Source organism: Brevibacillus gelatini (assembly GCF_003710935.1).
Taxonomy (GTDB): Bacteria; Bacillota; Bacilli; order Brevibacillales; family Brevibacillaceae; genus Brevibacillus; species Brevibacillus gelatini.
In genome coordinates, this window is sequence record NZ_RHHS01000012.1 from 1 (window position 1) to 57671 (window position 57671).

The following is a 57671-nucleotide window of genomic DNA, read 5'->3' on the forward strand; positions in this document are numbered from 1 at the left end:
GCATTTTCGTATAAAAAGTCCCTTTAATCACCTAGAGATGCCCCCTTGTGAATTTCAAAACCCTTGATAAACCAATGTTGCCGATTTGGTGATTTTGGCTTATTGGGACTTTTTCGACAGCTACGTTTTTTGTTCCGTACAAAAGAAACTGCCCTACAGGAAATCGCTCCGCGAAGGAAAGAAGTAAATTTCCTGCAAGTGACTCGATACAAGTGAATCGACAGAGAAAGCAGGAGTACCATTTACAAAAAATTCATCAAATTTCTGGAAAAACCATCTTCTTTTTTGGCGCGATATGGTATATATTGTAATTAGTTGGTTGAATGACTGACTCTTTGTGGTGTCTTCCATACATAAAAATCCGGGTTGGAGTAAGGGAACGCACTGGAATTCACATAAGGGACTGAGATGAATGGCAAAACCGAACGTCATTTCCAAACAGGAACTGATTGAAGCAGCCAAGGCTTGCATCGTGGAAAATGGCTTGGAAAAGCTTACGCTTAAAATGGTGGCTGACAAGGCGAATGTGACGCAGGGGACCGTTTATTACCATTTTCACACCAAAAACAAACTGATGATGGACGTGGTAAAAGACGTGTGCCTTCGTTCCTGGCAAGAGATGTCGCATGCGCAAACCGTCGAATTTGTCGTCCCGGAGGCTTTGAATGCGGCCAAGGAACGGTGCCGACCGGACTCCTTTTTTCATCGGCTGTTTTTGTCGTTGGTTGTGTTCAGTTTCAACAATGAAGAAATCAAACAGGAGTTGGGCCAACTGCTCATGTTTGAAAACAAGGTGCTTTCGGAAAAGATTCAGGAGCTGATTGCAGACAAACACGCCGATTCCGGCTGGCAAGGGCCTGTCCAGGAAAATCGGTTGATGGGTGTATCCGCCGGAACCTGGGCGGTCATTATCAATGCGCTGATTGACGGCTTGGCCGTACAAAGCCTCGTTTCTCCTGAATTTGACCGAGAGAAAGTGTTTGCCGAACTGGGCGTATTCTTTCAGCAACTGTTGGAAAGCAAATCCGTCTGAGCAGCCAAACCGCAAGTCTTGGGGGCTCGCTTCATGGTCTGTTCACACTCACTTTCCTCCAATGGCTTCTTTTCCAATATCTACTCACAAAGAAAAGGGGATGAAAACATGTTTTCAGAAAAGCTGGGATTAACCTTGCTGTTCTCGATCCTGGTCTGGTTGGGAGCGACTTTGTTCTTCGTGTTTTTCGGCAGCGCGGTGTTGGTTGATCCCTATCAGCAAAATTTTCTCACAGCATTCCTGTTGTTGGAGCTTGCGACAGCGGTGGTCTTGTACATCGTCTTTGTAATCTTTCGCAAGCTTGATCCCAGTCCGTACGCGGTGGTGAAGCTGGGGCTGATCGGCAGTGCAGTCGGCTTGATTATCGATGCTTTCGTTTTATGGAACCGCGACGTGTTTTTTTCGGGATTGTCCAGTGAACAGCTGCTCGCTTTTACAATCTGGATGGCATTTGCCTATGGGTTGTACTTGCTGATTCCTCTGTTCATGAAAAAAGGCAACAAGTAATTCTTTAGATAAAAGTTGGAGGAGAATTTGATGAAGCGTCTGAATCCCGTTGTCGCAGATTTGCTCACCATCTTCAAGATGGACAAAAAGTATGTCAGGGGTGAAGGGTACTATCTGTACGAGGCCGACGGAACGCGGTATACCGATTTCATCGCCCAGTACGGTGCCATCCCCCTGGGGTACAACCACGAGGCGATCTGGGCTGCCCTGGATGAAATCAGGGAGAACAAGCTGCCGAGCCTATGTCAGCCGTCCACACCGATCAAGGCAGTAGAGCTGGCCCAGTTTTTGTGCGACAAAATGCCGGGAAATCTCTCTGTCTGCACGTTTGGCCAAAGCGGGGCGGAAGCAGTGGAAGCCGCCATCAAGCTGGCCAGAGCCGCTACCCGAAAACGCAAGATCGTCAGCACATGGAAAAGCTTTCACGGCAAAACAGCGGGAGCGTTGGCAGCAACCGGGCAGGAAGTCTATCAAAAGCCGTTTTTTATTGATACCGCAGACTACATCAAGATTCCTTACAACGACGAAGCAGCTCTGAAAAAGGTATTGCAGGAGCAGGGAGATGAAATCGCCGGTTTCCTGGTCGAACCCGTGCAGGGAGAAGGCGGGGTCAACGTACCATCGTCCACGTATCTGCGCAAGGCGCAGGAGCTTTGTCGCCAGCACGGTGTCCTGTTTATCCTCGATGAAATTCAGACAGGACTGGGCCGGATGGGCAATTGGGCCGTGTGTGTAGAGCAGGGCCTGGAGCCGGATATTCTGCTGTTGTCCAAAGCATTGGGCGGGGGAGTTGTCCCAATCGGTGTATGCATGAGCACGTCTGCTCTCTGGGAAGAGGACGATTTCGGGAAAAACCACAGCTCCACGTTTGCCAACAACAATTTTACCTGTTCCATCAGCTTGGCCTATCTCAAGTATTTGGAGCAAAACCAGCATCTGTTCCAACAGGTGAAGGAAAACGGCGCGTATATGCGGGAACGCTTGCTGCAGATTCAGCAAAAGTGGCCCGGTGTCATCAAGGAGGTACGCGGCGAAGCCTATTTGCAAGCCATCGAGTTTGAAGAGATCGATGCGGGAGATTCGTATGAATTTTCGATTCTTTGCTCGCAAGGCGGTCTTGGCTACCTGGTTTGCGGCTTTTTGCTCAATGTCTACAAACTGAGAATCATGCCTTATCTCAACCAGGAGATGGCTGTGCGGATTGAACCGCCGCTTACGATTTCCAGGGAAGAAATCGACAAGCTGCTGTACGCCATCGACCGGACTTGCGAGATTCTCTACTATCGCGATTTCTATCATTTATACCGTTATACCATTTACGACAATACCATCCCCGAAACAATTACAGACTATCGTTCAAAAAGAAGAGAGATTGTTAATTCTTCAACCACCAAAGAACCTCATCGCCGCTTTTCATTTATCGCCCACTATCCGCAAACGAGAGACTTGGCTATCAACACACCTTCATTTGAACAATTCAACGAAACAGAGCTGTCCAACATACTGGAATGGCAGGCTGACTACGGAGAGCCGGGAGTTGTTTGCACGCTTTCCAAAATCTCCTCGAAACACGGGGATGTCGCTGCCGGCAGCATTATCGCCATTCCTTACGGGGGGCCAAAAGTGCTGGAGCGCCCCAGAAAGGAAGTCGTGTCCGCCATTCGCGCGGCGATCCGCCAAGGGCGCGAAATGGGAGCCACCGTGTTCGGACTGGGTGCGTACACCTCGATCGTCACGCGCGGCGGAATCGATGTGCGGGATATGATGCTCGACCACGAGATTTTAACGACCGGCAATACGTTTACCGTCATTACGTCCGTCAACGCGTTGCTGACTGGCGCAGCCAAGATGGATATCACCCTCGAAACGTGCAGAGGAGCCGTGATCGGTGCAAATGGATCGATCGGGCGGCTGTGTGCCATTCTTTTGTCGCAAAAGATGGAAAATATAGTATTAATAGGTAGAAAAAGTAACGAGAAAGTAAATATGGAGCGCTTGCGAGAGTTGGCAAATGAAATCTACCTGCACGCCATCCTTTACCACAAGAAACGCTCGGGGATACGGGAGCGGATTTTGTCGATGCTGGAAACCGAACCCGTATTTGGCGGCGGCTTGTATGAGACACGCAAGCGGCTGTATGAGCTGTTCCTGACGGCCGAATCTTCGGAGGCAGGCAATTCCGAAGAACGGATGAACGAGGTCATCATCGACGACATCGAGCTTTTGTTCCGACAAGCCGGGCAAAAGCCTCCGATTGACTATGGGGTCGATATTGATTACTTCCTGCCTGAGCTCGATGCCATTCTGGTCGCTACCAGCAGCATCGGTGAGCTTCTGCATCCGGAATTAATCAAATCCGGTGCGGTCATCTGCGATGTTTCCCGTCCCGCCAACGTAGGCAAAATCGTGCAAGAAAAACGACCGGATGTATTGGTCATCGAAGGAGGATTGGTCAAATTTCCGGAAGAACTCGCTTTTGGCCAGAACCTGGGTTACAAGCCAGGGGTGAATTTGGCCTGCCTTTCGGAAACGATTCTCTTAACCTTGGAAAATAGCAACCGCAACATGGGCATTGGCGGACGCATCACGATGGAAGACATGTACTACATCCAGGGGCTCGCAGAAAAACACGGCTTCACACTGGCCAGCCTGCACAGCTTCGAGAAGGAAATCGATGACGATTACATCGAGCGGGTTAAAGCGGCGGTCAACAAACCACAAGTAGTTTCAGAATTTTCTTGATATAAAAAGGAGGAAATGAAAATGACGACAACTTCAAGCAAAAAAAGAGTTTCTGTCCGCAACTTTACCGCTGAAAAATGGCTGGAGATCGTACCCCACGGCTATTTGAAGGGAATGATTTACGGCCACTCTCCGCAGTACACCGTGCCTGACTACTTGCAGGAGGAAGGCAAGCTGCGCCAGGTATGCTTGTACGATTTGGCGATTTTCGCTTCCGCCGAAAAGATTGCCGTGACCACCGCTGCCGGGTTGACCAGCATCGCCGACGACGATTGGAGCCGCATCTTCCTGGCGACGCAAACATTTGACGAAGCGCGGCATTACGAGGTTTTCGTGGAACGGATTCGCGAAATGGGGCTGTCTGACGAAGAGATTGCCGATTTGATCGAGGAAGTAGCCAGCCCGGAATACCGCGATTTCCAAAAGATCATGTTCCAGCAGGTAGACAACAAAGATTTGCTGGGCGGGTTGGTCACTCTCAATATCATTCTGGAAGGCATGGCGTTCCCGCTGTACGGCTACGAGGCCCGCTTCTGGAAGCCGTTTGATCCCGGATTGACCGAGATTATTATCGGAGCGTTCAAGGATGAGACGCGCCATGTGGGCTTTGCCGAGAAAAAACTGACGGAGGCGATCCAGCAGCGTCCCGAAGAAAAAGAGCGCCTGTCGCGCCTGGCTACCGAGTGTTCGATCCGAATGGAAAAAGCGTTTGAAAGCTTCCTCAATCAGTTCGTAGGTCTCTATCAGGAAGCTTGTCAGGAGCACAAGGAAAAAGTGGGAGATGCCGAGATTGCGCCAGGAATGCGCATGATCGATACGCCAGTAGTGGATCAGGTGAACATGCTGCTGCGTGACATTATCGGCGGCCATCGGGAGCGCCTGGAGAAAATCGGTTTGAAGTACCTGAACTAATGGAGAGCCACCTGTTGCCCCAGTCTCCTGTGCCTTGAACCTGCGAAAAACAAAGGGCCAGGAGGCTGGCTGGCTTCACAGGCGAGCTTGCGCGAATAACACTTTTTACGTAAATGGGGTGTCCCTTGGATGGCAACAGCGATCAAAGAAAAGCCCGCGTCAAAGCGTATCATTTATTCCGAGCAAGACAGCATTTATAAAAAAGACTGGATTTTGTACACGACCAGTGATGAAGATTCCTACTCCGAATTAAAAGCGCTGCGCATGTACCCCAGCGACACAGTACTGGTCATCACGGGGAGCGGCTGCCGCAGTCTCGCATTGCTCGTCGACGAGCCCAAACGGCTGATTTCTGTGGATGCCAACCCCACCCAAAACTATTTGCTGGAGCTAAAGATCGAAGCCATGCGTTTGCTGCAGCATGACGAGTATCTGCAATTTCTTGGGGTGAAACCCGCCACCTTTTCCAGGCTGGACCTATACCGGGAGTTTGAACCCAACCTGACGCCCCAGGCCCAGGCGTACTGGAACCGCTATCTCGACAAAATCAAGGAAGGCTTGATTTACCTGGGGAAGCACGAGCAATTTTATAAAAAATATATCGGTTCGCTGCTGTTTCGGCCGAAGAAAAAACAGTTTCTGCACATGCTTTCGCTCACTTCCCTGGAAGAACAGAGGGCTTATTTTCATAAGCATTTCAACACGCGGCTTTGGCGCTGGTCCATCGAGAATTTGTGCCGCCAAACCATCTTCAAGTGGGCACTCGGGGACCCGAGCTACGACAACCAGGTCAGCCAGCAGCAAAGCGTCGGCAACTATATTTTGCAGAGGTTGACTCATACGTTCGAAAATCATCTGGTACGCGATAACCACTTTCTCACCTTTTTGTACTGCGGGGAGTACATGAACGAAGAGGCACTGCCTGTCTACCTGCAAAAGAGGCATTACGAGACGATCAAGAAAAACCTGGACAAAGTGGAGATTGTGACGGATCTGATCGACCAGTATCTGGCCAGGGAAAAGGAACCGTTTATCGACAAGGTGTCGCTATCGGACATATCCGGCTGGATCCCCAATGAAACGTTTCAAAAGATCCTCACGGAAATCACGCAAAAAATGCGGAAAAACGGAATCATTTGCTATCGGAATTTTTTGGCGAAGCGTTCGGTAGACCCTGGGCTTCTGAACTACTATGAGCGTGATGTGGAAATGATCGAGCGGCTGAATCACGAAGACCTGGCCTTTGCCTTTACGTTTGAGGTACTGAAAAAACGGGGGGAATAATGGATGAATACGCACTATGAAATTACGATGCATGACCCGGAAACGGACACGACGGCGTTTATCGTTATCGACCGCTTGATCGGAGGGATTGCCACGGGGGGCCTCCGCATGTCTCCGACGGTCACGCTGGAAGAAGTACGGGATTTGGCGGAAGTCATGACATACAAACACGGTCTGATGAACCTGCCGCTGGGCGGAGCCAAGGCCGGAATTGTCGGCGATCCGTCAGCGCCTGACAAGGGGAAAAAGATTGAAGCTTTTGCACGAATGGCAGAACCTCTGTTGAGAAGCTGCCTCCTGTTGGGAGAGGACATGGGCATTTACGCAGAAGATGTAAGAGCGATGTACTCCCATATAAAGCTTGACCCGCTGGAAAGAGTGCTGACCCGGCTGCGGGAGCGGGGCGTTCAGTACGAGATTGGCCAGGGAGTCCGGGCAAATGACTTGTTGTCCGATCAAAACATGGAGACGACAGCAGGCTTTGGCCTGATGGAGAGTCTGCTGGAGACGGCCGAACTGATTGATCTTCCGCTGGAGCGGGCGACTGCTGCTGTGCATGGCTTTGGCACGGTGGGCAGTGAGATCGCCAAGCTGCTTCATGATCGCGGTGTAAAAATTACAGCAGTCGCCGATGCCGAAGGAGCGATCTATCGGGAAGAAGGCCTGGACATCTATCAGTTGCTGTCCATCCGCAAACCAAATGGCTGCATGGATCGCGAAAAAATCGCCCAGGTGCAACAACTGACGCACGAGGAACTGCTGCAGTTGCCGGTCGATTTGCTGATCCCCGCTTCCGTCTCGCAGGTGATCCATGAGGGAAATGCCCACTCGATTCAGGCGAAAATCATTGTCGAGGCAGCCAATATGCCGACTACGCAGGAAGCCGATGAAATCCTCCGGGAAAAAGGCGTGATGGTGCTGCCAGATTTTATGGTCAACGCAGGTTCGGCCTTGTCGTTTGGCTTGATTATTACCGGGGAAGCCTTGCCGCAGAACATGTGGACCGAGTCGGCAAAACGGATACGCCGGATGGTGCGGACAGTGCTGACACAGAGCATAGAGCAGCAGGAGCCGACGCGCATCGTGGCTCTCGCCCTTGCTTCCGCGCATTTGCAGCAAATGCTGTACAAGGAACGCTCTGGAAGCGAAATCACCGCTTCGGTGTGATGTGCAATGAAAAAACTGTTTTTGCTGTCTGTCCTCGTCAGCCTGTTCACAGTGATGCAGGATGGAACTTTGCTGTACGTCCTGCTGCCGCAGATCCAGGAACAATTTGCAACCAGTCTGTCCACATCGATCTGGATTATGAATCTGTACATTTTGCCGTTTGCTCTGCTCATGATCGTCATGGGCAGAGTGGCGGACCGTTACGGGCACATCCGGGTGTTTCTCATCGGTTTGGCCATTTATACGGCGGGCTCCTTCCTTGGGTATTTCAGCAATTCCTTTCCGCTTTTATTGGGGAGTCGTTTTATTCAGGGGATCGGTTCTTCCATTCTCGTACCCGTCAGCCTGGTGATCTTGCTGAAGCGGTTTGGGAAAAAACGCTACGGGCAAGCGATCGGGTCCTGGAGCGCCACGTGTGCGCTTGCAGCGGCTTGCGGTCCCATCAGTGCCGGGGTGATCGGGCATTTTGCGAGCTGGAGGTTCACCTTTTTGGCAAATGGCACGCTGGTGCTGCTCGCTTTGCTGGCCCTGATTGCCTCGCTCAAATCGTCGCCTGTACCGGATGAGGAACGGGACACGCAGGTCGTCCCGATGCCGAATCTGTGGAAGGAAAGTGAAACGTACCTGTTTTTGATCGGCAACTTCTTTGCCGGATTTATTCTGAACAGTCTGCTGTATGTACTGCCTTTCATGCTGGGCAATTTTCTCGACTACGACAGCCTGCAAATCGCCTACACGGTCACTCCGTTGTGCGCATCCATGATCGTATCTGTGGGAATAGCCGGGCGACTGGAGAGAAAAATGCCGCTGGAGTTTGTCATCAGCACGGGATTTTTCGGTCTGTTGGCGAGCCTGTGCCTGTATATGCTTCGCGAGGTGCCCCTGTACGTGTACATGGGAGCTTCTTTCCTGGCCGGGCTTGGGCTTGGGATCGTCATCATTTCCATTACTTCGGCCTGGATGAAGAAATTTACCTACGATCATCTGGGATTGGGCTCTGCCATATTGAACATGCTGCGACTGGTGGGCGCTGTTATCGGCAGTTCGCTTTCTGCCAGCCTGTTTCGCAGGATGGTCGACACATCGTTGCACACGGGTGGAGTTCCCGCCAATGAGTGGCTGGCAAGCCTGAAAGCGTCCGGTGAGCCGATTGCGCAAATGGTGTGGGCCAACGGGTTTTCACAAGTGGTCGTAGGCGTGTTCGCGGTTCTCAGCCTCGTACCCGTCGCCATGATAGTCTGGTATATCGCCCGATATGGGTGGAGACGAAAGCAGCAGAATCAGGCTTCTCCCGTTCAGGATGGATAGACGCGACGGGAAGAAGCCTTCTTTTTATGGAAACAGGGAAAGGAGAATGTCCGATGAAACGAAGAACCGCTTTTGTTTGCGATGAGAGCTATTTTTGGCACAATACCGGGAATGGCGCTTTGTTTTTGCCCGCTGGCGGCTGGATTGAAACAGATGTGCATTCGGAGAGTCCGGCAACCAAACGGCGTGTAAAAAATCTGCTGGAGCGTTCCGGTTTTATCCGTGAGCTGGTACAAATCCCGCCCAGGGTGGCAACAGAAGAAGAGATTGCGGCTGTGCATGATCGAGCGTATATAGAGCGGGTGGAAGCATTGAGCCAGACGACGGGAGATGCTGGCGAACTGGCGATTGTCGGGTATGGCTCTTTTGAAATCGCCTGTTTGTCGGCGGGGGGAGGTTTGCGCGCTGTCGATGCGGTAATGCGCGGCGAGGTGGACAATGCCTACGTGCTGCACCGACCGCCCGGCCATCATGCGGAACGGGACAAGGGCATGGGATTCTGCCTGTTCAACAACGTCGCCATCGCAGCCAGATACGCGCAGCGAGCATATGGCCTAAAGCGGATCGCAATCGTGGATTGGGATGTCCATCACGGAAACGGCACGGAAAGCATTTTTTACGATGATCCTGAGATACTGTTTGTTTCCTTGCACCAGGAAAACAACTATCCTCCCGAAAGAGGCCACTTGCATGATACAGGAAAAGGGGCGGGGGAAGGATACACGATGAATATTCCGTTGCCGGCCGGTACCTCTGATGCAGGCTATCTGGAGGCGCTCCGAACCATCGTCGCACCTGTGATCCGCCAGTTTGGACCCGAGCTGATTCTCGTCTCTGCGGGGCAGGATGCCAGCCTGTTTGATCCGTTGGGCAGAATGATGGTGACTGCCGAAGGGTTTTATCACATGGCAAAGGAAATGCATGCGCTGGCCGATGAATGCTGTCAGGGCAGGCTGATTGCCTGTCACGAAGGCGGATACAGCGCAGCCTACGTTCCGTTTTGCACGCTGCGGGTGATCGAGGCGTTGAGCGGCATCCGAAGCGTGGTGGAAGACCCATTCGCTCCAACGTTCCAGCATTTGCCGACGCAAGTAATCACCCGCGATCAACGGCTTCACTTGCAACTGGCGAAGGAGCAGCATGCGAAACACTGGACTGTTTTGCAAACGTAAACGTAAAACAATCTGATCCGAGCATTCATCCGGCTGTAAATATCCGCCTTCTATACGGATAGACAGAAGGGATAGGGGAGATAGCGAAGAATAAATCAGAAGCGTTATCGCTCGACTATGCAAGAAAAGTCAAAAGGCAGATGAAAGTCAACTTCCTTCTTCGCAAATGACCGGAAAAGTGGTTACAAACGTAGAGTGTCCAGTGATGGGCGCTCTTTTTCTGTCTGATCTTGGTGATCGTCGAAATGGACAAGCAGGCTACAAACGGCGGCAAATAACCTGGATGTACTCGCGTATTTTTCATGGTGGAGCATTGATATTCAAATATTGACTTGTTCTTTTCTTCCCGCAGCTCCATATTTTTGAACACAGTTTTCCTACACTAACCTTATCTATAAAACACGGAAGTGGCAGGAGGAATGGGGGAGTCGCTTACGAAAGGGAGAAGGCTGGTGCCTGTCGCAGACATCCAGAAGAAGCTTCCCCGGATGCAGAAGCAACGACGAGGCCCTTTCGCCACATTCACTACCACCGAATCTCATTAATTATACAAAATTTGGAATCTGTAATAGTAACCCGACCATAATCACGAAACCGAATGTCATCGCCATCCCCCTTTCCTTTACAAAACACCTTTCCCCAACCAGTATGAAAAAACAGCAAAATGCCAAAGCAGAGCGGTTCAAGTAGATCAACCAGAAAGCAGCAGAATCACAACAAGGCGAAAAATAATTGTTCCATTATAGAAAAACAGCCTTCCTATTCGCAGAAAATTATGCCGAGTTATCCAAAAGTTGCTTTTTTTTGAATGGGGATTTAGTATGATTTGGAAGGGAATATGCAAAACAATGGCGAATAACTAGGAACAAAGACATATGTTGTCGAATAGACTGGAGATTTTGTGATCTCTTTTACCTAGTTTTCGCGCCGAAAACTTCTAGGGTTTGCGGTCTTACTGGTCGTTGAACTTCCCAGCACTTCCAATGAATTGGGCGTACATCCTATGCACCTCTCACTTGGAAAGCTTTCTCTGTGTTCATATTTGCTAGGAAAGGGAAAGGAAAATTGATGGAGAGCTTTGCGGAACTATTTGAGAAAAGAGAGTATTATCATGCGTTTCAGCCCATATGCCAATTCCCAGATAAAAAAAGAATAGGGTATGAGGTGCTGCTCCGCAGTAAATCGGGTCGAAACCCGGAGCTGTTGTTTGCGATGGCCAAGGAAAAAAGAAAGTTGCCAGAGCTGGATACCCAGTCTTTTCGGCATGCGCTTCTGTCTTTTTTTCGTTCATCCAAGGAACACACACAGGAGCTCCTGTTTGTCAATATTTTTCCGTCCACGATCGTGGAAGATTCGTTTCCAGGATTCATTGAGGAAATCAAGCAAGCTTTTCTTCCGTATTTGAAAAGAGTCGTCCTGGAAATAAACGAATCGATCATGGAAGGGGAAGGTTGGCATGATCCTGTTTTTACCAATCGGATTCGTGAGTTGAAAAAGATAGGCTTTTTGATTGCGTTGGATGATGTAGGGGATGCAGCAAATATTTTTCAAAAAATAACGGATCTTTCGCCGGATTTCATCAAGATCGATCGTTTCTATTCCAAGGATCTTTCGACTTCGCAAGAAAAACAGACAGTCATCAAGCTGTTTGTTGACTTTTGCAAGTACGAACCTCAACTCATTCTTGAAGGAGTTGAAGAAGAAGAAGATTTTGCTTGCGCCTCTTCATTGGGAATCGCAATGGGACAAGGATACCTTTTCGGAAAACCGGATCGCCTGCGGGAAGAGTAAGAGGGGAGAGCAGAATTGGAGGAATTACTGATGTTTGGTGATAGTAGCGTATATTCAAGGAAAGCCACTCTATCCTTAAAAATTTCCGAGTTTGAAGTGCCTCCGATGCAGGATTTGCTGATTATTGGCAGAAAAGCGCCAATTGGACCGGAAGCGGTACGGAGGATGGCAGAGGCGCTGTCTCCGGAGCAGTTTACCCTGCTGAAAATCGATCATCCGAAGATCGAGGCGGTGCTTTTGCGAAACTCGATCCTGCAGATGATGGACGAAAAACTGCTGATGAAAATTATTCTTGAGGAATCAGAGCGGATGATTAGTGAATCAATGGTATTGCGTTCTGAACTGAAAATTGCGTTGTCTGTACAGCGTGAGGTGGATTTGCTATGAACATCTCCGAAATCATGAATCCGACGATCTATTCCATTTCCTCTGACAAATCCGTTTCCCATGCTGCGAAGCTCATGAGTGAGTATCAAATGGATTCGCTGGTTGTCATTGACCATGGAGAGGTAGTCGGTTTAGTGACTTCCCGAGATGTCCTGACTGCGCATCCAAACCGGATTGTTGCCGATGCGATGTGCAACGAGGTGCATTACCTGCTGGCGGATCAGAACATTTGGGAGGCGCACCATTACTTTCTCAATGAAAATGCCCGACTGGCCATTATCCTCGAGGACCAGCAGGTAAGCGGGATGATTACGAAAGAAATCGTGGACATGCAAATTGCCCAATACAAAGACCCGCTGTCCGGTCTGTATCGGGCGCCTTATATCCAATTTATCGGGGAGAGCTATTTGCAGAAAAAAATCCCGTTTCACCTGCTGTTCATCGATTTGAACAATTTCGGCAGAATTAACAAGCAATATGGTCATCCGTTTGGCGATGATGTCATCCGGACCTATTCGGCCGTTCTTTCTTCGGTTGCCGAGGATCAAGGTGGTCACTTGTGCCGTTATGCGGGGGATGAATTTGTCTTGATTTCTACTGCTCCTGACGCGCTTGTCGAGCAGTATATCGAGCTGATTTCGCGACCGACCGACGTGCTGGACATTACGGTTTCCGCAGCAGTCGGCCATGTGAACGGCTACAGTGAGCCTGATTTTTTCAGCCACTCCTGGAGGGAACTGATCGCGCAAGCAAGCCTTGCATCATCTGCGATCAAGGCACAGAGGATGGAGTCTTCTTTTTCCTGATTGTGACTGTTACGCTGCTGGATATGGCGTGGGCAAGGCGCACACGAGGAAGCCGCCCGCTAAAAATGGGCAAATGAAACCGACGCGAAGTTCATTCGTATTACCTATTGTCAGAGAGAAATGAAATCGGTCAGAGGAGGCCTACTACATGATTATTTCTACAACCAGCACCTTGCAAGGAAAAGAAATTGAAGCCTATCTGGATATTGTCAGCGGAGAAGTCATCATGGGAGCAAACGTGGTTCGCGACTTTTTGGCAGGAATCACGGACATTATCGGCGGCAGAAGCGGCTCCTATGAAAGCAAACTGGCAGAAGGACGCGAGCTGGCGCTGCAAGAAATGAAGGAAAAAGCGCGCGCGCTTGGGGCAAACGCTGTCATTGGGGTCGATCTCGACTTCGAAACGCTGCGAGAAGGCATGATGATGGTCATCGCGACCGGAACCGCTGTTCGAGTAAAATAAGCCGGCAAACGCCCGGCTTTTCTTTTTTTGTGCAACATTTGCGAGCGCTTCAAGCCATTGAAAGCGAAGAGAAGCAAGCGGCGTTCCCAGCTGATTACATAAAAAAACTGGTCAATCTCCAAATAGTTGCGTTAAAATATGACCAAACAATGACAAGGATACCAAACAAAAGAACGAGGGAAAACATGCGCCATATTTGTTCCTTACTCGCCGTTGTCCATGAACTGACAGAACAGTCTGTGCGTTTTGACTTGTACCAGGAGATTCGAAGAACGACCACTGTCCGAGAGTTGCTGAGACCAAATGCCCAGTTGCCTCGGCACTATTTTGACTATTTGTTTCATTCAGGCGTGATGGATGTGGAGAACGATCCCCCTTACCAGCCAGGGGTGATAAAGCCGGCTTCAATCGGAATGAACATCCGGTCACTCGGCGGCAACGTATTGTTTGACATGTGCTTCGCTCCCCAGACGTATAAATTATGGCAGAATACAGATGCCAGCCTGGAAGACCTGTCTTTGCCGCCTGATATTTTTGAAGAGTACGTATATCGCCTGGGGGCCATCAGCAGGTTTCGCTACCTGGGGCGGGTAGACGATCCGCTCGTGGCGACTTCGCTTGGCGAAAACGACATGATCGAATTCAAGCGCGACTTTTTGCTGTCCAAAGGCGGAATCATTAAGACAATTGTCGCATTCGCCAATTCGAACAATGGCAATCTCTTCCTGGGGATTACCGATGAAGGGACCGTTTGCGGCATCGATCACGAAATCGAACAGTACGGCGACCCGGATAAATACATACTGGCCATAACACAGTACATTCAGGACAAGACCTCGCCATTCATCACACCGTTTCCGAAAATCTCCCTGAAAAAAGTGAACGGCAAGCATGTCGTCGCGATTTTTGTGGAGGTTGCCTCCGAACTGATTTGCGGTCTGGATAAAAATAGCGAGAAATACGTCGTCATCCGCACGAACAATCGCTCGGTCGTAGTCAAAGACCCGCATCAAATAGGCGAAATTTACGTCAAACGAAAACTTGGCAGTGAGATCAGCCGACGATTGGGACTTTTGCAGAATCATCGGGCATGATGGATATTCGAAGGAGGGTGCTGCATGGTATCGTCTTTGCGTGCTTACCTGTTCATTGTGATGGTGGCAAGTATGATGATTGCCGGTTGTGCACAGACTGACAAAGTGCCAGCCGACATGAGTAACCACATCGAGAAAGAGCTTGATGCGGTGGAAAAAGTAACCGTCATGTCAACAGATGGGCAGGAAGTGATGCTGGATTTGCCGACATTCATGAAGGAACTGGCTGGACAGGGCAAAGATTTGCAGCTTTCAGAAACAGCCTTGAAGCAGGAAGACGTGCGCTTTACGCTCGTCCTGTACCGCAAGCAATTGGCCCCGCTCGTCGTGGCCGTTGGAGAAGGGGCCAGCCAGTTTGGCGAAAATACATATCGCGGTGCAGGGGCAGTCGCCTTTTATCAATGGATTCAGAAGCTGACAGGAAAAGGATTGTTGTCGCAAAAAATCAACACCGTCCTGCTCTCCGCCGAGGACATCTCCAAGACGAGGGTGCTGGGAGAGACAGAAATGGAAGCAATCCGCACAGTGCTGGCAGCGGCTGTGCCCGAGACAGGGGCGACCCGGAAGCAGTATCCGCTCTATCCGAATTACCGCTTGCGCATCAATTCAGCAGAAAGACCGCTGGAAGTAACCGTGTTGACCCCGACCTTAATCAGTGTGCCGTTTGGAAAGGAAACCCACACGTTTCACGTGGACGGCGAGCTTTTTTCCAAGCTGACAGAGTGGATTCCTCCGGCTGAGATGGAAGAAATGCAGTTGGAGCAGCTTTTCAAGGCAAGCAAGATTCGGATTGCCCCGACAGGCGCCATGGCTGTGGAAGGTCTGGAGCTGGAAGTCAGGAAGACGACCGTGGAGCAGGGGATTGCACATCAGGCCGTGCGCCTTTTGCAAACGGCAGAGTTGTTGAAGGAAGCACCAAAAGAACCGGGACCAGAGCAGTACCGCTTATACTTTACCGTGAACGGGAAAGAGCACGAATTGATTTTGTATGACAATCATTTCCAAATAGACGCAAATTGGTTCGCTCACCATGAAATGGCCGACGCGATGTGGAAATTGTTGCAAAGTGCTAGAAAATGATGGGTTTTCCTCATGAAGTTTCGAAGTTATGGTCACGATAAGGAGAACATATTACTACCACTTTTGCATTTTTTGTCGTAGAATAGTTACGTTGCACTGATAGTGGCAGCTATTGACCGAAAGAAGACAGTTGTCTTTTGGCCGGTCTAAAAGCCTGCCGATCTTTATCTGCCATAGGAGGATGGAGAATGAACATTCATGAGTATCAAGGCAAAGAGATACTTAAGCAGTACGGTGTAAAAGTTCCAGAAGGTCGCGTAGCTTTCACAGTGGATGAAGCTGTTGAAGCAGCGAAAGAGCTGGGCACCCAGGTCGTTGTCGTAAAAGCGCAAATCCACGCTGGTGGCCGTGGTAAAGCTGGCGGTGTAAAAGTAGCGAAAAACCTGGACGAAGTTCGTACATATGCCAGCGAAATTCTTGGCAAAGTGCTGGTAACTCATCAAACAGGTCCAGAAGGCAAAGAAGTAAAACGCCTCTTGATCGAGCAAGGCTGCGATATTAAAAAAGAATACTACGTGGGTGTCGTTGTTGACCGTGCGACAGGCAGCGTAGTAATGATGGCTTCTGAAGAGGGCGGTACGGAGATCGAGGAAGTAGCAGCAAAAACTCCGGAAAAAATCTTCAAAGAAGTGATCGATCCGGTAACTGGCCTGAACGCGTTCCAGGCACGCCGTCTGGCTTATGCAATCAACATCCCGAAAGAACTCATCAACAAAGCAGCGAAGTTCATGATGAGCCTGTACCAGGCATTTGTTGACAAAGACTGCTCTATCGCGGAAATCAACCCGCTCGTTGTTACTGGCGACGGTGAAGTAATGGCACTCGATGCCAAACTGAACTTCGACAGCAACGCTCTCTACCGCCATCCTGACGTTGTAGCTCTGCGCGACCTGGATGAAGAAGACGAGAAAGAAATCGAAGCGTCCAAATACGATCTGTCCTACATTGCTCTCGATGGTAACATCGGCTGCATGGTAAACGGCGCTGGTCTTGCGATGGCTACCATGGACATCGTGAAATTTTACGGTGGAGATCCAGCCAACTTCCTCGATGTAGGTGGCGGTGCGACCGAGGAAAAAGTAACCGAAGCGTTCAAAATCATCCTGCGCGACGAAAAAGTAAAAGGCATTTTCGTCAACATTTTCGGCGGTATCATGAAATGTGACGTTATCGCAAACGGCGTTGTGAATGCAGCGAAACAAATCAAACTGGACAAACCGCTCGTTGTACGTCTCGAAGGTACAAACGTAGACCTCGGCAAGAAAATCCTCAATGAATCCGGTCTGAACATCGTTGCAGCTGAATCCATGGCTGACGGCGCTGAGAAAATCGTATCCTTGGTAAAGTAAGCAATTGCGAGTAGATACGTAAAAAAAGGTGGGAAAAAAACGCGATGAGTATTCTCGTTAACAAAAATACAAAAGTAATTACCCAAGGGATTACCGGTGCAACAGGTTTGTTCCACACTCGCGGAGCCGTTGAATACGGTACACAAATGGTTGGTGGCGTAACGCCAGGAAAAGGCGGAACCGAAGTAGACGGTATTCCAATTTTCAACACCGTAGCAGAAGCCGTTGAAAAAACAGGTGCAAATGCTTCCGTTATCTACGTTGCTCCTCCTTTTGCGGCTGACGCAATCATGGAAGCGGTTGACGCTGAATTGGATCTGGTTATCTGCATCACCGAAGGTATTCCTGTCCTCGACATGGTAAAAGTAAAACGTTACATGGAAGGCAAGAAAACCAAGCTGATCGGACCTAACTGCCCAGGCGTTATCACTCCGGGCGAGTGCAAAATCGGTATCATGCCAGGCTACATTCACACCCCTGGTAAAGTGGGTATCGTATCCCGCTCCGGTACCTTGACTTATGAAGCGGTACATCAAACTACCACTCGCGGCATCGGTCAATCCACTGCTGTCGGTATCGGTGGCGACCCTGTAAAAGGAATGGAGTTCATCGATGTACTGAAACTGTTCAACGAAGACCCAGACACAGAAGCGGTTATCATGATCGGCGAGATCGGTGGTACTGCGGAAGAAGAAGCGGCTGAATGGATCGCGGCGAACATGAAAAAACCAGTAGTAGGCTTCATTGGCGGACAAACTGCTCCTCCAGGAAAACGCATGGGTCACGCTGGTGCGATCATCTCCGGCGGTAAAGGTACAGCTGCTGAGAAAATCGCGAAGCTCGAAGCTTGCGGCGTACGCGTAGCGAAAACACCAGCAGTCATCGGTGAAACACTGGTTGAAGTGCTGAAAGAGCGCGGCATGCTGGATAAAGTGTTGAACAAGTAATCGTTTTGATAAAGAAGTGGACAGGCAGATGCTTGTCCGCTTTTCTTTTTTTGAAAGAGTCTGCTGTCTTTCGCTACAATAGCACTCGAAGCCGACCAAGGGAACGCTTGGCATGCAAGGAGGGTGCTTGATGGACAAACCGAAAATCAGTGAGCGAGACTGGCTGTATGTACTGGCGATGACGCCGGGTCTGGGTCGTCGAACCATCAGGAAAATTGGCGAAACAGCCGGGTCATTTCAAAACGCTGTCGATCATTGGCTAATGATCGGGGAAGAGTTGGGGCTTTCTGTCGAGCTTGTACAACAAATTGATAGGAAAACAAATGCCGCAGCAGTCATGCCCTTGTTGGCAAAAAGGGAAGCGAGTCCGATTCGCTTTCTTTGCATCCTTGACGAGGACTATCCCTCCTTGCTGCGGCAAATTCCCGATCCGCCGCTGACGCTGTTTTACCGCGGTGATCGCAAGCTGCTTGCACAGGTTGCCATCGGAGTTGTCGGCTCGCGCAAGCCAACGCCGTACGGGCGGGCGAGCTGCGCGTATTTGGTGAAGGAGCTGGCGCAGGCCGGTCTTGTGATCGTATCGGGATTGGCTTATGGCATTGACGGCGAAGCTCATCAGGCCGCACTCGCAGCAGGAGGAAAGACCATCGCCGTAATGGGCTGCGGCCTGAATCATGTTTATCCGCCAAGACATCGTGCGCTGTACGAAAAAATTGAATCTTTCGGACTACTTTTGTCTGAATATCCACCTGATACTCCGCCCGTCCCAGGGCTGTTTCCGGAACGAAACCGCATTATCAGTGGGCTCGGTCTTGGCGTAGTCGTCGTGGAAGCGGCTGAAAAAAGCGGCTCGCTGATTACCGCGGACTGTGCGCTGGAGCAAGGCCGCGAAGTTTTTGCCGTTCCAGGCCCCATTTTTTCCTTGATGAGCGAGGGGCCGCATAACTTGCTCAAACAAGGAGCAAAGCTAGTAACAAGAACCAGCGACATTCTTGAGGAATTGCCGCTGGTATATGCCGGCGCTACAGATACAGCTATCGCAGACAGAAAAAACAGCAGTTCCACGACGCTTTCTGCGGAGGAGAGCGTGATTGTGGAGGCGATCACATACGAAGGTGTGCATGTAGATGAACTTGTGCAGCAGTTGGAGCCGCACCAGCGCAAAAACGTGCATCAATTGCTTATCCAACTGGAGGCAAAAGGGGTGCTCGCTGCACTGCCAGGGGGGTATTTTGCGCGTCGCTAAGGAGTGCATGCCATTCCCTGCGGATCTCCTATCGCTCGCAAGTGTTTGACAAACGGGATTCGCATATTTAATAATAGGGAAGATTCCTTACTAAAAGGGGAGGAAAAAAATGGCTGATACGCTCGTAATCGTAGAATCCCCTGCGAAAGCGAAAACCATTGGAAAATATCTGGGAAGTAAATATATCGTAAAAGCGTCCATGGGACATGTGCGCGATCTCCCGAAAAGTCAGATGGGAGTCGATGTCAATCGTGGCTTTGAACCCAAATACATAACCATTCGCGGCAAGGGCGATGTACTCAAGGGCCTGAAGGATGCCGCCAAAAAAGTAAAGAAAGTCTATCTGGCAGCCGACCCGGATCGCGAAGGGGAAGCAATTGCCTGGCATCTGGCCCAGTATCTCGGTCTTGATTTGAACCAGCCGCTGCGCGTGGTGTTCAACGAGATTACCAAAGACGCGATCAAGGAAGCGTTCAAGCATCCGCGCCACATCAACATGGACCTGGTGAACGCCCAGCAGGCGAGACGTATTTTGGATCGGCTGGTCGGCTACAACATCAGTCCGATCCTTTGGAAAAAAGTGCGCAAAGGCTTGAGTGCCGGGCGCGTCCAGACTGTTACCGTCAAGCTGATACTGGATCGGGAACGGGAAATTCGCGAATTCATTCCCGAGGAGTATTGGACGATTTCGACCAAACTCGCAAGCAATGGCAAAGAGTTTGAAGCGAAATTTTACGGCTATGACGATGAAAAAGTCGAGCTGAAGTCTGAAGAAGACGTCAAGCGCGTGCTGGACAAAATGAAAGACCAGCCGTTTGTCGTGCAAAAGGTGACAAAGCGCGAGCGCAAACGCAATCCTGCACCGCCTTTTATCACCAGTTCCCTGCAGCAGGAAGCGGCGCGCAAGCTCAATTTCCGCACGGCCAAGACGATGCGAATCGCCCAGGAGCTGTACGAGGGGATCGATGTCGGCAACAAGGAAGGCGCAGTCGGTTTGATTACGTACATGCGTACGGACTCGACCCGTGTATCCGAAACCGCGCAAAATGAGGCAAAAGCGTACATACAGGAGAAGTTCGGCGCTGACTACATACCGGCTGAGCCGCGTGTCCAGGTCAAAAAAGAAAATGCACAGGATGCGCACGAAGCGATCCGCCCAACTTCGGTGGCGCGCACGCCGGATGAAGTCAAAGAGTTTTTGACAAGAGATCAGTTGCGCCTGTATCGTCTCATTTGGGAGCGGTTTCTCGCGAGCCAGATGTCTTCCGCTGTACTCGATACGATGAGTGTTGATATTGACGCAGGGGGCGTCATGTTCCGAGCAACCGGTTCGAAAGTGAAGTTCCCTGGTTTCATGAAGGTTTATATAGAAGGAAATGATGACGGCACAGAAGAAGAGAGCTTCCTGCCGCCAATTGATGAAGGCCAGACCCTTGAACAGAGAGAAATAACGCCGGCGCAGCATTTTACCCAGCCGCCGCCGCGTTACTCGGAAGCGCGTCTCATCAAGACGCTGGAAGAAGGCGGCATCGGCCGTCCTTCGACTTATGCGCCTACACTGGAAACCATTCAGAAGCGCGGCTACGTCTCGCTGGAGGAAAAGAGATTCATCCCGACAGAGCTGGGGGAAATCATCATTACGCTGATCGAGGAGTTTTTTCCGGAGATTCTCAACGTGGAGTTTACCGCGCATATGGAGTCCGGTCTCGACGAAATCGAGGAAGGCACGGCGAATTGGGTACAGATTCTCGAAGACTTTTACAAAGACTTTGCCAAGCGGGTCGCGGTAGCCGAAGAAGAAATGAAGGAAGTAGAGCTGAAAGACGAAGAGTCTGACGAGACCTGTGAGCTTTGCGGTCGAGTGATGGTCTACAAGCTCGGGCGCTTCGGCAAGTTCCTCGCCTGTTCCGGCTTCCCGGAATGCCGCAATACGAAGCCGATCGTCAAAGAAACGGGAGTAAAGTGCCCGCAATGTGAAACCGGACAAATCATCGAACGTAAATCTAAGAAGAGCCGTATTTTTTACGGCTGTAACCGATACCCGGAGTGCGATTTTGTATCGTGGGACAAACCGATTGCCCGTCCTTGCCCGAAATGCGCAAGCCTCATGGTGGAGAAAAAGCGCAAGAAGCAAGGGGTTAGCGTTGTCTGCACCAAATGCGACTATCAGGAAGAAGCAGACTCCTGATTGAACGAGATAGAATTTGTAGCTTGGAGGACGAACAGCATGACAACACCAACGATTACAGTAGTAGGCGCAGGTTTGGCCGGAAGCGAGGCTGCCTGGCAAATTGCCAAGGCAGGCATTCCCGTCAAGCTGTACGAAATGCGGCCGAAAACCCAGACGCCTGCCCATCATACAGACAAGTTCGCGGAATTGGTCTGCAGCAACTCCTTGCGTGCGAACTCCTTGACGAATGCCGTCGGCGTATTAAAAGAAGAAATGCGCCGACTGGACTCGATCATCATCCAGGCTGCTGACCGTTGCGCGGTTCCGGCAGGGGGAGCGCTCGCGGTAGACCGGCATGAGTTTGCTGGCTATGTCACGGACGCCGTGAAAAATCATCCGCTGATCGAAGTCATCACGGATGAGATCACGGACATTCCGGCGGACGGAATCGTCGTCATTGCGACAGGCCCACTGACGTCGCCAGCGCTTTCCCAAAAGCTCAAGGAGCTGACTGGGGAAGAATACCTATATTTTTATGATGCTGCAGCACCAATTATTGAAAAAGACTCCATCGACATGAACAAGGTATTCGTGGCGTCCCGGTACGATAAAGGAGAGGCTGCTTACCTGAACTGCCCGATGACGGAGGAAGAATTCAATCGTTTCTACGACGAACTGATTGCCGCCGAAGCCGTCCCGTTGAAGGAGTTTGAAAAAGAAATTTACTTCGAGGGCTGCATGCCGATCGAGGTCATGGCAAAACGCGGCCGACAAACGATGCTGTTTGGTCCGATGAAGCCAGTTGGGCTGATCGACCCGCGCACAGGCAAAAAGCCGTATGCAGTGGTGCAGCTTCGCCAGGACAACGGGGCAGCTACCCTGTACAACATGGTCGGCTTCCAGACTCATCTGAAATGGCCGGAGCAAAAGCGGGTGTTCTCGCTGATCCCTGGCTTGGAAAACTGTGAAATCGTTCGTTACGGTGTCATGCACCGCAACACGTTCATCAATTCGCCCAAGCTGCTTCGTCCTACCTATCAGTACAAGGAGCGCGACACGCTGTTCTTTGCAGGACAAATGACAGGGGTAGAAGGGTATGTGGAATCTGCTGCTTCCGGACTGCTTGCAGGAATCAACGCAGCGCGTTTGGCAAAAGGCGAAGAGCTGATTGTACTCCCACCAGAGACAATAATAGGTAGTATGGCGCATTACATTACGACGGCTGATCCGAAACATTTTCAGCCGATGAACGCGAATTTCGGACTGGTTCCCGAATGGCCGGAGCGAATTCGGAACAAGCGTGAGAAAAACGAAAAGCTTGCTGAGCGGGCGCTAGATACAATTCAGAATTTTACACAATAACGACACAATTAGCGTTGATATCCGAATTTCGTCTGTGTTACTATATAGGTGCTTCGAGGAGGGTGCATCCCATATGGACATTTCGCAACAAATTTCTGCGGATCTTGCGATGTTTACCCGTTATTTGCGAGTAGAAAAAAACGCCTCTCCTCATACGGTAAAGCAGTATTTGGCAGATATCAGCGAATTTGTCTCCTTTATGGAACAGCACCAAATCTCCGTATTTGCTGCTGTTTCTTATTTGCATGGTCGCTCCTTTCTCGCGCAATTGGCGGGCAGGGGGTTATCCCGGCGAAGTATTGCGCGCAAGCTCTCCAGCTTGCGAAGCTTGTATCGATTTTTGTTGCGTGAAGGTCAGCTAGAGCAAAATCCATTCCAACTCGTTTCCACTCCGAAAATGGAGAAGAAACTCCCTTCATTTTTGTATCCACAAGAGGTTCAAGCGTTTTTTGATCTGCCTGACACAACAACACCTTTAGGAATACGGGATCGACTGATATTTGAACTGTTGTACGCGAGCGGCATGCGAGTTTCGGAACTGGTTACCTTGGCGGTCGATGATGTCAATCCGAGCATGGGCGTCGCGCTTGTATATGGAAAAGGAGCAAAAGAGCGGTATGTGCCTGTCGGGAGTTATGCCTGCGACGTTCTTAGGCAATACCTAGAGTATGGAAGAAAAAAACTGTTGGCCGGAAGAGCAGATCACGGCAACCTGCTGGTCAACTATCGCGGAGAGCCGTTGTCCGACCGCAGCGTTCGCCGGATTGTAGACAAGTACGTAGATATGTGCGCTTCTCATTTGCGTGTTTCCCCTCACACGTTTCGTCACACGTTTGCGACCCATATGTTGAATGGGGGGGCAGACCTCCGGACGGTCCAGGAACTGCTGGGACATGTCAATGTGTCCACGACGCAAGTATACACGCATGTGACCAAGGAGCGACTTCGCCATGTATATGACACCGCTCACCCGCGGGCTAACCCGAATCGTACAGGTTCCGCCAATCGGGAATAACGGGAGGAATCAGTGATGGAACAGTTTCACGCAACAACCATATTCGCGATTTCGCATAACGGGGCAACCGCGATGGCCGGGGACGGCCAGGTTACCTTTGGAAACAGCATGGTCATGAAGCATGGGGCCAAAAAAGTAAGGCGGCTCTATCGCGGAGAAGTTTTGGCCGGATTTGCAGGCTCAGTTGCCGATGCTATTACCCTGTTCGAAAAGTTCGAAGGCAAGCTTGAGGAATACCACGGAAACCTTCAGCGAGCTGCTGTGGAACTGGCGAAGGAGTGGCGCATGGATAAAGTTTTGCGCCGTCTGGAAGCGATGATGATTGTGGGCAACAAAGAGCACCTGTTGCTGATCTCAGGCAACGGGGAAATCATCGAACCGGATGACGGGATTTTGGCGATCGGCTCTGGCGGCAGCTTTGCCCTGGCTGCCGGCCGCGCTTTGAAATCATACGCGCCACACCTGAGTGCCCGGGAAATTGCAGAAGCATCACTTCGAACTGCTGCCGAGATTTGCGTGTTCACGAACAACAATCTTGTGGTGGATGAGTTGAATTGAGCGAAAGGGAGGAACTTCTGTGCTGAATCTTGAGCAATTAACTCCGCGTAAGATCGTAGAACATTTGGACAAATACATCGTCGGGCAGGCGCAAGCCAAGAAAGCTATCGCTGTGGCGCTTCGCAACCGCTATCGCCGGAGTCTTTTGCCGGAGCAGATGATTGACGAGGTGGTTCCCAAAAATATCTTGATGATCGGACCAACCGGGGTGGGAAAAACCGAGATTGCCCGCCGGATTGCCAAGCTTACCGGCGCTCCGTTTATCAAGGTAGAAGCGACCAAGTTCACAGAAGTTGGCTATGTAGGACGAGATGTAGAGTCGATGGTGCGCGATCTGGTGGAAGCCTCCATCCGAACTGTGAAGCAGGAAAAAGTGGAAGCGGTCAAGGAAAAAGCGGAGAAGCTCGCCAATGAAGCGATTGTAAATGCCTTGGTTCCATCCCGCAAGCAGCAAAGCTCGTTCAAAAACCCGCTGGAAATGTTGTTTGGCGGACACCAGCAGCAGCCAGAGCCGCATGACCAGGAAGAAGCGTCCGTCCTGCAGCAGCGCAGACAAGTGGCTTGGCAATTGGCGAATGGACAGTTGGAAGAGCAAATGATCGAGATTGACGTCGAAGATCAATCGCCAACCATGTTTGACATGTTCCAGATCCCGGGTACAGAACAAATGGGGATGCAAATGCAGGATATGCTCGGCAGCTTGATGCCCAAGCGGACGAAGAAACGAAAATTGCGAATTAAAGATGCTCGAAAGGTATTAATTCAGCAAGAAGCGCAAAAACTGGTGGATATGGACGAAGTTACCCAGGAGTCGATTCGTCGGGCAGAGCAACATGGCATTATTTTTATCGACGAAATCGACAAGATTGCAGGTAAGGACGGCCGTGGGCCAGATGTATCCCGCGAAGGCGTACAAAGAGACATATTGCCGATTGTGGAAGGCTCCACGGTTATGACGAAATACGGTCCGGTGAAAACAGATTACATCCTGTTTATCGCAGCGGGAGCATTTCACATGGCCAAACCGTCTGATTTGATTCCGGAACTGCAAGGCCGTTTTCCGATCCGGGTTGAGCTCACGAGCTTGCGCGTCGAGGATTTTGTGCGAATTTTGACAGAACCGAAAAATGCGCTGCTCAAGCAATACGTGGCCTTGCTGGAAACAGAGGGCGTCCGGGTAGAATTCACACAGGAAGCCATCCAGGAGATTGCCAAGATGGCTGCTGAAGTCAACCAGAGCACGGACAACATTGGTGCGAGACGTTTGCACACGATACTGGAAAAGCTGTTGGAGGATCTTTCGTTTGAAGCCCCTGATATTCACCTGGAAGTCGTGCAAATCACCCCAGATTACGTCCGACAAAAGCTCGGATCAATTACAGGAAACAAAGACTTGAGTCAATACATTTTATAGTGATTGGGTAGGTAGTACACATATTGGGAGGAAATACAGATGGATCTACTGGCAAAAACACGAAGAATTAACCGCATGTTGCAAAAATCTGCGGGCCATGCTGTTAACTTTAATGAAATGTCGCAAGTGCTGAGCGATGTTATCGAAGCGAATACATTTGTCGTAAGCCGCAAAGGCAAGCTGCTCGGGTTTGCCATCCACCAGGAGATGGACAACAGCCGTATGCGCAAAATGCTGGAAGAACGCCGTTTTCCAGAGGAGTATAGCCAAGGTCTTTTGAAAGTGGAAGAAACGTCGGCAAACCTGGACGTGGAAAGCCCGTACACCATTTTCCCGGTTGAGATGAAAGACGTATTCCGTTCCGGCTGGACCACTCTCGTTCCGATCATGGGCGGCGGAGACCGCTTGGGTACATTGATCCTTGGCCGCATTAACGATCAGTTTGTGGACGATGACCTGATCCTCGCAGAAGTGGGTGCGACCGTAGTAGGCATGGAAATCTTGCGTGAGCGTTCGGAAGCCATTGAGGAAGAAGCGCGCAGCAAGGCTGTCGTGCAAATGGCAATCGGCTCTTTGTCTTACAGTGAGCTGGAAGCTGTCGAGCACATCTTTGAAGAACTTGAAGGCAAGGAAGGCTTGCTCGTCGCTTCGAAAATTGCGGATCGTGTCGGCATTACCCGTTCCGTTATCGTAAACGCCCTGCGGAAGCTGGAGAGTGCGGGTGTAATTGAATCCCGTTCTCTCGGAATGAAAGGTACTTTTATCAAAGTGTTGAACGAAAAGTTGCTGCCTGAACTGGAAAAGCTCAAAACTTCGTAAGGAAAACTGTAATAAAGTTTAGTAATAGTGAACGTGAAGGTATAGTAACGGATGTTGCTATACCTTTTTTCATAGGTAATTTTACCTATCTTTTCAACAAAGCTTGATAACTGACTTCCAGAATTTAATACTTGATTTTTGTATGCGAACTCCCACTTGTTGCATTGATTATGGATTGCATGTCAAAACAAGTAAAAAACAGGGATTTAGTGCAATTGAATCATTTTGAAAAACGCCATTGATAGGGGCTTTTTTCACTATTACGATTTTGCTATGATTGAATCATATTCAATGTCGAAAATACAGGAATTATAGGTAGTTTTGTGGAAATCAATTGACACATACTAGGGGAGGTGGTCATATGCTGGAGAGCTATCATCTGCAGGTCCTGGAGAGAGCGATGAATGCCGCGACACTGCGACAACGGACGATCGCCAACAATCTTGCCAACATCGATACCCCTCAATTCAAAAGTCAACAGGTAGTTTTTGAGGGTTACTTGCAGGAAGAACTCAATGGGAAAATAGGGAATGGGAAGCTTGCGGCATATCGGACCGATCAACGCCACATTCCGTTTGGCAATGCCGGAGGATTTGCAATGCCTCAAGTCATTTCCAATCCGAATAGCTACGTGCAGCACAGCGGCAATGATGTGGACCTGGAAACAGAGACAACTGAGCTGGCGAAAACCCAGATTTGGTACAGCGGTTTAACACAGTTGACAGCCGGACACTTCCAGAAGCTGCACAATGTCATTCAAGGCGGAGGGAAATAACGATGAGCTTGTTTCAAGGAATTAATACGAGTGCTTCTGCATTGACTGCCAACCGCCTGCGCCTGGATACGATCGCTTCCAATATTGCGAACGCAGAAACGACACGCGCGAGCTTTGTCGATGGCAAGTGGCAGCCGTATCGTCGAAAAATGATCGAACTGTCGCCGCGTTCGAGTCAATCGTTCGACAGCTTTTTACAAGCTGCAGTGGGAACTGCTTCTGGCACAGGTGGAGAGCAAGGGGTAAGGGTGACGGCCATCAAGGAAGACATGACACCATTTAAACGCGTATACGACCCTTCTCATCCGGATGCGGATCAAGAGGGCTACTTGCTTTTGCCGAATGTCGATCCGATGAAGGAAATGGTCGACTTGATCTCGGCCTCACGATCCTATGAAGCCAACGTCACAGCTTTAAACGCGAGCAAAGCGATGATGCTGAAAGCATTGGAAATCAAATAAAGCGGGTGAACATTAAAAGATGGACATAAACGCACTTTCCCAGACGGCTTCGGTCCGGACACCTGTCGCAAACAAACTGCCTACACCTGCTGAAGTGACCAAGGATTTTACGTCGTTTTTGACGGACGCGCTTAACCAGGTGAACCAGGCTCAGGTAGAATCTGCAAATCTCGCAGATCGATTCGCCGCCGGAGAAATTACGGATTTGCATCAAGTGACTGTTGCCGGGCAAAAAGCTTCCGTAATGCTGCAAATGACCTTGCAAGTCCGGAATAAAATGATCGAGTCCTACCAAGAAATCATGCGAATGCAGATTTGAGTGTTGTTTGATCCAGTGAGAGGTGAAACATGAACGAACGTTTAGCTTTATACAGAGACCAGCTTGCGTCAAAATGGAACCAGTTTTCCAAGAAACAAAAATGGATGATTGCCGGAATCTCGGTTTTTCTGCTAATTTCGCTGGGCTTATACATATACATCGCTTCTCAGCCGGTTTACAAGCCACTCTACGATCAGAGACTGAGCGAGCAAGAAATCGGCGCAATTAAAAAAGAACTGGATGCCCAGCAAATTCCGTACCGGATTACCGGAAATGGCACAAGCATTGAAGTACCGGAAAAAATGGCGCAGGATGTCATCGTCGATCTGGCCGCACAAGGGATTCCCAGCCAGGCGGGCATCAACACCGAAATCTTTTCCAATACGCTTGGTGTGACGGACAGACAATTCGATGTAATGAAAAAAGAAGCATTGCAACAGGAACTGCGCAAAATGCTGGAGCGGGTGAAAGGCGTACGCTCGGCACAAGTAATGATTACACTGCCGCAGGAAAGTGTTTGGGTGACAGAGACTCCTGATACAGCAACAGCTTCGGTCATCGTCGAGGTGGAACCGGGTACGACGCTGGATCAGAAGCAGATTAACTCGCTGTATCTGCTCGTTTCCCGAAGCGTTCCGAAATTGCCGATGGACGCCATCGCAATTAGCGACCAATACTCGAATCCGCTGGAACGAGCTGAAGGCAGTGAAGCAGAAGGCACTTTGAGCAGCTTCAAGGAACAAGAAGCGATCAAGGCTGAGGTTGAAAAGAAGATTCAACAAAATCTGTACAACTTGCTTGGTACGATCATGGGCCGAGACAAAGTCATTGTTCACGCTTTTATCAAAATGAACTTTGATAAGGAAAATCGCGTGGAAAATCTCGTAGAGGCACCTGACAAAGAGAACAATGAAGGACTTATCATCTCGTCTCAAAAATTATCAAAAGCATTCTCGGGTCAAGGTCAACCGCCAGGAGGAGGCGTCGCTGGAACAGGAGCGAGTGCAGTCCCCAACTATCCGGGGAACAATCCTCAAGGCAGCAACAGTCAGTACGAAGAGATCAATGACACGATTAACCGTGAAGTCAATCGAATCACACGAAATGTGACACTAAGCCCGTACAAAATCGAAGACTTGACGATCAACGTAGGGGTGGAACCGCCAGACGGTGGCCAGTTGGATGCTGCCACAATCGAAGGCATCAAGCAGGTACTGCGCAATGTCGTCCGTGTGACACTGAGCGACAAGGCGATGGATTTGACCGATGATGAACTGGACAAGCACATTTACGTTCTTCCACGTCAATTCTCTGGCAAAGTGGCTGTCGATGATACCGGCGCACTCAGCCCGGCCCTATTGTGGACGGTTGGTGGTATTGCCGTACTTGCTCTCGCCGCTGTAGCCTTCCTCATCATCCGCAGACGCAATCAGGCGAAGCTGGAACAGGAAGAAGAGATGTCAGACTTGCTGGCGCCAAGCCAACCTCTTGAAATCCCTGACTTGATCTATCAGGAAGATGGCGACCAGGTCGTGGTCAGAAAACAGCTTGAAAAATTGGCGCGAAGCAAGCCGGATGAATTTGTTGTTCTGCTTCGTACTTGGCTAGCAGAAGATTAAGGAGTGAAAGATATGGCTCGCGGCGCTAAAGAGTTGTCTGGAAGACAGAAGGCTGCTATCCTCCTCATCTCACTAGGGCCGGAAATCTCTGCCCAGGTGTTCAAGCATTTGCGTGAAGATGAGATCGAGCAACTCACATTGGAGATTGCCAATGTGCGAAAAGTGGATGGCGATGAAAAAGATAAAATTTTAGCTGAATTTCACCAAATTGCAGTAGCGAAAGAAGTCATTTCCCAAGGCGGCATCACGTACGCAAAAGAAATTTTGCAAAAAGCGCTGGGTGAGACGAAAGCGATGGATATTATCAATCGCTTGACGGCTAACCTGCAAGTACGGCCGTTTGATTTTGCCAGAAAGGCAGATCCTGGCCAAATTTTGAACTTTATCCAAAACGAGCATCCGCAAACGATTGCGCTGGTGCTTTCTTATCTCGAACCGCAGCAGGCTGCGATGATTTTATCGTCTCTGCCGCAAGAGCGCCAGGCTGAGGTGGCGAAGCGAATTGCGACGATGGACAGCACTTCGCCGGAAGTGATTGCCCAGGTGGAGCAAGTTCTCGAACAAAAGCTCTCGGCAACGGTGACACAGGACTATACGCAAGCTGGCGGGATCGAAGCAATCGTGGCAGTTCTCAATGGTGTCGATCGTGGAACGGAGCGTACCATTCTGGATTCTCTCGAAATTCAGGATCCCGAATTGGCCGAAGAAATCAAGAAACGCATGTTTGTATTCGAAGACATCGCCACACTGGACAACCGTTCCATTCAGCGCGTTATCCGCGACGTGGAAAATACGGATCTGCAGCTTGCTCTCAAAGTGTCCAGCGAAGAAGTTCGCGAAGTTATTTTCCGCAACATGTCCAAACGGATGGCGGACACCTTCAAGGAAGAAATGGAATTTATGGGACCAGTTCGCCTGCGCGACGTAGAAGAAGCGCAATCTCGTATCGTTGCGATTATCCGTCGCTTGGAGGAAGCTGGTGAGATCATCATCGCCCGCGGTGGAGGAGATGATATCATTGTCTAGGATCATTAAGGTGGCGAATTATCGGCCTTCCCAGGACTCTGTCCTGCTCTCGGTAACGCCTGCACCACATAAGACGGAAAATGATCCCGAAAGGTTGCAAAAAAATCTACAAATTTTACAACAAGCTGAAATCGAAGCAAAAACGATCCTTGCAGACGCAGAAGAAACCGCGCAAGCCATTCTTCAAAAAGCCACGGAGCAGGCCGGGCAGCTAAAGCAGGAAGCCTCATTGGAGATCCAGCAATGGTGGGAGCAGAAACAGCAGGAGGCTTCGCGGTTATTTACCGAGACGGAGGAACAAGCTCTTGCCGAAGGCCACGAAAAAGGCTTTGCGGAAGGCAAGCGGTTAGCGTACGAGGAAGAAACACAAGCCATTTCCAAGGCGCGGGCGATCCTGGAGGAGGCATACAGCAGCAAACAGCAGATCATTGCGGAAGCAGAGCCGTTTCTGGTGGAACTGGCTCTGGAAATCGCCCGAAAAATTATCGGACAGGAATTGCAGCAAAATCCGGAGCAGGTGCTGGAAATCGCCAAAAAAGCACTGCGACGCTCGCGGGTTCATGGCGAGATCACGATTTGTGTTCATCACAACTACTTCAATTACGTCTCCGAGCATCGCGCCCAATTGCTGGCGCTCTTGGAAGGACAGGCGGAGCTTTCCATCTATCCGGACTACACGATTTCAGATGGCGGATGTGTCATTCGTACACAGCTCGGAAGCGTGGACGCGCGGGTGGATACACAACTGGAAGAGATCAAACAAGCATTGCTTGCGATTGCCGGAGGAAGTGAGTCCCCATGAGCATCCTGGACATATCCAAGTACAGACAGGCGCTGCAAGAGCTCGATCCGCTGCGCGTAAACGGGAAAGTGACACAGGTGGTCGGCCTGACCATCGAGTCGCAAGGACCTGAAGTGAAGCTCGGCGAGATTTGCCATCTGTACCCGACGAACAGCAAAGAGCCGATTATCGCGGAAGTGGTTGGCTTTCGCGAAAATAAAGTGCTGCTGATGCCGCTTGGCGAGCTGACGGCCATCGGGCCAGGCTGCGATGTTGTAGCGACGGGACGATCGCTGGAAGTCAAGGTTGGACCGGAAATACTCGGTTCGGTGCTGGATGGACTGGGCAGACCGTACCAGGGAACGCTTCCACCCGGACTGACTTCCTATCCGACGAACAACCTGCCGCCCAATCCGATTCTGCGCCCGCGCATCAAGGAGCCGCTCAGCGTAGGTGTTCGTGCCATAGACGGTCTTTTGACCGTAGGAAAAGGGCAGCGTGTCGGCATCTTCGCCGGATCAGGGGTAGGGAAAAGTACCTTGATGGGCATGATCGCCCGCAATACGACGGCGGACATTAACGTCATCGGACTGATCGGGGAGCGCGGACGTGAAGTAATGGAGTTTATCGAACGCGATCTGGGGGAAGAAGGTCTAAAGAGATCTGTCGTCGTCGTAGCCACTTCAGACCAGCCAGCCATGATCCGCATCAAGGGAGCCTTGATTGCGACCTCGATCGCCGAATATTTCCGTGATCGCGGCTTGAATGTGATGCTCATGATGGATTCGGTGACACGTTTTGCCATGGCGCAGCGGGAAGTAGGACTGGCCATCGGAGAGCCTCCGGCCACACGCGGCTACACTCCGTCTGTGTTCGCCATGATGCCGAAGCTGATGGAGCGGGCAGGAACGGCCGATAAAGGCAGCATCACAGCGTTTTACACGGTGCTCGTCGACTCGGATGACATGAACGACCCGATTGCGGATACAGCGCGGGGGATTTTGGACGGGCATATTGTTCTCGACCGAAAAATCGCGCAAAAAGGCCACTTTCCTGCCATTGATGTGATGGCCAGCGTCAGCCGCGTCATGTCGGAAATTGTCTCGGACGAGCACAGTGAGGCAGCCAGACAGTTGAAAAAGCATCTGGCGACGTTTCGTGAAGCGGAAGACTTGATTAACATTGGAGCGTACAAGCCTGGGACCAACCGCGATATTGATGCGGCGATTCGATACAAGGATGTCATTTCCGAATTTACGGCCCAGGGCACACATGAACCTTCGACACTTCAAAGCGCAATCAAGGCACTTTTAGCCCATTTCGGAGGAGTGAACTAGATTGAAAGTGTTTCGGTTTCATCTCCAAAAAGTTCTGGATCTGAAGGAAAAAGAAAAAGAGCAGGCAGAGTGGGCATTTGGGAAATCAGTTCAACGCAAAAACGAAGAAGAGTGGAAACTCGTGCGATTGACTGAGCAGCATGACGAGGCGACCCATATGCTTGCGGAAGCGCAGAGGAAGACGTGCAGTGCAGCACAGCTTATCTCCATCGCGCAGTACCAGCAATCGGTAGCTCGTTCCATCACCCGGCAGCAACGAACGGTGCGCGGGTGCGAGCAGGACGTGGAACGCTGTCAGTCCCATTTGACCGAGAGAATGAAAGAGTCCCAGCTCTGGCAACGACTGCGGGAAAAATCTCTCCATCAATTTCTCGACGAGCAGAGACAGCGTGAACAAAAAGAATTGGATGAGATCGGCACGCAGCTCTATCTTCGCCGCAGCAACTAAGGGAGGTACCAGATGGAAGAAATCCAAGAAGAACGGGAATACGGCAGGTGGGAATGGTTCTTTTACATGATCGTCATTCCGGCACTGTTTGCCAGCCTCCTTGGCGGCGTTCTCCTGAGCTTGCTCGGAGTGAACGTGCTAGGGAATGTTCTCCACTGGGCGAACTCCATACCGTATGTGGAAAAGCTCGTTCCGGACGAATACGACTTGGTGTCCGATGCGGAAAAGGAAGAGCTAGACAAGGAGAAGCAAGTGGCGGCTTTGCAGCAGGATCAGGCGAAAAACCAGCAACAAATTTCCGCGCTGAAAGAAGAAGCCGCGAAAAAAGACGCCACGATTCAAGCACTGCAAAAGCAGGTGCAAGATTTGAACAAGCTCATGGAGAAACAAAGGGCCACCGAAGAGGAGCGGCAAAAACAGTTTGCTGACCTTGCCAAAGTGTACACGACCATGTCAGCGAAAAATGCAGCAGCTATCATCGAAAATCTTAGTCTGGAAGAGTCTGTCACGGTCATGACCAAAATGAAGCCCAATGAGCGCGCGGATATTTTGGCCAAAATGGACCCGAAAAAGGCTGCAGACATTTCCATCCTGCTAAAAGATTCTGTTGTAAACAAGAACGACGACATTGCCGCCTTGCAAGAGCGGGTGCAAGTGCTGACAAAGGCTCTCAGCGAAACGCGCAGCGGCGCTTCCGCAGGCGCATCCGATCAGACGCTGAGCGATACGTTCGCGCAGATGCCGGCAGAAGATTCTGCTGCTGTCATTCGCTCGCTCATGACCACAAACAAGAGCAGAGCGTTGGAACTGTTAAAAGGAATGCCTGCAGACAAGCGGGCACAAACACTCTCTGCGATCGCCAAGGTAGACAAAAAAGAAAAGGACAACATGGCGGCACGCATCACAGAAGAGTTGCTTCGATAGCAAAAACATTGCTTTTTGTTGTCGTTTGAATAAGCAACAAACCAAAACGAGGAGGTGAACGAGATGAATGTAGCCAATCTGACTCCGCCGGTAGGATCAGCCGGGAGTGTCACAGTTGCCGGTGTTGCCACAGGCAATGGAGAAGTTGGCTTGGGGCAGATGTTTTCCATGCAAATGCTGCAAGCTTTTGAATCGATACTCGATTCCAAAGGTGCAGAAGCAGCTCCGGAAGGTTTGTCGCCGGAAGACCAGAAATTGCTGGATGAACTGATGGCGCTGATCGCTCAGTTGCTTGCTGCAGGACAGCAAGGAAACGAAGAGCTGAATGTGCAGGCAGAAGAAAAGGCAGCAGCGGTAGAGCAGTTTTTGGGAAAATGGTCTGGACAAGGCCTGGAACTTCCTGCGCAGGCCGGAGTGGATCTGAAACAACTTCTGTCCAAGCTTTCGCAAAAGGAAGCCACTTCGGAAGAGCTGAACAAGCTGGCTGCACTTCTCGAAGCACTGAAAAACCAAAAAGGGAATGAAAGCAAGGCGAAGCCTGGCGTACCGCACTTGCGCTCCGAAACGCTCCCTCAGCTTGGCGATACGCAGCAGGAAGCGTTCAAGACGATTTCGCCTTTGCGCATGAATGCTGGCCTTGCTGCCTACAAGCTGGAAGCGGGAGTATCGTCCCGACCAATGCTTTCAGGCAGTCTGGTGAATCAGGAAGGAAATTCCGAAGAATCCCTGCTGACGACAGCCAATCAGAATCCGCTTGTCACCCAGCAAGCGCCCGAGACGCAAAGCGTCGCAAGTTTTCAGCAGCCAACCAGACAGACGCACCACGTGAACGCAAACCAATTGCCACAGCAGATCACACAGCTTTTTGTTTCCAAGCTGCAACTCAGCGGGCAAAATGGCGTGCATGAAGCCAAACTCATTTTGCATCCGCAGTCACTTGGACAGATCGACGTGACGATTACCTCGCGCAACGGAGTGATTACCGCTCAGTTCCATGCGGAAACACAAGCCGGAAAAGACTTGCTCGACAACCAGCTTTCACAATTGCGGATGGCCTTGACACAGCAAGGATTGCAGGTTGATCGCCTGGAGGTCAATCAGCAGCAGCAGGACAACACGTTCAGCTTCCAGCAGCAGCGTGAGCAAGCCGGACAACAGCGAGAAAATCAGCAGCAACAAGAGAAACAAAACGAACAGCAAGAGTTTGTGTTTGAGGAGCTCATAGACAGCAGCGAAACAAGCGAGTCGCTGTGGAATCGATTGCGGGAATCAGCCCGCGGACTGGATGATCTCGTCTAGGAATGGAATGAAGGAGGAAGCAGCATGAACCATTTTCGTGTCGCGCAGCCTTATTTTCCTCCGAAGCCGAACCACGTCACCAAAGTGGCTGCCCAGACAGCGCCGGGAGCCAGCAAAACATTCCAGCAATATTTGACGGAGTCGACAGCGCTCGCTTCCAAAGCACAGCCACTTTCGTTCAGTCAGCATGCCATGAACCGCTTGCAGCAACGTGGAATCACGCTTGGAGGACACCAACTGGAACGTTTGGAGTCAGCGGTTCAAAAGGCAGCCTCCAAAGGGGCCAGAGAATCCCTCATTATTATGGATAACGTGGCTTATGTCGTGAGCATCGTAAATCGGAAAATTATTACCGCTGTGGACGATGGCAGTATGAAGGACAATGTATTTACCAACATAGACAGCGCCATCTTCGTCTAAATGGCCTGTATGCACGGGCTGGCCCTCCCCGGAGGAAGCCCACGGGTTACCGAACGACAGAGGTAATCTACACTAGCGAGAGAGAAGAGGAGGAAACAGTTCATGCTTCGTTCCATGTATTCAGGTATCTCAGGTTTGCGTGGCTTTCAAACAAAGCTGGATGTCATCGGTAACAACATTGCGAACGTAAACACGGTTGGCTTCAAAAAAAGCCGTGTCATGTTTCAAGATATTTTGAGTCAAAATGTGCAAGGTGCCGGCGAACCGACCGCCGGAGGAAAAGGCGGTACGAACCCGACCCAGATCGGTCTTGGCTCCTCGATTGCATCGATTGATACCGTCTTTGCGGCGGGAAGCCCGATGACGACAAACTTGCCAACAGACCTTTCCATTGAAGGTGACGCCTATTTCATGGTGACTCCGGATGATGGCCAGACAATCTACTACACGCGCGCAGGCAACTTCACCCGCGATTCCCAGGGCTTCCTGGTTAACCCGCAAGGACTGAAGTTGTTGAACAGCGATGCTGCTCCGATTCAGATCGGCCAGGCGCAAGGTGTCGTTTCCTACTCGATCGGTAAAGACGGCGTCATTACGACCGTAGACGATACGGGAACGCTCGCCACCGACAACACGATTGGCGTCATGACGTTCAACAACCCGGGTGGTCTGAAAAAAATCGGCAATTCGCTCTATGAAAACACAGTGAATGCCGGGCCTAATGATGACGACCCAATGGCACCAAGGATTCCAACAGATGCAAAAGTGAGCATTATCGCCGGACAACTGGAAATGTCCAACGTTGACCTCTCGGAAGAGTTCACGGAAATGATCGTCGCACAGCGCGGCTTCCAGGCCAACTCGCGGATCATTACAACTTCCGATTCCGTTCTCGAAGAACTGGTGAACCTGAAACGATAACTTCTTGCAGTGGATTAGGAGGGGAAGCGATTATACTCCTTCCCCTGTTTAATCCCGGGAGGAGCATCTGATGATTAAACTGACCCGTTTTAACGGCACTACATTTTTTCTGAACATCACCCACATCGAGACTGTTGAAGCAACACCCGATACCGTGATTACGTTGTTCAACGACAGGAAGTACATCGTGAAGGATTCCGCAGAGTCCATCGCTGAACGTGTTCAGGCTTTTTATCAAAACGCTCATCCGATAGCGACTGCACCCAGGCTGCCGGACGATTTAAATGAATAGCGGGAGGCATTGCGATGTTTCAAAATCGTTTGTTTAACATGGCCCTAATTATCATCATCGCGATTTCGCTACTGGGAGTAATCTCGTTTGTGTTATGGCAAACGTACCTCTCTCCGGCAGCGCAAACGGTCAGCTCCGACGAACAAGAAATGAAGCCTTTGACAGCAAAAGAAATACAGGAGTACTCCGTTGATACCGGGGAAATTACGACCAATCTGCTGACGAACAATTATATGATCGTACGCTTCAGCATTACTGCGGACAGCGCGGATGCCAAAGCGGAACTGGAGCAGCGTTTGCCGCAGGTCAATCAGGTCATTATTAAAACACTGGCTGGCCTGACGCCGGAAGACATAAAAGGAACAGAAGGCGTAAACAAGCTGGAAGCGAAAATCATGAATGAAATCAGCTCCCTGATGCAGGAAGGCAAGATCGTGCAAGTTGTGACGACCAAGCGTGTCTTGTCGTAAGGAAGCGATCACACGGATACATAGCAAGGAGGTGACGACATATGGCCGAGGTTCTCTCACAAAGTGAGATTGACGCGTTGTTGGCCGCTCTATCATCTGGTGAGATGGATGCCAACGAGCTGAAAAAAGAAGAGACTGAGCGCAAAGTCAAAGCGTATGATTTCAAACGCGCGTTGCGGTTCTCCAAAGATCAGATCCGTGGCTTGACACGAATTCACGAGAACTATGCGAGATTGTTGACTACTTATTTTTCAGCTCAGCTCCGTACCTTCGTGCAAATTACGGTTGCCTCCGTCGATCAATTGCCGTATGACGAATTTATACGCTCCATTCCAAAGATGACCATCTTGAACATTTTCGAAGCTCCTCCCTTGGAAGGACGAATGGTCTTGGAGGTCAATCCAAACATCGCCTATACCATGCTGGATCGGCTTCTTGGTGGCCAAGGTGCAATCCCGGAAAAAATGGGTGCACTTACGGAAATTGAAACAACGGTGATGGAGCGAGTATTCGGCAAGGCGCTGGATACATTCCACGAGGCATGGAAGCAAATTATTGAGCTTGATCCGTACCAGGAAGGACTGGAAATGAATCCCCAGTTCATGCAGATTGTTTCGCCAAACGAGATTGTCGTCGTAATCTCGTTCAGTACGAAAATCGGGGACACGACAGGAATGATTAACCTTTGTCTGCCTCACGTCGTATTGGAGCCGATCATGACCAAGCTTTCCGGTCAATACTGGTTCTCCAAACAGAAAAAGACGCGGGATGAAGATGAACGTCTGCGTGTCGAAGAACGAGTAAAGGCGGCCAAACTGCCCATTATTGCGGAGATGGGGACCGCGACGATCACGGTCAGCGATTTTCTGCAGCTGCAAAAAGGCGACGTCATCCAACTGGATCAGTCACTCGACAGCAAGCTGAAAATCAAGGTCGGGAATCAGGTAAAATTTCTGGGCCAACCAGGTACGCTCAAAGGCAGAATGGCCGTGCAAATTGATGAAGTGATAGAGGAGGGGGAGGAACAAAATGAGTAGAGATATGCTTTCTCAAGACGAGATTGACGCGCTGCTTCGCGCGAACAACTTGGTTGAGGACGAAGAGGAAGCAGGGCCTGTGGCGAGTCAGGATGTGGCTGATTTTCTTTCCCCGTTTGAGCAGGATGCTTTGGGCGAAATCGGAAATATCTCCTTCGGCAGTGCAGCCACTGCGTTATCTACTTTGTTAAGCCAGAAGGTCGACATTACGACGCCGACCGTTTCCGTCGTAGAAGTGGAAGAGTTGGAAAGCGAGTTTCCCATTCCTCATGTAGCGGTTCACGTAGAGTACACCGACGGCTTCAAAGGAATCAACCTGTTGGTCATCCGAATGGAAGATGCGGCGGTAATCGCCGACCTGATGATGGGTGGAGACGGAAAGCCGGCCAATACGGAAATGAGCGAGCTGCACATCAGCGCAGTCCAGGAAGCAATGAACCAAATGATGGGTTCTGCTGCGACATCCATGTCCACGATCTTCAACCAGTTCATTAATATCACACCTCCGGGCATCGACGTGATGGACCTGGCACAAGGCAAAGGTGGAGACAGCTTCTCCGAAGATGACAGTCCGCTGGTGAAAGTCTCCTTCCGCTTGAAGGTTGGCGAACATGGCGAGTTGATCGACTCGAATATCATGCAGCTCTTGCCGCTTTCTTTTGCGAAGAAGATGATCGACCGACTGGTTGGAGGCTCTGATGACGAGGCGGCTGCAGCGCTCGCGGCTGAGGCAGAAAAGCCTGCTATTTCGGCACCGAGTGCATCAACTCCACCGCCTGCCCAGTCTGCGCCTCAGGAACCTGTGCAGAGCCAGGTACCGCCTGTAGCGCCGCATCCTGGGCAGCAGCCGATGCAGCAGCAGCCACCCGCTGGATATGCTCCACCGATGGGGTATCCAGGACAACCGATGTATCCGGACCCATATGCGCAGTATGCAATGCCGCCTGGGTATGTCCCATATCCCGGTGCTTACCAGCAGCCGCCTGTGGCTCCTCCAGCGCCGCAGCACTTCGGCAGTCCGGCAGCCAATCAGGCAAATGTAGTGCCGGCACAGTTTGCTCCGCTAGGGGCTTCGCCGATGTACACAGGAGATCTGCAAAACCTGAACTTGTTGCAAGACATTCCGCTGCAAGTAACCGTGGAATTGGGACGTACGAAAAAACTGATTCGAGAAATTCTTGACTTGTCCGCCGGGTCCATAATACAGTTGGACAAGCTGGCAGGTGAGCACGTAGACATTTTGGTCAACAACAAGTTGATTGCCAAGGGCGAGGTTGTCGTAATCGACGAGAATTTTGGTGTCCGCGTAACCGATATCATCAGCCAGGTTGATCGTGTTCAAAAATTGCAGTAAACCACAAATCAAAAGCAAGTGAGTATTGGGGAGGAGCTATTCATGTCTAACAAAGTATTGATCGTTGATGATGCAGCATTCATGCGTATGATGATTAAGGAAATTCTGTCCAAGAACGGCTACAGCGTCGTAGGGGAAGCGAGCGACGGTGCTCAGGCAGTTGAGAAGTACAAGGAACTGGGACCGGATTTGGTGACAATGGACATTACCATGCCGGAAATGGATGGCATTACTGCCCTGAAGGAAATCAAAAAGCTGGACCCGAACGCGCGCGTCATCATGTGCTCCGCGATGGGACAACAGGCCATGGTTATTGATGCGATTCAGGCGGGCGCAAAGGACTTCATCGTAAAACCATTCCAGGCAGATCGCGTGCTGGAAGCGATCAAAAAGACTTTGAGCTAATGATGAAGATCCGGAATGCAGGGACGAGGCGATTGTGGATCTTCAGTCTGATCCTCGCGCTGTTTGTCTCCGCCCTGCCCATTGCCGTCCATGCGGAAGGTACTGTAGCCGATGCTTACAACCAGGGGAATACAGACGTGAGCAATGCGCCCGCCGGCGGCGAACAGCCGGCGGCCATTCCGGGCAGCGGAACAGGCAGCATGATCGGTTATTTGGTTCAAGTCATTTTTTCGCTGGGCTTTATCGTTGTGCTTATCTTTTTCCTGCTCCGTTTTCTTGGACGACGCCAAATCGGGCAAAGCAAAGGACCGATCAAAATTATCAGTGCGGCAGCCCTTGGCAACGGAAAGACGCTGCAGGTAATCATGATCGGAGAGTCCTTGTACATTGTGGGAGTAGGAGAAAATGTCCAACTGCTTCGGCGAATCGAGCCGGGCGAGGAAGTGGACCTGATCTTATCCGAAGCGGAAATCGAGCCCATCAAAAATCCGTTATCGCTTGACTGGCTGCCATTCGGCAAAAAGAAGCAGGCCGAAGAAGAACTGCTGTTTTCTTCGGAGGTGGACGGAAAAACCTTTCAGGAATTATTGAAAGGGCAGTGGGACAACGTGAAAAAACGACCACTCAACTCCGACTTGTGGGACAAAGAGGAAGCTTCCGACAGAGGGGACCGAAAATGAAATATTTTTTACAGGTGCTTGTGCTTGTCGCCGCGGTACTGGCGGTACCCGAAATGGCGGCCGCTGCGCCAGAAGGAACGCCGCTCATACCGAGTATTGATCTGCAAATCGGCGGTGGCAACGGGACTCCACAGGAGACATCTTCTGCGATTCAGATTTTGCTGATCTTGACGGTGCTCTCTGTGGCACCAGCTATCTTGTTGTTGATGACGAGTTTTACGCGAATAGTGATTGTCTTGTCGTTTGTGCGAAATGCCCTGGCGACGCAGCAAATGCCGCCCAACCAGGTGCTGGTGGCACTTGCTTTGTTCCTGACGTTTTTCATCATGGCGCCGACTTTCGGCAAAGTGAATGAAACCGCTGTGCAACCATTCATGCAAGGCAAGCTGACACAACAGCAGGCATTTGAGGCAGCTGTTATTCCGTTCAAGGAATTTATGGCCAAGCAGACTCGTGAAAAAGACCTCGCCCTGTTTTTGGATTTTACGAAAGCGGAGAGGCCGAAGACCATTCAGGATATTCCGCTTACCGCTCTTGTACCTGCCTATGCCATTAGCGAACTGAAAACGGCGTTCCAGATCGGCTTTATGATCTTCATCCCGTTTCTGGTGATCGACATGATTATCGCCAGCATCTTGATGGGGATGGGGATGATGATGCTGCCGCCTGTGATGATCTCGTTGCCGTTCAAAATTTTGCTGTTCATCATGGTAGATGGCTGGTACCTGGTAGTGAAATCACTATTGACCAGTTTCTAGCGACATTCCGAAGGACCAGGAGGCTTCGCGTATGACACAGGAATTACTGATGCAAATAGCCCAAAACTCTGTCTACACCATCCTGCTGATTGCGTCGCCCGCACTCGGGGTCGCCTTGCTGGTCGGGTTGATGGTCAGCGTTTTTCAGGCAACCACGCAGATTCAAGAGCAGACGCTCGCATTCATTCCGAAGATTGTCGCTGTATTTCTTGTCATCTTGGCGCTGGGACCGTGGATGCTGCGCGTCTTGCTTGATTTTACGATGGGGATCTTCGGAAACCTGCATCGTTTTGTCGGGTAGCGTATGAGCCTGTATCTCACGTACTTGCCTGTTTTTTTGCTGGTGTTTGTCAGAATGAGCGCATTTTTCGTAGCCGCTCCCTTTTTCTCCATCAGGGGCGTACCAGCCCAGTTCAAAATCGGGTTGGCCTTCATCGTCGCTCTGATTAGCTTTCAAGCGTTGCCGATTCAGGGACAGATTCCGCTGGATTTGACGTTTGTGCTTTATGTGATAAAGGAAGCGCTCGTAGGTGTGATTTTGGGCTATATTTGCGAGTTAATGTTTGTCGCTGTCCAGGTTGCCGGAGGGCTGATGGACATGCAAATGGGTCTGGCCATGGCCAACGTGATCGACCCGAAAACGGGTGCCTACATCCCGATAACGGGGAATTTCAAGAACATCCTGGCAATCTTGTATTTTTTCAGCATCAATGGACACCACATGCTGCTACGCGGGATCATAAGCAGCTATCAGGTGATTCCGGTGGATCGAATGTGGGCCGCTTTTGGCAGTGAAAGTGTGATGATGACAGCGGTCAAAGTGTTTACGAACATGTTTTTGAGCGCGTTTCTGATGGCCGCGCCGATCATGGTCGCACTGTTTCTGGTAGATCTCTCTCTTGGTATTATCGCCAAATCTGTGCCGCAGTTTAATATTTTTGTGGTCGGATTGCCAGTAAAACTGCTAGCCAGCTTTCTGCTTTTGATCGTTGTCATGCCCGCCTTTTTACTGACGTTGAACGGACTGTTTGACAACATGTTCCGGGCACTTGCGGAAATGATGAAATCGCTCGGAGGATCACCATGACGCAGATCAGGTTCCATATCCCTGTAGACCTGCAATTTTTTAGCGGTGAAAAAACGGAGAAGCCAACTCCCAAGAAAAGAGAAGATGCCCGCAAAAAGGGGCAAGTGGCGAAAAGCCGGGAACTCTCACCTGCCATCGTATTGACCTCGTTCTTTTTTTTGCTGACGATGATCGGACCTTCCATGTTCAGTACGTTTCAGAACATAATGCGAGAATCGCTCACCACATATACGAGCTGGCAGTTGAACGAAGAAAATCTCCAGGTCATTGTCAAGGCGATGACCTACGAGGCGATAAAAATCGTGGGACCTGTACTTGGGATGGTCTTTCTGATCGCCTTCGCCGTGAATTACTTGCAGGTCGGTTGGAAGATTAGCACAGAGACGCTGCAGATAAAGCTGGAAAAGCTCGATCCGATCAAGGGCGCCAAACGCATTTTTTCCATGCGCTCCTTAGTCGAATTGCTGAAATCGCTACTGAAAATCAGTGCTTGCATGTATGTGGCTTACGTCATTTTATGGAATGCGAAAGAACAAATCACCCAGCTTTCCTTGCTTCCGCTGGGGAGCATCCTGTCGTTTACAGCAAGTGAAGTAACCAGTCTTGGTATTTATATCGGTTTGCTATTGTTCATTCTGGCTATTTTGGATTACGTCTATCAACGGTATGAACATGAAAAGAATTTGCGGATGTCCAAACAGGATATTAAAGACGAGCACAAGCAGTCGGAAGGGGACCCGTTAATCAAAGGGAAAATTCGTGAACGGCAGCGGAGCATGGCGTTGCGCCGGATGATGCAGGAACTGCCGAAAGCGGATGTCATCATTACGAACCCGACCCACTTTGCCGTCGCAATCCGCTACGATGCCAGTGCCATGAGCGCCCCTACGGTAATAGCGAAAGGCCAGGATTACCTGGCGCTGAAAATTAGGGAAATTGCCAAAAAGCACCGGATTGTTACGATGGAAAACAAGCCCCTGGCCCGGGCTCTCTATAGTAAGGTTGAAATTGGACAACAAATTCCCGAAGAGATGTTTAAAGCGGTCGCGGAAGTTCTCGCGTACGTCTACAAGCTGCAAGGGAAAGTGAAATAACGAGGGAGGAGGATGAACAGTGGGATTTCGATTGAAGGAAATTGGTACGATTCTGTTTGTGATAAGCATTGTTGTCATGATGGTAATCCCACTCCCTTCTGGGCTGCTTGATTTGCTGCTGATTTTGAACATCTCTCTTGCGTTGACCATTTTGCTTGTGTCGATGTACACAAAAGAAGCGCTGGAGTTCTCCATTTTTCCGACAGTGCTTTTGATTACGACGTTGTTTCGTCTTGCCCTGAACGTATCCACGACGCGCAACATCTTGTCGCATGGGGAAGGCGGACAAGTTATCGAGACGTTCGGCAACTTTGTGGTTGGCGGAAATCAGGTAGTCGGATTCGTCGTGTTTCTGATTCTGATCGTCATTCAGTTCATCGTCATTACAAAAGGTTCCGAACGTGTCGCTGAGGTAGCCGCTCGCTTTACGCTGGATGCGATGCCAGGGAAGCAAATGAGTATCGACGCGGACTTGAATGCAGGGATGATTACGGAAGCAGAAGCCCGTGAGCGGAGAAAAAAGATCGAAAATGAGGCAGACTTTTACGGAGCCATGGATGGTGCCAGCAAATTCGTCAAAGGGGACGCCATCGCAGGAATTATCATTTTCATTGTGAACATCATCGGTGGATTTATCATTGGGATGCTCATTCATGGCCTCAGCTTTCAAGAGTCGGCTTCCCGTTTTACCACGATGTCGGTCGGTGATGCGCTGGTTAGCCAAATTCCTGCGCTGCTCATCTCGACCGCAGCCGGTATCATTGTCACTCGCTCCACCTCCGGGGAAGGGCTTGGCGACGATATTGCCCGGCAAATGTTCTCCTTCCCGCGCCTTTTATACATAGTAGCTGGCTGCATGATTCTGCTTGGCCTGTTCACTCCGATCGGACTGCTGCCTGTATTGCCGGTGGCCGGGATCATGTGCTACGCGGCATGGATGATGAGCAAGAAGCAGAAAAACGAGATCCAGGAATCGGCAGACAAGGTGGAGGAGCAGCAGATCGAAGAAGTGCGCAGTCCGGAAAGCGTGGTCAACCTCCTGCAAGTGGACCCGATCGAGTTCGAATTTGGCTACGGCCTGATTCCGCTCGCTGACGTGAAGCAAGGCGGAGACCTGCTGGATCGCGTCATCATGATTCGCAGGCAGATTGCACTGGAGCTTGGGATTGTCGTTCCCGTCATTCGCATTCGCGACAATATTCAACTGCGGCCCAACGAATACATGATTAAAATCAAAGGCAACCAGGTGGCCAAAGGGGAAATCCTGCTCGATCACTACCTCGCCATGAGCCCGGGAATTGATGATGATTCTGTTGTCGGGATCGAAACAGTGGAACCTGCGTTTGGATTGCCTGCATTATGGGTAACAGAAGAAAATAAGGAGATTGCTGAGTTGTCTGGCTACACGGTAGTCGATCCGCCGTCTGTCGTGGCAACCCATCTTACCGAAGTGGTCAAGCGCCACGCACACGAGCTGCTCGGTCGACAAGAAACGCGGGCGCTTATCGACAACGTTCGAGAAGTGGCCCCGGTGCTGGTGGACGAGCTCATCCCGGGACTTTTGTCGATTGGCGATGTGCAAAAGGTGCTGCAAAAGCTCTTGCGTGAAAAAGTATCTGTCCGCAATTTGCAAGTCATTCTCGAAGCGTTGGCAGACCACGCCATGTTTACAAAAGACCCGGATGTGCTGACCGAGTACGTGAGACAGGCGATGTCCAGACAGATTACGCTGCAGTTTACAGAGCCCGGACAGCCGCTGCGGGTGTTGACCGCAGGCGCCGGTTTGGAAAAAGCAATTTCCGAACGCGTGGAACAGTCAGAGCAAGGAAGCTATCTGGCAATGGACCCAGAGACATCACAGAGAATCTTCCAAAGCATGTCGGCGGAAGTAAGCAAAATGATTAACTCCGGTCAGCAGCCGATCATCCTTGCGTCACCGGCCATTCGCATGTACCTGCGTCAACTGGTGGAGCGAATGATGCCAGATGTGCCTGTATTGTCGTACAGCGAGCTGGAGCCAAATGTTGAAGTGCAAAGCGTAGGGATGGTGAACATTTCGTGAGGGTAAAACGTTACATCGTCGATTCGATGCCAGAAGCGATGGAAAAAATCAGGCTCGATCTGGGTATAGATGCTGTCATCCTGAACTCCAAATCGATCAAGACAGGCGGATTGTTCGGGATGTTTGGCAAACAGAAAATCGAAGTAATCGCTGCGGTTGACGAAAAGGCAACTGGGCGTGAAGGCTCTCCGGTCGCGGCTGAGCATCGGTCGAAGGACGTTTTCTCGAACGGACAGACGGGCACCTACACGGCTCAACAGGCTTATCGCCGGGCCAATCTGGCGAAAGAAGCTGCTGAGAAAACGGTGCCGCAACGAAATGAGCCAAGGCCGCCGGACAACACAGTACCAGCTCCGGCTGCTGTGGTGCCGCACAAGGAAGCAGAGACACAACCGTCCAGCCAGCAGGTGGAAAAAGCGGCAAACGGAAAGGCTGCCAAGCAGTCAGAGGAAGCAGCAGGCAGCAGCACGATGAATGACGCTCTTGCAAATGAAGTTCGTGACATGCGCCAGATGTTCCAGAAGCTTTTGGTCAACGATCTTAGTCATCAACTGCCTCCTGCCATACAGAAGGTGCGCAATCGACTTGTCAGACAGGAGACAGCGGAAGAGGTGACGGCGGAAATCATCCACAAGCTGATGGAGCAAGCGCAGCCCCAGGATGGATGGAACGAGGAGACGGCCTTTCGTGAGACGCGAAAAATCATCGCCTCCATGCTTGCGCCGTACGCGCCGAAGTCGGCAGGCATCCCGCAAAGTGTCCAGTACGCCTTCTTTTTCGGACCAACGGGTGTAGGCAAGACGACTACGATCGCCAAGCTGGCAGCAAACAGTATGTTGAAGGAAAAGCGCAAAATCGGCTTTATTACCACGGATACGTACCGGATGGCGGCCGTCGAGCAGTTGAAGACATACGCCAACATCCTGAATGTGCCGCTGGAGGTTGTGTTCTCCCCGAAGGAAATGGCCGCGGCCATGGAGCGTCTCAGCGACTGCAACCTCATTTTTGTCGACACCGCTGGCCGCAATTTTCGCAACGATGAATATGTGCAAGAGATTCGCGAGCTGGTGGAGCATGGGAAAAACAGCTTGAATTACCTCGTGCTGAGCCTCGGCTCGAAGTACACCGACATGAAAACCATCGTGCAAAACTTTGCGCACGTCCCTGTCAAACAGGTAATTTTCACCAAGGCAGACGAGACAACCAGCTACGGCTCGATCTTGAACATTTGCCATGAGAGCAAGCTCGACCTCTCTTACTTCACGACGGGACAAAATGTGCCAGACGATATTGTGGCTGCCTCTCCAGAGTTGGTGGCGACGATGATTATGGGAGATTGACCTAGATGAGAGACCAGGCAGAACAACTTCGAGTGCGCATGCAGCAATCCGGTACAAGTGAAAAAACGACCCGGCTGGTAACAGTGACCAGCGGGAAAGGTGGGGTTGGCAAATCCAATTTCAGCTTGAATTTTGGGCTTGGATTGCTCGAACGGGGACACAAAGCGGTATTGTTCGACGTGGATTTGGGCCTTGCCAACCTGGATGTCTTGATGGGGATTACGCCGAAAAAGCATCTGTTCCACTTGCTTGAGCCGGACACGGATGTCTGGGAAATCATCGAGCGCGGGCCCGGAGGACTGGAGTTCATTGCAGGCGGATCCGGATTTACCCAGATCATGCAACTGGACGAGTTCAAGCTGGATCGGCTGTTTTCCCGCCTGAATCCGTTGCAAGGCTATGCGGATACGATCATTTTTGATACGGGAGCAGGCTTTTCGAAGGAATCGATGCGCTTCATGCTTTCCTCAGATGAAGTTATCCTGGTGACAACGCCGGAGCCGCCCGCGATTACGGATGCCTACGCTGTCATTAAGATGCTCCACGCTCGCAACCCTGCAATCGTGATCCGCCTGGTCATCAACCGCGTCTCTTCGGAAAAAGAAGGCAGGATGACGGCAGACAAGCTGGCGATGGTTGCCAAGCGATTTTTGGACATGGATATCCAGTCGCTCGGATATGTTTCTGACGATCCCCACGTATCAAAGGCAGTGAAGCAGCAGCGTCCCTTTCTCCTTACATATCCGCAATCGCAAGCAGCAAAAAGCATTCGGAATCTGGTGGATCGCTACCTGGACACACCAACCGCTACAGATGCAAAGACGAGCGGACTGAAAGGTTTTCTTGCGAGGCTGAAACATTTCATACGATAAGGCAAACAGCTAGGAAGGGAGTGACATTCGATTGAGCAAAATTCGAGTTCTGGTCACTGATGATTCAGCATTCATGCGGAAAGTTATTGGCGATATTTTATCGGGTGATCCCGAAATTGAAGTAATTGATCGAGCGAAAAATGGACTCGAATGTGTCGAAAAGTGCAAACAACTCAGTCCGGATGTCCTCACGCTGGACATCGAGATGCCGGTCATGAACGGCCTCGAAGCATTGGAAAAGATCATGGCAGACTGTCCGTTGCCAGTGGTTATGCTGAGCAGCCTGACACGTGAGGGAGCAGACGCAACGATCCAGGCTTTGGAACTGGGAGCCTTTGACTTTATTACGAAGCCGTCAGGGCCGATTTCCCTTGATATTCACAAAGTTGCGGATCGGCTGGTCGAGCGGGTCAAAGCGGCTGCCTCGGCGAAGGGACGCATCCGCCGGACACTGCGGCCGAGCAGACCTTCCGCACCAGAACCAATGCGGCCAAGCCCGGCTTCTGTCACCGCCACGCTGCGAACGACACAATCGCCTGTACCAAAAGCTTTGCCGCGATTTCCAAGCAGTGGAAAGGCGAGGCTGGTCGTGCTGGGAACGTCGACAGGCGGTCCGAAGGCTCTGCAACAGGTACTGACGCCAATCCCTGCCAGCTTCCCCGCGCCGATTGCGATTGTCCAGCACATGCCGGCCGGTTTTACGAAGTCGCTGGCGCAAAGGCTCGATTCCTTGTGCCACATACGGGTGACGGAAGTAACAGACGGGGAATGGCTGGAGCCCGGCACTGCCTATATTGCACCAGGCGGGTATCACTTTGAAGTGCACCAGGTCAACGGAAAACTGCAGGCCCACCTGCATCAGCAAGAGCCGCGGGGAGGTCACAGACCTTCGGTAGATGTCCTTTTTGAATCCGCCAGTCGATTGACAAATGTAGACAAATGGGCAATTATCATGACAGGCATGGGAAATGATGGGACCAAAGGTCTAAAGCAGATGAAGGAGCTTGGACCTGTTACCAGTATTGTCGAAGACGAGTCGAGTTGTGTCGTTTTCGGGATGCCACGAGCGGCTATCCAGGCGGGAGTGGCAGATCATGTGGCCCCATTGGAAAAAATTCCAGAGCTGTTGTGCAATCTCTTGCATTGATTTTGGGAGGTGGATCACCGATGGATATGAATCAGTATTTGGACATGTTTATTGAGGAAGCAAAAGAACACCTGCAAGCAATCAACGCCAACCTGTTGCTGTTGGAAAGTGATCCGGGAAACATTGGGCACGTCAAGGAAATTTTCCGCTCCGCGCACACCTTGAAAGGGATGTCCGCAACCATGGGCTTCGAAGATATGGCCAACCTGACTCACGAAGCGGAAAACGTGCTCGATCTGATTCGTAACCAGAAGTTGACAATCACCAGTGACATCATGGATGTCATCTTTCAAAGCGTGGATCTGATCGAAAGCATGGTGATCGATATCACAGAAGGCGGGGATGGATCAGCCGACGTATCGGTTCCGGTGAAAAAGCTGAGAGCGATTGTGGCTGGCGATTTTTCCGCCGAACAGGAAGTAGCTGCGGCTGCCGTAGCGGAAGAGGAAGCCGTTGAGGCGGAAAAAGCGGAAGGAACGCCTGCCCAGGAGCACGATCTGGACGACTACGCGCTGATGGTGCTGGAGCAGTCCAAGGAGCTTGGCAACAACGTCGTGTGGATTCAGGTCACGCTGAATGAGAATTGCCTGCTGAAAGCGGCGCGTGCCTACATGGTATTTGACCAGTTGGAGTCGATGGGGGAAATCATCAAGACAAAGCCGTCGGTTGAAGATATTGAAAACGAGCGCTTCGAGCTGTCTTTTGAATTGGCCTACGTCACCATGCAATCTGTCGAGAAAGTCCGCAGCGCGATTCTCAACATTTCGGAAATACAAGATGTTACGATTGAACCGATTCAACTGAAAAAACAAGCGCCGCCAGCTCCAGCAGTGGCGGAAACGGCAGCTCCCGCAGAGGAGAAAAAAGCCCCAAGCAATGCTCAGGCAACCCCTGCCAAGAAAACGACGGCTGGCGGAAAAACGATTCGCGTAGACATCGACCGTCTGGACATTTTGATGAACCTGTTCAGCGAGCTGGTAATCGACCGCGGACGTCTGGAGCAGTTGGCACGCGAGATCGGCAATGGCGAGCTGCAGGAAACAGTCGAGCATATGAACCGCATCAGCGGAGATTTGCAAAATATCATCCTGACGATGCGCATGGTCCCAGTGGAGCAAGTCTTCAACCGCTTCCCGCGCATGATCCGCGATTTGCAAAAAGAACTACATAAGAAAGTAAATCTGGAAATCATCGGGGCGGAAACAGAGCTGGATCGCACCGTTATCGATGAGATCGGGGACCCGCTCAATCACCTGCTGCGCAACTCGCTCGACCACGGGATCGAATCGCCTGAAGATCGGAAAAGGGCAGGCAAGCCGGAGGAAGGAACGATCGTCCTGCGCGCGTTCCACAGCGGCAACCATGTCTTTATCGAAGTGAAAGACGACGGCGCGGGCATCAACAAGGAAAAAGTGCTGAAAAAAGCGATTGAACGGGGCATTGTCAATCCAGCCAACGCAGACAGCATGTCGGACAAGCAGATTCACGAGCTTTTGTTCGCCGCTGGATTCAGTACCGCTGAAGTGGTCTCGGATATTTCCGGCCGCGGCGTAGGACTGGATGTCGTCAAATCCAAGATCGAATCGCTTGGCGGTAGTGTCAGTGTAGAATCTGTTCGCGGCCAGGGAACGACCTTCCTGATTCAGCTCCCGCTGACGCTCTCGATCATTTCCGCCATGCTCGTGCAGGTAAACGACGAGAAGTACGCGGTGCCGCTTTCCTCGATTATTGAAACGGCGGTGTTCAAGAAAGACCAGATCATGATGGCTCATCGCCAGAAAGTGATCGACTTCAGGGGACGCGTTGTTCCGCTCGTTTCGCTGCAGGACATTTTCCAGGTACCGGACAACGGGGCGGAAAAAGACGATGATGTATCGGTAGTCATCGTTCGCAAAGGAGAAAAAATGGCCGGACTTGTTGTGGATTCGTTTATCGGCCAGCAGGAAATCGTCCTCAAATCGCTTGGCAAGTATCTGGTCAACGTCTTTGCCATTTCGGGTGCAACGATCCTGGGAGACGGACAAGTCGCTCTCATCATTGATTGCAACGCACTGATTAAGTAGAGGGAGGGGCAGCCACATGCTCGATCAAAAAGAAATCGTAAGCGAAGTCAAAGTGATTGTGTTTCGGTTGAAGGATGAAGAGTACGGGGTAGAAGTCAATCAGGTGAAATCCATCGAGAAGCTGGAGCACATCACCCGTGTTCCACGCACGCCCCAGTTCGTCAAAGGGGTTATCAACCTGCGCGGAGTGGTCACGCCGATCATTGATCTTCGCAATCGGTTCGGGTTGGAAGAAAGTCTCTATTCCGAATCGACCCGCATCATTATCGTTGCAGTTGGCGAAGTGGAAGTCGGCTTGATTGTGGACGCGGCCAACGATGTCATCGACATTCCGGTCAATGCGATTGAGCCGCCGCCAGAGGTTGTGGGTGGCGTTGAAGCTGCTTACCTGCGCGGAGTAGCGAAGCTGGACAAACGACTTTTGATTTTGTTGAATCTCGATAAAGTATTGAGCACAGAGGAAATTAAACAGCTGGACTCAATTGAGGGGTAAAAAAGATGGCCTATTTCACAAAGTTTGGAGACTTCCAATTTGATGTTCTGCGGGAAATCGGGAACATCGGTGCTGGGCATGCCGCAACGGCTCTCTCCAAGCTGATGCAAAAAGAGATCGACATGAAAGTGCCGCAAGTCAACATCATTCCGTTTGACAAGGTGGCCGATTGTGTCGGTGGCGCTGAAGCGGTTGTCGTTACCGTCTTTTTACGAGTGGAAGGCGATTGTCCTGGAAGTATGTTTTTCATTCTCGATCTGGATTCGGCAAGACATCTGCTGGAACAAATCACGGGGATCAACAAGGATGTTTACGAATGGGAAGAGCTGGAAGTTTCAGCTCTTCACGAGATCGGCAATATTTTGACTGGGTCCTATCTCTCCTCACTGGCAGATTTCACACAGCTCAACCTGCAGCCTTCGGTACCTGCACTCGCTGTGGATATGGCTGGAGCGATTCTCAGCTACGGATTAATAGCGTTGGGTCAAGTGGGTGACTTTGCTCTCACGATTGACACCGCCTTTTTTGAAGGCAACGAAAAAGTCAAGGGGAACTTTTTCCTTATTCCTGATCCTGAATCGCTTCCTATTCTATTTCGTTCATTAGGGGTTCCGTTCGATGGAGATAATTAAGATAGGTATGGCTGACCTCGGTGTAGCAAAGTCGCCGAGCAAGCTACGAACCACGGGTCTAGGATCTTGCGTAGGGGTTGTTCTCTACGATCACATCCATAAAATTGCAGGCATGGCACATGTTATGCTTCCGGAGTCCTCACTTGCGAAAAGCGGGGAGGTGACGATCGGGAAGTATGCGGACACAGCAATTCCCCATCTGATTGACTTGATGGAAAAGGCTGGTGCCCAAACCCGGAATATCGTCGCCAAAATAGCGGGCGGAGCACAGATGTTCGCCTTTTTGGGAAACAGTGATACCATGCGGATCGGACCGAGAAATGTCGAGGCCTGCAAACAGGCTCTCAAAGAAGCTAACATTCGAATCGTGGCAGAAGATACAGGGGGAAACTGCGGTCGGACGATAGAGATGGATGCTGCCAATGGGGTTCTTCAAATCCGTACGGTAAATCAAGGTGTGAAGGAAGTATAAGAATGTTGGGAACCATTTGGATAAATGCAGGCATGGGGCTGGTCGCTTTTGTCATCACTTTTTGTACGGCACTTTTGAGCAATGTCTGGCTGGTCTCCTTGGAGCGGGCGGCCATTGCTCTGGTCGTATTTTTCCTTGCAGCTTTTCCGATCCGTTTTGTTCTGGCACTCGTCACACAGACACCAGTGCCGTCCGTGACAGCAGAAGGAGCAGAGGAGGCAAGTGTTCCTCTGGATGAAGCCGGGACAGAGGCGAAGTCCACAGATCAAACGGTTGAGACAGTGGCAGACGAAGCATTTTCTCCGCTCTCCTTCACCAAGTTGGAGACGGTACCTCCTATTGAGAATCCAGCAACCGTTGCAGAGGTCGTTAGGCGCTTAACAGATGAGTAAAGGTTGGTGACTATTCGTGGCACGGCTAACCAGTCAGGAAAAAGCAAAAGAGTTCGATAAATGGGTCATGTGGAAGCAAGAGGGCAGTCGCGAGGCGGAAGTTGATCTCATCACCAAGTTTTTGCCGCTGGTGGACAAGGTGGCAAATCGGCTGGCGATCAATCTGCCGGCCAACGTGGACAAGGATGACTTAATCAGCTACGGACGATTTGGGTTGCTGGATGCTTTGGCCAAATTCGATCATACGCGGGGACTGCAATTCGAGACATATGCCATGTGGCGCATTCGTGGAGCCATGATTGACGGCTTGCGTGAAAATGACTGGATCCCTCGCACTGTTCGGGACAAGGCCAAAAAAATCGAAGAAGCGTACACCACCTTGGAACAAAAAATGCTGCGAATGCCAACCGATCTGGAAGTTTCCGAATATCTCGGAATAAGCGAAAAAGAACTGCAGCAGGTGTTTTTGGAAACCTCTTTGGCCAGCATGGTTTCCATTGACGAGGCAGTAGGGGAAGAGGACGAGCAGAAGACCGCAAGACATTCCTACATCGTGGATGAGTTGACTCCACGGCCGGAAACGGTAGCAGAAGTCGGCAGTTTGAAAGAAGTGCTGGTCGGTGCAATCGACAAGCTTCCGGAGAAGGAAAGACTCGTTGTCTCCCTGTTTTACTTCGAGGAGATGACGCTGTCCGAAATCGCTGAAATCATGAGCTTGTCACCTTCACGGATCTCGCAGCTTCATTCAAAGGCTCTTTTTCGACTTCGTTCCGCCTTGTCGAGATGGAAGTCGCAATTGATGTAAACGCATTGTACCCAAGCTTGAGAGGGGAGAAGGTATGGAAGGGATCGAGAATTACAGTTTAGAGGTCAAGCTTTCAGCAGATAAACTGGAGGCAGAAATCGTGCTGAAAGTCGATGAAGAAGACCTCGACAACATCGTGCTCAGGGAAGAGGACGTCTATAGCGCACTGCAAACAAACCAAGTGAAGGTGGGCATTCTCGATGATGTCGTGCGGGATCTATGCGCATTCCCCAGGAAGTTCGCAAACGCCCGCATCACGATTGCGCGAGGGGTGGCTCCGGTTGACGGAACCGACGCCTTTATCGAGTACCCTTATTTAGCAAATGTTTCCAATGAAGGCGGGCCAAAAGAACTGGAAGATGGTCGAGTCGATTATTATAATATAACCAGCATACCGAATGTCGCCAAAGGACAGCTCTTGGCCCGCAAAATCCCGGCTACCCCTGGAACACCGGGGACGGCAGTTACCGGAGAGCCCATCGCTCCCAAAGCAGGAAAGGAAATCCACATCAAGCCCGGCAAAAACGTCGTGCACAACCAGGAGCGTACGCTTGTCTACGCTGCCATTGATGGACAGGTTTCCTTTACCGAGCAGGACAAACTGAATGTTTTTCCTGTCTATGATGTAAATGGGGATGTTGATTTTGGTGTCGGCAACATTGACTTTGTGGGAACGGTGGTCATTCGCGGGAACGTATTGAATGGATTTCGGGTCAAGGCATCCGGCGACATCCGCGTGCTGGGGAGCGTAGAAGGTGCCGAACTGTACGCGGGCGGATCGATTGAGATTAAAAGTGGCATCGTAGCCCAAGACAAAGGCATGATTGTCGCCGGACATGATATTCGTACATCGTTCATTCAGAATGCGAATGTGTCCGCCGGCAACGAGGTGATCGTGTCGCAAAGCATCATGTTTTCCAACGTGCGGGCAGGAAAGCAAATCATTTGCAATGGCCCGAAAGGCATTATCATCGGGGGAGTTCTGCAGGCGGGAGAAAAAATTGCCGCCCGGGTGTTTGGCAACAACAGGGCAACGCCTACCATTTTGGAGGTAGGGGTGAAGCCGGAGCTGCGGCAGGAGCTTGCCAACATTCAAAAAGATTTGCAAAATGTGTACGAAAATTTACGCAAAACGGATCAAGGGCTTGGTGTCATCAATCAAATTTTGCATACGGGCAAGGAGCTTACACCTGAGAAGCGGCTCATGCAAATCAAGCTGACCAATACACGACTCGTCCTGGAAAAGGAATGCAAACAGCTTGAAGCGCGCAAGAAGGATTTGGAAAACGAGCTGAAAGGGGAAACCCCCGCCGCCGTAGAGGCGTACCATGTCATGTACCCGGGAATCAAGATGACATTCGGCAAGCTCGTTCATTTCGTCAAGCACGAGTACGCCCGGACGCGATTTATCGTCCTTGATGGGGAAATCAGTACCGCAACACTCATCTAAATGCCAAAATCCTGATGGCGAGGAAGGGAGTTGGGCTGTATGAGTTTGAAAGCGGTTGAATTGCAGGTAGCGCTGCCACGAACGCTGGAAGTCAGCCGGATTCAGGAGCACCAGCAACAACGCTCCATGCACGAAGCCCAGGCGATGATCGATCAGCGCAAAGATTTGGACGCGCATATGCGGCAACGTCCGACGAACGTCGACGAAACGCAAAAAAACCAAATTCGCGAGAGGGAGCAGGAACAGCGGCAGAGGCAGGATGAGCAAGCGCACAGCGGGCCTGCCGAAGCAAAGAACGATGCAGCAAGTGAGCAAAGCTCCCCTTCCTCTGTCTCCATGCGAGATCCCATGCGCGGACGCTTTATTGACATATCCCTATAACAGGAACAAAAGACAAGCCAGAACTAAAGGTGACCAACATGGACCAAGTGTATCTCATCCTCATCGGAACAGGAATCATCATGATGCTGCTTGCCTTTTTTCTTCAGAAAAAGACGCCGGATGATGCTGTCGCCCTATCGACACAGCGACAGACAGACAAGGCAGAAACGGAAAAAAGCCTGCAACGGTTAAGCAAGCAGTTCAAGCAGGAAATCGCCCTTCTTTCTGCCGAATGGCAAGAAACAAGGGCTGATTTGCTTTACGAAATCGACTTTTTGAAAAAGAAAGTCGAGCAACTGGAGCAACAATGGAACGAACGAGCGGCCCAAGCACAAACGGCCGTCTCTGCCGAGCAGAAGCAACCAACAGGCGCACTGCCTGCAGAAGAGGATGTCGATATGCTGGCGCTGCGCGAGCGCTATCGCCGCGTGTTTGAGCTGAGCCGGGAAGGGCTCTCTCCTGACGAGATTGCCAAACGACTGGGCGCAGGCCGCGGGGAAATCGACCTCATTTTCACGCTGGCGCAAAAAAACGAGCGAGGTCTTGCCGATGCGTAAACGTGAATTGTTATTTGGATTCGGAGCAGGCCTGGTTGTGGCAGCCTCTCTCATCGGCCTGACCGCACCGAAAAGCGCGGCGCCACAGGCAGCACTTACAGAGGAAGAAATCAAGCAGGCGGCAACCCAACTGCAAATGGTCGTGCTCACACCGGAAGAATACAAGCAATGGCAGGAAGAAAAAAAGGTCAACGTACAGCCGGCACCAAGCGCCCCAAAATCTCCGACAGCGCCTGAACTGCAGCAGACGAAGGCACCGGTGACCGCGCAGCCAAAAACACCCGTGTCAAGCGAAGCAAAACCTCCCAGCGTCGAGAGTGTGGCCCAGCCATCTTCTGCTCTGGAGGCGTCCAGCCAAAGCGCCACGCCAGCAACAGCGCCAACCAAGACTGCAACCCCACAACCGCCTGCTGTGGAGGCACCTGTAGCGAAGAAAACCGTTTCCTTCACCGTGCCTTACAAGGCGACGGCAGAAGGGGTTGCGGCTACCCTTGTAAAAGAAGGAATCCTGCCGGAAAACAACAAGTTGGTGGAGCAACTGCGCTCGATGGACAAGCTGAACCGCATCCGGGTAGGGACTTACCAGGTTTCGGTACCTATTTCGGAGGAAGAGATTGCCAAGCTCATCACGACACCGCCGAAAAAGTAAGGCGGTATTTTTTTTGCAAAAATATTGGAATTGGTTTGTTGCAATTGAAACACCCATATGATATATTCATTTACGGTGTTGAAATCGCACGTCCACCAATTCCGGCAATGGTGCTGCCACTGGCAGAATTGCTTGGAACATGCGGTGTGGCGGAGGTAGGCATCAAAAAACCACTTTTGAAGGAGGTGTGAAATATGGCAGTAATTTCGATGAAACAACTGCT

Annotated in this window: 60 protein-coding genes (1 of these 60 running past the window's edge); all 60 read left to right on the plus strand. The window is 50.9% G+C overall.

What is annotated here, in order from left to right:
• The first annotated feature begins 412 nt into the window (after positions 1-412).
• Positions 413-1033: a TetR/AcrR family transcriptional regulator gene (locus EDM57_RS03280; RefSeq protein WP_122903343.1), complete on the plus strand. Its 621-nt coding sequence runs from the start codon at positions 413-415 to the stop codon at positions 1031-1033.
• A gap of 108 nt (positions 1034-1141) precedes the next feature.
• On the plus strand, positions 1142-1540 hold the full coding sequence (locus EDM57_RS03285; protein WP_122903344.1) for a hypothetical protein: 399 nt from the start codon (positions 1142-1144) through the stop codon (positions 1538-1540).
• A gap of 30 nt (positions 1541-1570) precedes the next feature.
• Positions 1571-4282 (plus strand): aminotransferase class III-fold pyridoxal phosphate-dependent enzyme, encoded by a 2712-nt coding sequence (locus tag EDM57_RS03290; RefSeq protein WP_122903345.1) that lies wholly within the window; start codon positions 1571-1573, stop codon positions 4280-4282.
• A gap of 21 nt (positions 4283-4303) precedes the next feature.
• Complete coding sequence (locus EDM57_RS03295; protein WP_170163361.1) at positions 4304-5194, plus strand: ferritin family protein; 891 nt, start codon at positions 4304-4306, stop codon at positions 5192-5194.
• 129 nt (positions 5195-5323) lie between these two features.
• Positions 5324-6478 (plus strand): DUF3419 family protein, encoded by a 1155-nt coding sequence (locus EDM57_RS03300; RefSeq protein WP_122903347.1) that lies wholly within the window; start codon positions 5324-5326, stop codon positions 6476-6478.
• Positions 6479-6481: 3 nt separating this feature from the next.
• Complete coding sequence (locus EDM57_RS03305) at positions 6482-7645, plus strand: Glu/Leu/Phe/Val family dehydrogenase (RefSeq protein ID WP_122903348.1); 1164 nt, start codon at positions 6482-6484, stop codon at positions 7643-7645.
• Positions 7646-7651: 6 nt separating this feature from the next.
• The gene (locus tag EDM57_RS03310; RefSeq protein WP_122903349.1) at positions 7652-8953 is read left to right on the plus strand and encodes an MFS transporter; all 1302 of its coding nucleotides are present in this window, start codon (positions 7652-7654) and stop codon (positions 8951-8953) included.
• Positions 8954-9006: 53 nt separating this feature from the next.
• On the plus strand, positions 9007-10125 hold the full coding sequence (locus EDM57_RS03315) for a class II histone deacetylase (protein ID WP_122903350.1): 1119 nt from the start codon (positions 9007-9009) through the stop codon (positions 10123-10125).
• A gap of 1068 nt (positions 10126-11193) precedes the next feature.
• Positions 11194-11916: an EAL domain-containing protein gene (locus EDM57_RS03320; protein ID WP_122903351.1), complete on the plus strand. Its 723-nt coding sequence runs from the start codon at positions 11194-11196 to the stop codon at positions 11914-11916.
• Between the two features lie 15 nt (positions 11917-11931).
• Positions 11932-12303, plus strand: a complete 372-nt coding sequence (locus EDM57_RS03325) for a hypothetical protein (RefSeq protein ID WP_246005730.1) — start codon at positions 11932-11934, stop codon at positions 12301-12303.
• Entirely contained in the window at positions 12300-13109 is an 810-nt protein-coding gene (locus tag EDM57_RS03330; protein WP_122903353.1) for a GGDEF domain-containing protein, read from the plus strand. The genes EDM57_RS03325 and EDM57_RS03330 overlap by 4 nt, the downstream gene beginning before the upstream one ends.
• 148 nt (positions 13110-13257) lie before the next feature.
• Positions 13258-13572, plus strand: a complete 315-nt coding sequence (locus EDM57_RS03335) for a YbjQ family protein (protein ID WP_122903354.1) — start codon at positions 13258-13260, stop codon at positions 13570-13572.
• A gap of 185 nt (positions 13573-13757) precedes the next feature.
• On the plus strand, positions 13758-14666 hold the full coding sequence (locus EDM57_RS03340; protein WP_122903355.1) for an AlbA family DNA-binding domain-containing protein: 909 nt from the start codon (positions 13758-13760) through the stop codon (positions 14664-14666).
• A 24-nt stretch (positions 14667-14690) separates the two neighbouring features.
• Positions 14691-15746: a hypothetical protein gene (locus tag EDM57_RS03345; protein ID WP_122903356.1), complete on the plus strand. Its 1056-nt coding sequence runs from the start codon at positions 14691-14693 to the stop codon at positions 15744-15746.
• A gap of 188 nt (positions 15747-15934) precedes the next feature.
• Positions 15935-17095, plus strand: a complete 1161-nt coding sequence (gene sucC, locus EDM57_RS03350; protein WP_122903357.1) for an ADP-forming succinate--CoA ligase subunit beta — start codon at positions 15935-15937, stop codon at positions 17093-17095.
• 44 nt (positions 17096-17139) lie between these two features.
• Entirely contained in the window at positions 17140-18042 is a 903-nt protein-coding gene (gene sucD, locus EDM57_RS03355; protein ID WP_122903358.1) for a succinate--CoA ligase subunit alpha, read from the plus strand.
• Between the two features lie 130 nt (positions 18043-18172).
• Positions 18173-19288 (plus strand): DNA-processing protein DprA, encoded by a 1116-nt coding sequence (gene dprA, locus EDM57_RS03360; RefSeq protein WP_122903359.1) that lies wholly within the window; start codon positions 18173-18175, stop codon positions 19286-19288.
• Positions 19289-19397: 109 nt separating this feature from the next.
• Positions 19398-21476: a type I DNA topoisomerase gene (gene topA, locus EDM57_RS03365; protein ID WP_122903360.1), complete on the plus strand. Its 2079-nt coding sequence runs from the start codon at positions 19398-19400 to the stop codon at positions 21474-21476.
• Between the two features lie 39 nt (positions 21477-21515).
• Positions 21516-22820, plus strand: coding sequence for an FADH(2)-oxidizing methylenetetrahydrofolate--tRNA-(uracil(54)-C(5))-methyltransferase TrmFO (gene trmFO / locus EDM57_RS03370; RefSeq protein WP_122903361.1), 1305 nt, complete (start codon positions 21516-21518; stop codon positions 22818-22820).
• A gap of 73 nt (positions 22821-22893) precedes the next feature.
• Positions 22894-23835, plus strand: a complete 942-nt coding sequence (gene xerC / locus EDM57_RS03375; protein WP_122903362.1) for a tyrosine recombinase XerC — start codon at positions 22894-22896, stop codon at positions 23833-23835.
• 15 nt (positions 23836-23850) lie between these two features.
• On the plus strand, positions 23851-24393 hold the full coding sequence (hslV, locus tag EDM57_RS03380) for an ATP-dependent protease subunit HslV (protein ID WP_122903363.1): 543 nt from the start codon (positions 23851-23853) through the stop codon (positions 24391-24393).
• A gap of 19 nt (positions 24394-24412) precedes the next feature.
• Entirely contained in the window at positions 24413-25807 is a 1395-nt protein-coding gene (gene hslU, locus EDM57_RS03385; RefSeq protein ID WP_122903364.1) for an ATP-dependent protease ATPase subunit HslU, read from the plus strand.
• 39 nt (positions 25808-25846) lie between these two features.
• Positions 25847-26626, plus strand: a complete 780-nt coding sequence (codY, locus tag EDM57_RS03390; RefSeq protein ID WP_122903365.1) for a GTP-sensing pleiotropic transcriptional regulator CodY — start codon at positions 25847-25849, stop codon at positions 26624-26626.
• 361 nt (positions 26627-26987) lie between these two features.
• Positions 26988-27401 carry a flagellar basal body rod protein FlgB gene (gene flgB, locus EDM57_RS03395; RefSeq protein WP_122903366.1) on the plus strand — a complete coding sequence of 138 codons (414 nt, stop codon included), beginning with the start codon at positions 26988-26990 and terminating at the stop codon, positions 27399-27401.
• A 2-nt stretch (positions 27402-27403) separates the two neighbouring features.
• On the plus strand, positions 27404-27862 hold the full coding sequence (gene flgC, locus EDM57_RS03400) for a flagellar basal body rod protein FlgC (protein ID WP_122903367.1): 459 nt from the start codon (positions 27404-27406) through the stop codon (positions 27860-27862).
• Positions 27863-27881: 19 nt separating this feature from the next.
• Positions 27882-28181 carry a flagellar hook-basal body complex protein FliE gene (fliE, locus tag EDM57_RS03405; protein WP_122903368.1) on the plus strand — a complete coding sequence of 100 codons (300 nt, stop codon included), beginning with the start codon at positions 27882-27884 and terminating at the stop codon, positions 28179-28181.
• 29 nt (positions 28182-28210) lie between these two features.
• Complete coding sequence (gene fliF / locus EDM57_RS03410; protein WP_122903369.1) at positions 28211-29800, plus strand: flagellar basal-body MS-ring/collar protein FliF; 1590 nt, start codon at positions 28211-28213, stop codon at positions 29798-29800.
• A 12-nt stretch (positions 29801-29812) separates the two neighbouring features.
• The gene (fliG, locus tag EDM57_RS03415; RefSeq protein WP_122903370.1) at positions 29813-30826 is read left to right on the plus strand and encodes a flagellar motor switch protein FliG; all 1014 of its coding nucleotides are present in this window, start codon (positions 29813-29815) and stop codon (positions 30824-30826) included.
• Positions 30810-31628 carry a flagellar assembly protein FliH gene (gene fliH / locus EDM57_RS03420; RefSeq protein WP_122903371.1) on the plus strand — a complete coding sequence of 273 codons (819 nt, stop codon included), beginning with the start codon at positions 30810-30812 and terminating at the stop codon, positions 31626-31628. The genes fliG and fliH overlap by 17 nt, the downstream gene beginning before the upstream one ends.
• Positions 31625-32944: a flagellar protein export ATPase FliI gene (fliI, locus tag EDM57_RS03425; RefSeq protein WP_122903372.1), complete on the plus strand. Its 1320-nt coding sequence runs from the start codon at positions 31625-31627 to the stop codon at positions 32942-32944. Before fliH ends, fliI begins: the two co-directional genes overlap by 4 nt.
• A gap of 1 nt (position 32945) precedes the next feature.
• Positions 32946-33392 carry a flagellar export protein FliJ gene (gene fliJ / locus EDM57_RS03430; RefSeq protein WP_122903373.1) on the plus strand — a complete coding sequence of 149 codons (447 nt, stop codon included), beginning with the start codon at positions 32946-32948 and terminating at the stop codon, positions 33390-33392.
• A 12-nt stretch (positions 33393-33404) separates the two neighbouring features.
• On the plus strand, positions 33405-34316 hold the full coding sequence (locus tag EDM57_RS03435; protein ID WP_122903374.1) for a MotE family protein: 912 nt from the start codon (positions 33405-33407) through the stop codon (positions 34314-34316).
• Between the two features lie 63 nt (positions 34317-34379).
• Positions 34380-35615 carry a flagellar hook-length control protein FliK gene (locus EDM57_RS03440; protein ID WP_122903375.1) on the plus strand — a complete coding sequence of 412 codons (1236 nt, stop codon included), beginning with the start codon at positions 34380-34382 and terminating at the stop codon, positions 35613-35615.
• Between the two features lie 24 nt (positions 35616-35639).
• Positions 35640-36035, plus strand: coding sequence for a TIGR02530 family flagellar biosynthesis protein (locus tag EDM57_RS03445; protein WP_122903376.1), 396 nt, complete (start codon positions 35640-35642; stop codon positions 36033-36035).
• A 102-nt stretch (positions 36036-36137) separates the two neighbouring features.
• The gene (gene flgG, locus EDM57_RS03450; RefSeq protein WP_122903377.1) at positions 36138-36956 is read left to right on the plus strand and encodes a flagellar basal body rod protein FlgG; all 819 of its coding nucleotides are present in this window, start codon (positions 36138-36140) and stop codon (positions 36954-36956) included.
• A 70-nt stretch (positions 36957-37026) separates the two neighbouring features.
• Positions 37027-37248 (plus strand): flagellar FlbD family protein, encoded by a 222-nt coding sequence (locus tag EDM57_RS03455; RefSeq protein ID WP_122903378.1) that lies wholly within the window; start codon positions 37027-37029, stop codon positions 37246-37248.
• Positions 37249-37262: 14 nt separating this feature from the next.
• Positions 37263-37718 carry a flagellar basal body-associated FliL family protein gene (locus EDM57_RS03460; RefSeq protein ID WP_122903379.1) on the plus strand — a complete coding sequence of 152 codons (456 nt, stop codon included), beginning with the start codon at positions 37263-37265 and terminating at the stop codon, positions 37716-37718.
• A gap of 41 nt (positions 37719-37759) precedes the next feature.
• Positions 37760-38755 (plus strand): flagellar motor switch protein FliM, encoded by a 996-nt coding sequence (gene fliM, locus EDM57_RS03465; RefSeq protein WP_122903380.1) that lies wholly within the window; start codon positions 37760-37762, stop codon positions 38753-38755.
• Positions 38748-40109 (plus strand): flagellar motor switch phosphatase FliY, encoded by a 1362-nt coding sequence (fliY, locus tag EDM57_RS03470; protein ID WP_122903381.1) that lies wholly within the window; start codon positions 38748-38750, stop codon positions 40107-40109. Before fliM ends, fliY begins: the two co-directional genes overlap by 8 nt.
• Before the next feature lie 42 nt (positions 40110-40151).
• Positions 40152-40514 (plus strand): response regulator, encoded by a 363-nt coding sequence (locus tag EDM57_RS03475; protein WP_122903382.1) that lies wholly within the window; start codon positions 40152-40154, stop codon positions 40512-40514.
• A 32-nt stretch (positions 40515-40546) separates the two neighbouring features.
• The gene (locus EDM57_RS03480; RefSeq protein WP_246005731.1) at positions 40547-41194 is read left to right on the plus strand and encodes a flagellar biosynthetic protein FliO; all 648 of its coding nucleotides are present in this window, start codon (positions 40547-40549) and stop codon (positions 41192-41194) included.
• Complete coding sequence (fliP, locus tag EDM57_RS03485) at positions 41191-41952, plus strand: flagellar type III secretion system pore protein FliP (RefSeq protein WP_122903384.1); 762 nt, start codon at positions 41191-41193, stop codon at positions 41950-41952. Before EDM57_RS03480 ends, fliP begins: the two co-directional genes overlap by 4 nt.
• A 31-nt stretch (positions 41953-41983) precedes the next feature.
• Positions 41984-42253 carry a flagellar biosynthesis protein FliQ gene (gene fliQ, locus EDM57_RS03490; protein ID WP_122903385.1) on the plus strand — a complete coding sequence of 90 codons (270 nt, stop codon included), beginning with the start codon at positions 41984-41986 and terminating at the stop codon, positions 42251-42253.
• A gap of 3 nt (positions 42254-42256) precedes the next feature.
• A complete protein-coding gene (fliR, locus tag EDM57_RS03495; RefSeq protein ID WP_122903386.1) occupies positions 42257-43039 on the plus strand; it encodes a flagellar biosynthetic protein FliR in 783 nt (260 codons plus the stop codon).
• A complete protein-coding gene (gene flhB / locus EDM57_RS03500) occupies positions 43036-44133 on the plus strand; it encodes a flagellar biosynthesis protein FlhB (protein ID WP_122903387.1) in 1098 nt (365 codons plus the stop codon). The genes fliR and flhB overlap by 4 nt, the downstream gene beginning before the upstream one ends.
• A 19-nt stretch (positions 44134-44152) precedes the next feature.
• Positions 44153-46195, plus strand: coding sequence for a flagellar biosynthesis protein FlhA (gene flhA / locus EDM57_RS03505; RefSeq protein WP_122903388.1), 2043 nt, complete (start codon positions 44153-44155; stop codon positions 46193-46195).
• Entirely contained in the window at positions 46192-47535 is a 1344-nt protein-coding gene (gene flhF / locus EDM57_RS03510; RefSeq protein ID WP_122903389.1) for a flagellar biosynthesis GTPase FlhF, read from the plus strand. Before flhA ends, flhF begins: the two co-directional genes overlap by 4 nt.
• A 5-nt stretch (positions 47536-47540) precedes the next feature.
• A complete protein-coding gene (locus EDM57_RS03515; RefSeq protein WP_122903390.1) occupies positions 47541-48407 on the plus strand; it encodes a MinD/ParA family protein in 867 nt (288 codons plus the stop codon).
• Positions 48408-48438: 31 nt separating this feature from the next.
• Entirely contained in the window at positions 48439-49554 is a 1116-nt protein-coding gene (locus EDM57_RS03520; protein WP_122903391.1) for a protein-glutamate methylesterase/protein-glutamine glutaminase, read from the plus strand.
• A gap of 20 nt (positions 49555-49574) precedes the next feature.
• The gene (locus EDM57_RS03525) at positions 49575-51617 is read left to right on the plus strand and encodes a chemotaxis protein CheA (protein WP_122903392.1); all 2043 of its coding nucleotides are present in this window, start codon (positions 49575-49577) and stop codon (positions 51615-51617) included.
• A gap of 16 nt (positions 51618-51633) precedes the next feature.
• A complete protein-coding gene (locus EDM57_RS03530) occupies positions 51634-52110 on the plus strand; it encodes a chemotaxis protein CheW (protein WP_122903393.1) in 477 nt (158 codons plus the stop codon).
• A gap of 5 nt (positions 52111-52115) precedes the next feature.
• Positions 52116-52742: a chemotaxis protein CheC gene (locus EDM57_RS03535; RefSeq protein WP_122903394.1), complete on the plus strand. Its 627-nt coding sequence runs from the start codon at positions 52116-52118 to the stop codon at positions 52740-52742.
• Positions 52729-53214 (plus strand): chemotaxis protein CheD, encoded by a 486-nt coding sequence (locus tag EDM57_RS03540; RefSeq protein ID WP_122903395.1) that lies wholly within the window; start codon positions 52729-52731, stop codon positions 53212-53214. Before EDM57_RS03535 ends, EDM57_RS03540 begins: the two co-directional genes overlap by 14 nt.
• 2 nt (positions 53215-53216) lie before the next feature.
• Positions 53217-53606 carry a hypothetical protein gene (locus tag EDM57_RS03545; protein WP_122903396.1) on the plus strand — a complete coding sequence of 130 codons (390 nt, stop codon included), beginning with the start codon at positions 53217-53219 and terminating at the stop codon, positions 53604-53606.
• A 16-nt stretch (positions 53607-53622) separates the two neighbouring features.
• On the plus strand, positions 53623-54411 hold the full coding sequence (locus EDM57_RS03550) for a FliA/WhiG family RNA polymerase sigma factor (RefSeq protein ID WP_122903397.1): 789 nt from the start codon (positions 53623-53625) through the stop codon (positions 54409-54411).
• A gap of 34 nt (positions 54412-54445) precedes the next feature.
• Complete coding sequence (locus EDM57_RS03555; RefSeq protein WP_122903398.1) at positions 54446-55861, plus strand: flagellar assembly protein A; 1416 nt, start codon at positions 54446-54448, stop codon at positions 55859-55861.
• Between the two features lie 39 nt (positions 55862-55900).
• Positions 55901-56242, plus strand: coding sequence for a hypothetical protein (locus EDM57_RS03560; protein ID WP_122903399.1), 342 nt, complete (start codon positions 55901-55903; stop codon positions 56240-56242).
• Positions 56243-56280: 38 nt separating this feature from the next.
• Positions 56281-56799, plus strand: coding sequence for a DUF6115 domain-containing protein (locus EDM57_RS03565; RefSeq protein WP_122903400.1), 519 nt, complete (start codon positions 56281-56283; stop codon positions 56797-56799).
• A complete protein-coding gene (locus EDM57_RS03570; RefSeq protein WP_122903401.1) occupies positions 56792-57448 on the plus strand; it encodes a DNA polymerase III subunit gamma/tau in 657 nt (218 codons plus the stop codon). The genes EDM57_RS03565 and EDM57_RS03570 overlap by 8 nt, the downstream gene beginning before the upstream one ends.
• Before the next feature lie 194 nt (positions 57449-57642).
• Positions 57643-57671, plus strand: the 5' portion of a protein-coding gene (gene rpsB, locus EDM57_RS03575; protein WP_122903402.1) for a 30S ribosomal protein S2. Its footprint extends 682 nt past the window's final position; 29 of the gene's 711 nt are visible here — the first part of the coding sequence; the start codon lies at positions 57643-57645; its stop codon lies off the right edge, out of view.

Coding starts and splice junctions, on each gene's coding strand:
- EDM57_RS03280 (WP_122903343.1), top strand. CDS start 413: ATGGCAAAACCGAACGTCATTTCCAAACAGGAACTGATTGAAGCAGCC.
- EDM57_RS03285 (WP_122903344.1), top strand. CDS start 1,142: ATGTTTTCAGAAAAGCTGGGATTAACCTTGCTGTTCTCGATCCTGGTC.
- EDM57_RS03290 (WP_122903345.1), top strand. CDS start 1,571: ATGAAGCGTCTGAATCCCGTTGTCGCAGATTTGCTCACCATCTTCAAG.
- EDM57_RS03295 (WP_170163361.1), top strand. CDS start 4,304: ATGACGACAACTTCAAGCAAAAAAAGAGTTTCTGTCCGCAACTTTACC.
- EDM57_RS03300 (WP_122903347.1), top strand. CDS start 5,324: ATGGCAACAGCGATCAAAGAAAAGCCCGCGTCAAAGCGTATCATTTAT.
- EDM57_RS03305 (WP_122903348.1), top strand. CDS start 6,482: ATGAATACGCACTATGAAATTACGATGCATGACCCGGAAACGGACACG.
- EDM57_RS03310 (WP_122903349.1), top strand. CDS start 7,652: ATGAAAAAACTGTTTTTGCTGTCTGTCCTCGTCAGCCTGTTCACAGTG.
- EDM57_RS03315 (WP_122903350.1), top strand. CDS start 9,007: ATGAAACGAAGAACCGCTTTTGTTTGCGATGAGAGCTATTTTTGGCAC.
- EDM57_RS03320 (WP_122903351.1), top strand. CDS start 11,194: ATGGAGAGCTTTGCGGAACTATTTGAGAAAAGAGAGTATTATCATGCG.
- EDM57_RS03330 (WP_122903353.1), top strand. CDS start 12,300: ATGAACATCTCCGAAATCATGAATCCGACGATCTATTCCATTTCCTCT.
- EDM57_RS03335 (WP_122903354.1), top strand. CDS start 13,258: ATGATTATTTCTACAACCAGCACCTTGCAAGGAAAAGAAATTGAAGCC.
- EDM57_RS03340 (WP_122903355.1), top strand. CDS start 13,758: ATGCGCCATATTTGTTCCTTACTCGCCGTTGTCCATGAACTGACAGAA.
- EDM57_RS03345 (WP_122903356.1), top strand. CDS start 14,691: ATGGTATCGTCTTTGCGTGCTTACCTGTTCATTGTGATGGTGGCAAGT.
- sucC (WP_122903357.1), top strand. CDS start 15,935: ATGAACATTCATGAGTATCAAGGCAAAGAGATACTTAAGCAGTACGGT.
- sucD (WP_122903358.1), top strand. CDS start 17,140: ATGAGTATTCTCGTTAACAAAAATACAAAAGTAATTACCCAAGGGATT.
- dprA (WP_122903359.1), top strand. CDS start 18,173: ATGGACAAACCGAAAATCAGTGAGCGAGACTGGCTGTATGTACTGGCG.
- topA (WP_122903360.1), top strand. CDS start 19,398: ATGGCTGATACGCTCGTAATCGTAGAATCCCCTGCGAAAGCGAAAACC.
- trmFO (WP_122903361.1), top strand. CDS start 21,516: ATGACAACACCAACGATTACAGTAGTAGGCGCAGGTTTGGCCGGAAGC.
- xerC (WP_122903362.1), top strand. CDS start 22,894: ATGGACATTTCGCAACAAATTTCTGCGGATCTTGCGATGTTTACCCGT.
- hslV (WP_122903363.1), top strand. CDS start 23,851: ATGGAACAGTTTCACGCAACAACCATATTCGCGATTTCGCATAACGGG.
- codY (WP_122903365.1), top strand. CDS start 25,847: ATGGATCTACTGGCAAAAACACGAAGAATTAACCGCATGTTGCAAAAA.
- flgB (WP_122903366.1), top strand. CDS start 26,988: ATGCTGGAGAGCTATCATCTGCAGGTCCTGGAGAGAGCGATGAATGCC.
- flgC (WP_122903367.1), top strand. CDS start 27,404: ATGAGCTTGTTTCAAGGAATTAATACGAGTGCTTCTGCATTGACTGCC.
- fliE (WP_122903368.1), top strand. CDS start 27,882: ATGGACATAAACGCACTTTCCCAGACGGCTTCGGTCCGGACACCTGTC.
- fliF (WP_122903369.1), top strand. CDS start 28,211: ATGAACGAACGTTTAGCTTTATACAGAGACCAGCTTGCGTCAAAATGG.
- fliG (WP_122903370.1), top strand. CDS start 29,813: ATGGCTCGCGGCGCTAAAGAGTTGTCTGGAAGACAGAAGGCTGCTATC.
- fliH (WP_122903371.1), top strand. CDS start 30,810: ATGATATCATTGTCTAGGATCATTAAGGTGGCGAATTATCGGCCTTCC.
- fliI (WP_122903372.1), top strand. CDS start 31,625: ATGAGCATCCTGGACATATCCAAGTACAGACAGGCGCTGCAAGAGCTC.
- EDM57_RS03435 (WP_122903374.1), top strand. CDS start 33,405: ATGGAAGAAATCCAAGAAGAACGGGAATACGGCAGGTGGGAATGGTTC.
- EDM57_RS03440 (WP_122903375.1), top strand. CDS start 34,380: ATGAATGTAGCCAATCTGACTCCGCCGGTAGGATCAGCCGGGAGTGTC.
- EDM57_RS03445 (WP_122903376.1), top strand. CDS start 35,640: ATGAACCATTTTCGTGTCGCGCAGCCTTATTTTCCTCCGAAGCCGAAC.
- flgG (WP_122903377.1), top strand. CDS start 36,138: ATGCTTCGTTCCATGTATTCAGGTATCTCAGGTTTGCGTGGCTTTCAA.
- EDM57_RS03455 (WP_122903378.1), top strand. CDS start 37,027: ATGATTAAACTGACCCGTTTTAACGGCACTACATTTTTTCTGAACATC.
- EDM57_RS03460 (WP_122903379.1), top strand. CDS start 37,263: ATGTTTCAAAATCGTTTGTTTAACATGGCCCTAATTATCATCATCGCG.
- fliM (WP_122903380.1), top strand. CDS start 37,760: ATGGCCGAGGTTCTCTCACAAAGTGAGATTGACGCGTTGTTGGCCGCT.
- fliY (WP_122903381.1), top strand. CDS start 38,748: ATGAGTAGAGATATGCTTTCTCAAGACGAGATTGACGCGCTGCTTCGC.
- EDM57_RS03475 (WP_122903382.1), top strand. CDS start 40,152: ATGTCTAACAAAGTATTGATCGTTGATGATGCAGCATTCATGCGTATG.
- fliP (WP_122903384.1), top strand. CDS start 41,191: ATGAAATATTTTTTACAGGTGCTTGTGCTTGTCGCCGCGGTACTGGCG.
- fliQ (WP_122903385.1), top strand. CDS start 41,984: ATGACACAGGAATTACTGATGCAAATAGCCCAAAACTCTGTCTACACC.
- fliR (WP_122903386.1), top strand. CDS start 42,257: ATGAGCCTGTATCTCACGTACTTGCCTGTTTTTTTGCTGGTGTTTGTC.
- flhB (WP_122903387.1), top strand. CDS start 43,036: ATGACGCAGATCAGGTTCCATATCCCTGTAGACCTGCAATTTTTTAGC.
- EDM57_RS03515 (WP_122903390.1), top strand. CDS start 47,541: ATGAGAGACCAGGCAGAACAACTTCGAGTGCGCATGCAGCAATCCGGT.
- EDM57_RS03525 (WP_122903392.1), top strand. CDS start 49,575: ATGGATATGAATCAGTATTTGGACATGTTTATTGAGGAAGCAAAAGAA.
- EDM57_RS03530 (WP_122903393.1), top strand. CDS start 51,634: ATGCTCGATCAAAAAGAAATCGTAAGCGAAGTCAAAGTGATTGTGTTT.
- EDM57_RS03535 (WP_122903394.1), top strand. CDS start 52,116: ATGGCCTATTTCACAAAGTTTGGAGACTTCCAATTTGATGTTCTGCGG.
- EDM57_RS03540 (WP_122903395.1), top strand. CDS start 52,729: ATGGAGATAATTAAGATAGGTATGGCTGACCTCGGTGTAGCAAAGTCG.
- EDM57_RS03545 (WP_122903396.1), top strand. CDS start 53,217: ATGTTGGGAACCATTTGGATAAATGCAGGCATGGGGCTGGTCGCTTTT.
- EDM57_RS03555 (WP_122903398.1), top strand. CDS start 54,446: ATGGAAGGGATCGAGAATTACAGTTTAGAGGTCAAGCTTTCAGCAGAT.
- EDM57_RS03560 (WP_122903399.1), top strand. CDS start 55,901: ATGAGTTTGAAAGCGGTTGAATTGCAGGTAGCGCTGCCACGAACGCTG.
- EDM57_RS03565 (WP_122903400.1), top strand. CDS start 56,281: ATGGACCAAGTGTATCTCATCCTCATCGGAACAGGAATCATCATGATG.
- EDM57_RS03570 (WP_122903401.1), top strand. CDS start 56,792: ATGCGTAAACGTGAATTGTTATTTGGATTCGGAGCAGGCCTGGTTGTG.